Below are 57,671 nucleotides of genomic sequence, written 5' to 3'. Positions count from 1 at the left end.
GAGGAGCGGATATGATCCGTCGATTGCGCATCATGGCTGTTGCTGCCGCCAGCGCCAGTCTTTGTGCGGCGCCGATCGCGGCCAGAGACCATGCTCATCATGAACAGGCCGGGCCTTTCAACAAAGTCGGCGAGATCGATCCCTGGCTGCGCGATCCATTTCCCAGCACCTACAAGCCCGGACCACGCTCGGATGTGCTGTTCCGCCACGCCACCGTGCTCGACGGTGCAGGCGGCCGTCTTGACGATGGCGATGTTCTGGTACGGGACGGCAAGATCGCCGCCGTCGGGCAGCGCCTGGCCAACCCGGGCGGCGTGCGGGAGATCGACGCGCAGGGCCGCTGGGTCACGCCGGGCGTTATCGACGTACACAGCCATGACGGCACTTATGTACTGCCCCTCACCACCATCGATCGCCAGGCGGGCGACGTTGCCGAGGCCAGCGACGTCAACGTCGCGGACACCTGGATCGAGACTGCGATCAACCCGCAGGACGTAGCCTTTTCACGCGCGCTGCAAGCCGGCGTGACGACGATCCAGGTGCTGCCGGGCTCGAGCCCGATTTTCAGCGGCCGCGCGATCACCGTCAAGCCGGTCCACGTCACCACGGTCGCTGCGATGAAGTTTCCCGGGGCACCACAGGGTTTCAAGATGGCCTGCGGCGAGAACCCCAAGTCCGAGGGGGCGGAAAGCCATCGCGGGCCGACGAGCCGGCAAGGCGTGGTCGCCTATGTCAGAAAAACCTTCATGGATGCCCAGAAGGTCCTTCATGACTGGAGGGATTTCGACGGCAAGCCCGCCAAGCGACGCGGGCCGCCACCAGGGCGGGGCCAGGATCTGAAGCGCGAAGCGTTGGCCGGCGTGCTGGCCGGCGACCTGAGGCTCAACATGCATTGCTACCGCGCCGACGACATGGCCACGATGCTTTCGGTCATGCGCGAGTTCAACATTCATCTCGTTGCGTTTCATCACGCAGGCGAGGCTTACAAGATCCCGGAACTGCTGCGCGAGAACGACGTGTGCGCGGCGGTGTTCGGTGATTGGTGGGGGTTCAAGATGGAGACGCTGGATTCGCTGCGGGCAAGCGCGTCGATGCTCGACAAGGCGGGGGTATGCGTGACGATGCACTCCGATTCCCCGGCTTCGGGCCAGCGGCTGGCGATGGAGGCGGCCAAGGCGGCCGGGGCGGGCAGGCAGATGGGCATCGCGGTGCCGCCTGAACGGATGATACGCTGGATCACAAGCAATCCTGCGCGCGTGCTGGGTCTCTCCGATCGGATCGGCACGCTTGCACCGGGCTTCAATGCCGATGTCGTGCTTTGGTCCGGCAACCCATTCAGCATCTATACCAAGGCCGATCTCGTGCTCATGGATGGAGCGGTCGTCTCCGATCGCAGCGCGCCATCCGAGGAGCCAGACTCCGATTTCGAACTCGGCCGCGCGGCGGTGCGTCCATGAAGCGGGGCCTTCTTTCGCTGGCCGCCGTACCGTTCGCCGTTTTGGGGGCCGTGCCGGTGGCCGCGCAGGAGATCGCCATCGTCCATGCGGAGGCCTGGACGATGACCGGCGACACCCCGCTGAATGACGCGACGGTGCTCATCGATGGTGACAGGATCGTCTCGGTGACGGTCGCAGGCGGTGTACCAGCGGGGGCGCAGGTGATCGATGCAGGCGGCAAGCCGGTAACGCCCGGTCTGATCAATGGTGCGACCCAGCTTGGCTTGGTCGAGGTCTCCGCCGCAAGTGACACGCGCGATTATTCTGCGGCAAAGGATGCCGGGACAGGTCCGTCGTTCGACGTGTCTTATGCGCTCAACGGCAATTCAACGCTGGTCGGGTTGGCGCGCGCGGATGGTGTCACCAGCGCGCTCAGCTTCCCGGGGCCGTCGGGTATTGCGCCTTTCTCCGGCATGGCCGCGATTGCGCGGCTGCGTCCGGGGGCCGACATTCTCGGCAAGGCACGCGCAGCAATGTTCGCGGTGATCGGTGGCGGCGCGTGGGATAGGCAGGCCGGTTCACGGGCAGCGCAATGGGGGTTGTTGCGCGCCGCCCTTGACGAAGCGAAGCTCGCCACTTTGCCCTCTGGCGACGAATTCGCGCTCAAGCGTCAGGATCGGCTGGCGCTTCGTCCGGTGCTTCAGGGTGCCATGCGGCTGGCGATAGTCACGCACCGCGAAAGCGATGTGCGTCAGGCGGTCAGGCTTGCCGGAGACTATCGAATCAAAGTGGTGATCGTGGGGGGCGCGGAGGCGTGGCGCGCAGCGGACCTGCTCGCCAAGGCACATATTCCGGTGGTGCTGGATCCTGAAGCGAACCTGCCCAGCACTTTCGACCAGATCGGCGCGCGGCAGGAGAATGCCGCGATCCTGACCCGCGCAGGAGTAAAGGTGGCGTTCGGACTGGTCGGCGGAGCGGTAGAACTGAGCTATAATGCAGGGCTGGCGCTGCGCGAAGGCGCGGGGCTTGCAGTCGCCGCCGGACTTAGCCGGATCGACGCGCTGCGGGCGATCACTGTCAATCCGGCGGCGATCTGGGGCGGCCGTGCCACTACGCTTGCGCCGGGCAGCGCGGCCGACATCGTCGTCTGGGACGGGGATCCGCTGGAGCCTTCCACCGGTGCCGCCGTTGTCATCATCGAAGGCAAGCGCGCCAGCCTCACCACGCGGCAGAGCGAATTGGAGCGCCGCTATGCGCCCGCCGTGCCGTGATTCACTGCTTTCTTGTTCGCCATTGCCGGTGCGTTGGCAGGTCTTGAACGGCAATGGCACGAGCCGCCAGAACGGCAGGCGGTTCCGACGGCTCGACTTTTTGACAGCAAGGTTTCAGAATTTGAAGCTCACCGAAACGCCATAGGTTCGTGGAGCGCCGTAGAGATTGAGGAGCCAGCCGAAGCCCACGAGGTCATTGGTATATCCGGGCCATGCCGCCGATCGACTTGTTGTTGATGGGGTGCACGTGATGGCCGTTGGACGTGTAGGGATCGGCGTCGCCGGGGTTGCCGCCGTCGTTGCCGCGCACGCAGCCCGGGCTGGCGCCGTTCACGTTGCCGTTCAGATAGGCGCTGCAGAAGGTCAGCGCAGGAATGCCGCCGAAACCCCCACCTGAATTGAAGGCGGCGAAGGATTCGGGGGTATAGACGCCATCGCTTCGATCGCCGTTTTCTGCCTTCCCCCAAAGAAAACGAGGATGTGCTGCTGCAGGCGGGGGGCCGCCTCGCCGTGCTGGCGGCCTCGGAAGTCTGGGGAGGGCAGGGGTAATGACGGTATCGTTCGGCTTGCGGCCCGGCACCTAATCGAAGCGTTTCCATGCTCGCCAGCTTGAGGTCGCCGCCCAAAGGCCCGTGCGGATCGCGTAATCGTAATGCGCCGGCGATGCGGCGCGCTGCATTCCACCTGCACTGCCGGAAGCAACGGCAGTATCGTATCCTCGCGCCTGACACTGGGACGCATCCGGCATGTGAAACGGGTTGTCGGTTTGACAAATTAGAGCAATGGCGGTTGCATGACGGAAATGGGCACCTCCGGCCGCTATTCGACCTCGACCAAGGGGGAGGCGACACGAAACCGTATCCTTGATGCGTCCGAGGTGCTGTTCGCGCAAAGCGGCTATATCGGCACTTCGCTGCGCGACATCGCCAGGGCAGCGGACGTGAGGATGGGGCTGGTCCATTACCACTTCGGCAACAAGCACCTGATCCTCGATGCCGTGCTGGAGCGCAAGCTCGACCTGTTGCGCGGCACCATCGCCGCCAGCTTCGCGCGTGCCGAGGCGGGCGGGAAGTTCGGGCTGGAGGAGATCGTGACCGCTTTCATCCTGCCGTTCCTGCAGGCGGCCTCGCGCCTCGACGACCCCTTGCGCAATTACATGGTCATGACCTCGCACCTGATGAGTTCGTACCGCTTGCCTGAACTGCGCCCGATCCTCGCCAAGCTGAGCGTGGTGTCGCAGATCCTGATCGACCGGCTGCGCGAATACCGGCCCGACATCGCCGAACGCGAACTTCTGGCGGGCGTCTATCTGATCGAGGCGGCGCTGATCTTCATGGTGCAGGACCCCGGCTTCCTCGACGACATTAGCGCGGGCCACCATTCGGTTGCGCGGCTGGAGGACATGGCGGCCCCGGCGCTGCGTTTCTTCGCCAGCGGACTGGAGAGTCTGAAGGGCACCTGACGACCGTGTCGGGCCCTGTCTGTTTTGTCAGGCAGGTCGATCGACCAGTTTTGTTATCCTGCTCCGTGACGAGACGGACCCGGCAAGAGGTCCCGAAAGGAGCAGAGATGGGAAGGCAAGACATCGACGCGCTGATGATTGATGGGCGCAACGCCGACAATCTTCGCGGCGACCCGATCACCGGCGACCGCTACACCTCGGTCGAATTCATGCAGCGCGAATGGGACCATATGTGGACCCGCATCTGGCACGTCGCCGGCCGCACGGCCGAGCTGGAGGAGCCGGGCGACTACGTCGTGCACAACTTCATGAACGAGTCCGTCTTCTGCGTCCGTCAGGACGACGGCTCGATCAAGGCGTTCTACAATTCGTGCCGCCACCGCGGCATGCGGCTGGTGTGGGACGCCAGTTCGCAGGACTCGTTCCAGTGCCCTTACCATGGCTGGGTCTGGGGCAAGGACGGCGTGCTGAACTATGCGCAGGACCCGCAGGACTTCCCGCAAGGCAACCCCTGCGGCAAGCTGAGGCTCAAGGAACTGCGCTGCGCCACCTGGGGCGGCTTCGTGTGGTACACGATGGACGACGAGGCGCCCGAACTGCTCGACTTCCTGTCGCCGATGCCGGACCTTTACAAGAACTACCCGATGGACACCGCCGTGCGCGTGTTCTGGATGAAGATCGACCTCGAAACCAACTGGAAGTTCGCCACCGACAACTTCTCCGAAAGCTATCACACCCGCACTGCGCACCCGCAGGTGCCGCCATGGATCGACCAGGACGTCGACACCGCGCGGCACGAGATGTGGGCGAACGGTCATGGCCGCACCGTGCAGCCGATGCGCCCCTCGCTGTCGGATCGCCTGCCAGACGGCGTGGTGCATCCCTTCGACATGATCCTGCAGGCGTGGGACATCGATCCCGCCGCCTACCCGGACTACGAGACCAAGGCGATGCAGGGCTGGCTCGACCTCAAGGCCGCCAAGAAGCGGCTGTGGAAGGAGCGCGGCTACGTCCACTACGAGCACATGGACGACGAGGAGATCACCGACAGCCCGCATACGGTGATGTTCCCCAACGTCACCATCAGCTTCCTGCCGGACAACCTGATTTTCTTCCGCACCGAGCCGCACCCCACCGACCCGAACAAGTGCACGTTCGATCTGTGGTGCATGGCCTTCCCGGTCGAGGGACAGGCCGTGGTGGAATCGATCATGGCCGGTCCCCAGCCGCTGCGCGAGGCCGAGATGCAGCACCGCGCCTTCGACAACGGCCGCGGCGTGCCCGAGATCAAGGACCAGATCGTCTATCAGGACATGCTTCTGGCGGAAGGCCAGCAGAAGGGCATGTATTCTCGCGGGTACACCGACGCCTATCTGGCCGCGCAGGAGACGCGGGTGCGCTTCTTCCATGAAGTGCTGAACGATTACCTCGAGGGGCGGCGCTAGGCCGTCCCCCCCCATCGGCATGTGCTCCGCACTTTGGCCTTGCCGGGCAACTGACGAGACGAAGGAGACTCGATCCATGGATGCGACCCGACTGGACGGCGCGATCGCGCTGGTGACCGGTGCAAGCGGTGATATCGGCGCAGCCGTGTGCAGCCTGCTGGAAGCACGCGGCGCCATGGTAGTGCGCTCCGACTTGCGCGCGCCGTCCGGGGGCAAGCAGGAATTCCTCGCGCTCGACGTTACCAGTGAAGGGAGCTGGGCCGAGGTGCTGGGCGTCATAGAAAGTCGCCACGGCGCGCTCGACATCCTGGTCAACAATGCGGGCATCGCGCCGATGGAGCGGATCGATGCCATGGCGCTGGAAGACTGGCGCCGCTGCCAGCAGGTGAACGTCGAGGGCGTCTTCCTCGGCCTCAAGCACGCCTCGCCGTTACTGGCGCGCAGCGGATCGCGGCGGCCCGGCGGTGCCGCGGTGGTCAACTTGTGCTCGGGCGCATCGGACCGGCCTGCCGCGTTCAGCGCCGCCTATTGCGTCAGCAAGGCCGCCGCACGGATGCTCACCCGGGCCGCTGCCGTCGAATTCGCCGCACTCAAGATGCCGATCCGCGTCAATTCGGTCCATCCCGGCGTAGTCGAGTCCGCGATGATGGACGATATTCTCGCCACTTATTCGCGGATCACCGGCGGGACCCCGGTGGAGACGCTGCGCGCGGGCGTTGCCGCAGGCAACCCGATGGGCCGTTTCGTAGACCCGGCCGAAGTTGCGGAAGCCGTGGCATTCCTCGCATCGAGCGCGGCTCGGTACGTCCACGGTGATGCGATCCACGTCGATGGAGGCTACGCCGCGGCCTGAAAGGCTGGGCATATGTGCTGATCCGTCCGGGAACGCCTCCTGGGGCGGGGAGTGCCGGTCCGATGGCGCTTTGGGCTTCGACGGGACATGCCGATTTCGCCCGGTTTCGGCGCAGGGACAAATCCTATAATTCGGGCCTGATTTCCAGCGGCAAGCAAACTTCCACACGCAGCCCGTCCCCGTGCCCGTCCAGGAGCCGGATCGTGCCGCGGTGCAATCGGACGACTTCCTGCGCGATGTTGAGACCCAGCCCGCTGCCGGACCCCGATGGCTGAGCGCCGCGATCGAAGCGGTTCAATACGCGTTCCCGGTCATGTTCGCTCAGGCCCGGACCACTATCCTGTATGATGAGGCGCACCGTATCGGTCTGCTTCGAAAGCTGGATCAGGATGACGCCGAATTCCGGCGTGTAGCGTATGGCATTGTCGACGAGATTGGAAACGAGCTGTTCGATCGGATGTTGATCGCCGTGAAACGGAATATTGCCGTCGCCCGCCTCGAAGCAGATCTCGATATTCTTTTCCAGCGCGGACGGGATCGCCCAGGACACGACATCGGCCACGACCACGTCGATCGGGAATGACGCGAAGTTGGCAAAACCGTCGGACCCTGCCTCGATCCGGCTGAGGGTCAGCAATTGACCGGTCAATCGAACCAGGCGGGTGCCTGCCGCATCGACCTTTTCCAGCATCGCGCGCATGTCGTCATAGGTGGTCGTGCGGAGAGCGAGTTCCACCTGGGTGCGCATGTTGGTCAAAGGTGTGCGCAACTGGTGCGAGGCATCGGCAATGAACCGCCGCTGGGCTGACAACAGAGCCGCAAGACGTGCGATCAGGCTGTTGATCACGCCGACCTGCTGGTGCAGTTCCATCGGCAGTGCATGGTCATCGATATGCCGCAGGTCGTTGGGGTCGAGCCGCGCGATCGCGTCGCGAACCCTGGCTAGCGGCGCGATGCCTCTTCCGACGCCGATCCAGATGAGGAGGATGATCCCCATGAGGAACAGCGATTGCGGCGCGACCATGTAGGCCATGACCTCGCGCGAGAGCATGTTGCGCTTCTGCCTGGTTTCCGCGACGCGCACCAGCATGAAGCGGCCCCCGTCACCGGCTACGCGGGTCTGCACGATCCGAAAGTCCCGGCCCTCTATCCGGGCGCCGTAGAAGATGTTGCCGTGGGAGTTGGTTACGGTCGTGGTGGGGGCAGGGACGCCTGCATTGCCGACATGGCGCATGCCGGTATCGTCGATCATCAGGTAGCGGATCTGGTCCACCCGGTCGAATTCCAGCATTTGCCGGGCCGCAGGCGGCAGGTCGACCGAGAAGGTGCCGTTGGAACTGACGACCTGCCGCGCGATCGTTTCGACCGAGTCCTCCAGCGAACGGTCGTAGGCCACGTTCACGAAATGAACGACGATCGCGTAGGAGGCCCATAGCCAGATCGCGGCCAGCGCCAGCGTTGTTGGCAGCAGCCACGCCAGCAGCCGCCTGCGCATGCTGAGACGCCTAGCCATTGCGATGGTGTTCCATCAGATAACCGAGGCCATGAATGGTGCGGATACGCACCGCATTGGCGGCCAGCTTCCGGCGCAGACGGCTGACGTAGACTTCGATGCTGTTGGTGGCGACTTCGCGGTCCCAGTTGCTCATCTGCTGGGCGAGCTTCGCCTTTTGCACGACTTCGCCGACGCGGCCGATCAGCGCTTCCAGCATGTCGGTTTCCCGTAGCGACAAGTCTATGGGCTGCCCTTCGACGAAAGCCCGGCGCGTCTCGGGATCGAACTCCAGCGGTCCATTGACGAGCCGGACCACCGTACCGGAAAGGCGCCGGCGGATCGCTTCGATGCGGGCTTCAAGCTCTCCCAGCGCGAAAGGTTTGACGAGATAGTCGTCGGCGCCCGCGCGCAATCCGGCGATGCGATCGTCGATGGCGTCGCGGGCGGTCAGGATCAGGATCGGGGTCGCATCGCGCCGGCCGCGCACCCGGCGCAGGAGGTCCAGCCCATCGAGATCTGGCAAGCCCAGATCGAGCACGACGAGATCATAGCCGCCGCCATGCAGCGCCAGATCTGCGGCCTCTCCGGCAGCGACCGCATCGGTGCGATGCCCGGCCAGTTCGAGTGCGCGGGCGATCGTCTCACGCAAGTCCGCATCGTCCTCGACCAGTAGCAACCGCATTCATAACCTCCGGTCCAGTCAGGACTTTGTCAGGGCTTCCCCATAATCGCCCGGACAGGGCCGTCTTCACCGGAAGACACAATGGCAGGGAACCTATTCGCATGGCACTGTGCTTGGCGCCGCGTTCGCGTCTTCTATTCGCGCTGCTGGTATCGGCAAGCCTTTCCGCCTGTTCGGGCCAAAGCGACGTCGAGAAGCCCGATGCGCCGCCGGGACTGGAGCAGATGATCCGGCAGGGCTTCGTGAAGGCGCAGCGGGTGGGCGAGGGGGCAGGCGGCTTCGGCCTTCCACTGCCCGCGCGGGTGGCATTCGAGGCGCAGGGCATGGCGGCGATCGACACACCCGTAGCGGCCCGGATCGTCTCGATCGCGGTGCGCCCCGGAGAGATCGTCAAGCGCGGCGACGCGCTGGTCACGCTGGTCGGCGCGGAAGTGGCCGGAACGCGATCGGACGTGACGCAGGCGAGTGCGCGCCTTGCCGCCGCCGAAGACATGCTGCGCCGCCAGAACGAAATGGTGCGCCGGGGCGTGGGCACCGAAGTGGAGCGCTTCGGTGCGGAAACCGCCGCACGCGAAGCCCGCGCGGAATATGCCCGTGCGTCTCGCGCTTCCGCGATGATCGGTGGCGGTGATGGCGCCACGTTCACCCTGCGCGCGCCGGTAGGCGGCACCGTGCTCGGACTCAAGGCCAGTATTGGTTCCATAGCGGATGCGGGCGGCGATCCGATCATGGAGATCGGCGATCCGACGCGCCTGTGGATCGTCGCCGATGCCGCCGAAAGCGACTTGTCCGGGGTGCGTCCCGGCATGGAAGCGCAAGTCACGGTCGCCGGGGTGACCGTTCCCGCGCGGGTCGATGGTGTCGGCTCGCTGATCGATAGCGACCAGCGCCGCGTTCCCATCTATCTGCGCCTGTCCGACCGGCCTGCGGGCATGACCGCCGGAATGCTTGCCGAAGTGCGTTTGCCGGGACAAGCTGCGATCACCGTCCCGACCGATGCCGTGCTCGTCAAGGATGGCGGCAACCGGGTTGTCTATGTGCGCACCACCAAGGGCGCCGTTGCGCGTCCCGTGCAGGTGGGCGCATCGCGCGCAGGGCGCATCGTCATCACCTCAGGCCTGAAGCTGGGTGAGACCATCATCACGCACGGCGCCCTGCTGCTCGACAGCAGCGCCAGCCAGCAACTCTGAGCCCCGCCATGCTGTCTCGTCTCATCGAATTCTCGGTTCATCGCCGCGTCGTTGTGCTGGTGCTTGCGGGCATCCTCGCAGTGTTCGGCATCCGGGCCTATCACAACCTTTCCATCGAAGCCTTTCCCGACGTCACCAACGCGCAAGTGCAGGTCATCACCCAGATGCCGGGTTATGCCGCGGCAGAGGTGGAGCGGCAGGTCACCATCCCGCTGGAGCGTGCGCTGAACGGCACGCCGCGCATGACCTTGCTGCGCAGCGAAAACCTGTTCGGCCTTTCCATCATCACGCTGGTGTTCGACGACGATGCCGATCCGTTCGACAGCCGCATGGTGGTGGGCCAGCGCCTTGGCGATGCGGAACTGCCGGAAGGCGTCACGCCCGCGCTGGCGCCGGAATCGACGCCGCTGGGGAAGATCTACCGCTTCCGCATCACCAGCGACCGTCACGACCTGTTCGCGATCCGCTCCGAGATGCAGTGGACCGTCACACGCATGCTGCGGCAGGTCCAGGGCGTGGCCGATGTCGTGCCTTTCGGCGGTTACCTCAAGGAAATCCAGGTCCAGCCCGATCCGGCCAAACTCTACGCGGCGGGGATCAGCCTGGACACGCTGGAAGAGACGCTGAACAAGGCGAACCTCAACGTCGGCGGCGGGTTCCTGCGCACCGGCGATCAGGAACTGACGGTGCGTGGCATCGGCGTGATCCAGACCCCGGAAGACATCAAGCAGGTTCCGCTCAAGGCCAAGGACGGCACCGCGCTGACCATCGGCGACGTCGCCACGATCCAGACCGCGCCGACCCCGCGCAGAGGCTCGGTATCCTACAACGACCAGCGCGAGGTGGTCGAAGGGCTAGTGCTGATGCGGCGGGGAGAGAACCCCTCGCTGGTGCTCGAAGGCATCCACGATCAGGTCAAGCGGCTGAACGATACGATCCTGCCCAAGGGCATGAAGATCGTGCCCGTCTACGATCGCAGCGAACTGGTCGGCCATACGATCGGGACGGTGCAGGACAACCTGCTGCACGGCTTCATTCTGGTCATCGCCATCGTCTGGCTGTTCCTGCGCAGCGTGACCGGATCGGCGGTGGTCTCGGTGGTGATCCCGCTGTCACTGCTGACCGCCTTCATCGGCCTGAGCCTGCTGGGGCTTCCGGCCAACCTGATATCGATGGGCGCGATCGACTTCGGCATTCTGGTCGATGGCGCGGTGGTGCTGGTCGAGGCGGTGATGCACGCCATGCAGACCGAACGGCCGCAGGACAAGAAGGCCATCCTCAAGCTGGTGATCGCATCGGCCATCGATGTGGGGCGCCCGACATTCTACTCGATGCTGATCATCATCGCCGCGCTGCTGCCGGTCTTCACCCTGCAGTCGGTGGAGGGCCGCATGTTCCGCCCGCTGGCGCTGACATATGCCTTCGCGCTGACCGGCGCGCTGGTGTTCGCGCTGACGGTGGTGCCTGCCTTGTGCGCCGTGATGTTCAAGCCGAAGCACGCCGATATCATCGAGCCGCGCTGGATCGGCTGGCTGCGCGAACGATACCGGTCCCTGCTGGATGGCATCCTGCGCGCACGCGTGATCGCCATGGTAGGCGCGGTGGCACTGCTGATGGCGGGCGCGATCGCGGTGGACCGGCTTGGCACCGAATTCCTGCCCGAACTCGATGAAGGCGACATCGCGATCTTCGTCGAGATGCCCAACAGCATCGCGCTGGAAAAGGCGCAGGACGTGCTGCAGGAGGTCCACCGGCGTATCCGCGCGATCCCGGAAGTGCGCGACGTCCACAGCGAGCACGGCAGGCCCGAAGACGGCACCGACAACGAAGGCGTCAACATGGTCAAGACCTTCGTGCGCCTGCTGCCCGAGGAGAACTGGCACACCGGCAAGACCAAGGCCCAGATCATCGAACAGATGCGTCATTCTCTGGCCGGGATTCCGGGCGTGCGCTTCAACTTTTCGCAGCCGATCAAGGACAGCGTCGAGGAAGCGGTGGCAGGCGTGCGCGGCAAGGTTGTGCTCAAGATTTTCGGCACTGATCTGACCGTGATGCGCCAAACGCTGCTGAAGGCGGTCGATGCGATCAAGCCGATCCGCGGCGTCACCGAACTGGACCTCTACCGCGATGCGCTGGGGCCGCAGTTGCAGATCCAGCTGGACCGCGCGGCGCTTGCCCGTGCGGACGTGTCGATCGAAGATGCGCAGCGGACGATCGAGACCGCTCTTGCGGGCCGCGTCACGACCGAATTCTGGGACGGTGAACGTCCGGTGCCGGTGCGGCTGATCCTGCCGTCTCCCTCGCGCGACGATGCCGACAAGATCAGCGCCTTGCCGATCATGACCCCGGGCGGTGCGCGCGTGCCCTTGGGCCAGCTTGCCCGGATCACGGTGGAGAATGGTCCCACCACGATCGTGCGCGAAGGCAATATCCGGTTCCTAGCCCTCAAGTTCAACGTCGAGGGGCGCGACATGGGCTCGACCGTCAATGATGCGATCGCCGCCGTGAATGCCAAGGTAAAGCCGCCGGAAGGCCACTACTTCGTCTGGGGCGGCGAGTTCGAGAACCAGCAGCGGGCCGCCAAGCGGCTGCAGATCGTGGTTCCCGTCGCGTTGCTGCTGGTCTTGTGCCTGCTCTACGCCGCGATGAACAGCGGGCGCAGCGCCATCGCGATCATCGCCACGATCCCTTTCGCGTTGACCGGCGGCGCCTTCGCGTTGCTGGTCGCCGGGGTGCCGCTGTCGGTCAGCGCGGCGGTGGGCTTCATCGCCTTGCTGGGGCAGGTGTCGCTGATGGGCGTGTTGGTGCTGTCCGCTGCCGAAGAGCGGCGGCGGGCGGGCATGGACCTGCTTCCTGCCCTGCTGGACGGTGCGGTGGACCGCTTGCGGCCGGTGCTGATGGCGTCCTCGCTGGCGATGCTGGGACTGCTGCCGATGGTCGTCTCCAGCGGCATAGGCAGCGAGACGCAGCGGCCCTTCGCGCTCGTCGTCGTGGGCGGCATGGTGACGACGCTGATCGTCGCGCTGCTCATCCTGCCGGTGATCTACAGCTACATCACGCCGGGCAAACTCCAGACCCCCGAGGAGGCCGACGCATGAGCCGACGTGTAATTCTGGGCCACCTTTCCGTCCTGCCGCTGCTGGCCCTTTCGGTTCCGGTGATGGCGCAACCGATGCCGGAAACCGTCGATCTCCAGACGGTGCTCACTCTGGCGCGAACCTCCAGCCCGCGCGTGGAAGCCGAGGAGCAGGACATCGCGGGCGCGCAGGCGGACCGGCAGATAGTGAACGTGTTGCCTAATCCCGAGGTTTCCTATGCCGGATCCTATCAGCCGGGCGGGATCACCAACTTCGAGGGGCGGCGCGCGCACGAAGCCACCGTCGAACTTCCCCTCGATCTGGGCGGCAAGCGCCGTGCGCGGGTCGCGGCGGCGGACCGCAGGATCGATGCCGCCAGATCGCGCGTCGCGGTGTCGAGGCTGGACTTCATGACCGAGGCAGGCAGCGCCTTCGTCGCATTGCTGAGCGCGCAGGACACCGTCGGCGTGCGCCGGGATGCGATGGCCGAACTGGACCGGCTTCGCGGCATGGTGGCGGGACGGCGGGCATCGGGGATGGCCAGCGACTATGATGTCGCCCGCGTCGATGTGGAGATAGAATCCGCCCGCGCCGATCTGGTCGAGGCCGAGAGTGCCGCTATCGATGCCCGCACCGACCTTGCCAATGCCCTGGGCTTCCCGGGGTGGCATCCCAGCGCTAGCGGCAGCCTTGATCAGGTGCCCGGCACCGGCGGCAGTCCCGCCCAATCCGCCGAAGCGCTTCCCGCGGTTGCGGCCGCACTGGACGAGCAGAACGCCGTGAAAGCCGACGTGGTCACGGCCCGGCGCGAGCGTTTCCCGGAAGTCTCGGTGAACGGCGGGCGTTTCTGGACGACCGGCCCGTTCGGCGCGACCTATTCGGCAGGGCTGACGCTGGAAGTGCCGCTGTTCGACCGCCGCAATGGCGCCGTCCGCAAGGCCGAAGCCGAAGCGCGGGCAGCCGAACTGCGCACCGAAATCGCCAAAGCCAAAGCGCTCGCTGAAATCGACCGCTACGCCGCACTGGTCGAAGTGCGCACCGCCGCGCTCGATACCTTCAACCGCAGGATCGGAGGAAAGCTGGACGCGCTGGGGCGTATGGCCGAGGATTCCTATCGTCTGAGCGGTGGTTCGGTCATCGAACTGATCGATGCCACGCGATCACGCTTCGACAATCTGGCCACACAGGTCAGTCTGTCAGCCAGACTTGCCGATGCGCGGCTCCGCCTTCGCCTTTCGCGGGAGGATGGTTCCGACGATACGGCGCTGACGGCCCGGTAACGGATCTCGTTTCGCCACCGGGCCGCCGGGAGAAGCGCCGAAGATCAGAGCTTCATGGCGTCCACCGTGAACTTGCAACCGATGATCAGGGCATCGTCGGTAGGTCGTGCGCGCTCCGGGGCGCCCGTCCGGTCGGGGTTGAGGATGTACTGGATGTTCGGCGACAGCCGGATCGCCGGCCCCACCTGCGCGCTGTAGGACAGCTCCATCATCACCTCGTGGCGGGACGCCTTGCCGCTTCCCCCAGCGGCGAGATCGGCGGCGCGCATGCGCTGCATGGCCAGGTCGCTGAAGCGCTGGTCGCTGATCATGAAGCCCAGGCTGTCTTCGTCCCGCCCCTCGAACGTGCCGGTCTGGACGAGGCCGAGGTCCCAGAAGCGGCTTTCCTCGACCCGGCCCGACAGGTTGGTCATGGCAACGCCGTAGATGCTCAGGCCCCGCTTCGATGTCGGATCGGGGCGGGTCACCTGCTGCTCGAAGCGGACGTAAAGTCCGGACCGGCCATTGCGCGTCTGCGCCGCGCGGCCGGAGAGGATGGCGATGCCGCCCATGTCGTCGCGCAGGGGATCGGCATAGTCGCCCTTGTCGATCCAGCCGCCCAGGATGTAGCGTGAGGGCAGGCGGGCCGCCTCGCCGCTCTCCCGGCTCAGTTCCCACGGCACGATCACGCCGGTCGCATTGCCGATGCCGAAGCCGGTGCCATGATCGCTGGCACGCTTGCGGTCAGGGTTTACCTCGTAGGCGCCGACATGCGCGAAGACGTGCTCGGCGATGCGCGTCTTGGCATGGACCATCCAGCTGGACGCCGGGAAATAGGTGAAGTTGCTGTTCTTGAACACGAAAGTCGGGTTGCCGCAGCCCGAATTACCCTGGAACTGGCAGTAGAGCGGCGAATTGAGGAAGTGGATGTTGGCCTGGCTGCGACCTGCCTCGATCACCAGCCGGTCGTTCAGCAGGTGCTGCTCCCAAGTCAGGATCGCGAGGTGGGTGTTTTGCGTGCCCCAGATTTCCTGCACCGAAGTGTTGTTGCCGATCGCCAGATCAGAAAGGCTCTTGCCATGGCGGTTGGTGACGGCGGCATGGAGCGTGCCGCCACCGATCCCGGCGATGCGGTCCATGTCGAGGTCGGCGCCGACATAGACCTGCCCGGCATAAGCGGCATCGCGCCGCAGGCCGCCGGTGACGTTACCCGCCGCCTCTCCGGTATAGCTGAGGGCGAGGGTAATGCCGTCGTCCGCGAGCGGCTGGGAAGTCTTCGGCGTCTCGGCCTCATCTGCCGACTGGGCGAAGGCAGGTGCGATGGACAAGGCGAGGGCGGCGACGCCTGCAAGGCAGGCGCCCTTGATCGGCAGGGCCGTCATGGCAATGGGTCCTCTCTGGGTGTTCTGTACGTGGTCTTCGGGGCCGGTCAGGCCGCCGTGGCAGTCTTGCGCTTGAGCAGGCCGACGAGCACCGCACTCACCAGCGTTCCGGCGACGATGGCCGTCGCATAAGCGGCAAGGTGCGTCACCGCGCCGGGGATCGGCAGGACGAAGACGCCGCCGTGCGGCACTTTAAGCTCCACCCCGGATGCCATCGAGATTGCGCCCGCAACCGCCGATCCGGCCATCAGCGAAGGGATGACGCGGAACGGATCGCGCGCGGCGAAGGGGATCGCGCCCTCGGTGATGAAGGCGAGGCCGAGCACGGCGGCGGCGCCGCCGGCCTCGCGCTCCTCGGGCGTGAAGCGGTCGCGGAACAGGCGGGTCGCCAGCGCCACGGCGAGGGGCGGGGTCATCCCGGCGGCCATCGTCGCGGCCATCGGCGTGCAGACGTTGCTGGCGATGAGGCCGACCGAGAAGGCATAGCCTGCCTTGTTGACCGGTCCGCCCATGTCGAACGCGGACATCGCGCCAAGGATCACGCCGAGCAGCAGCGCGCTCGACCCCTGCATGGAACGCAGCCACTCGGTCAGGAAGGCGAGCGCGGCGGCGACCGGCGCGCCCACGGCATAGACCATCAGCAAGCCGGTCAGCAGCGTGCCGAGCAGCGGCAGGATCAGCACAGGCTTGAGCCCTTGCAGGTTCTTGGGCAGGCGGATCAGCCGGTTGAGACCCTCCACGCCGTAGCCCGCGATGAACCCCGCCGCGATGCCGCCGAGGAATCCGGCGCCAAGCTGCGCGGCCATCATGCCGCCCACCATGCCCGGCGCGATGCCGGGTCGGTCGGCAATGGAAAAGGCGATATATCCGGCAAGCGCGGGCACGATCAGCGCAAAGCCGCCCTGCGCGCCGATCTGGAACAGCGTGTGCGCCAGGGTCCCCTTGGCGGCGTCGGCATTGGCGCCGATGCCGCCGAGCGCGAAGGCGATCGCGATCAGCAGACCGCCCGCCACCACGAAGGGCAGCATGAACGACACGCCGGTCATCAGGTGCTTGTACGGTCCGGCGCGTTCCTGTCGCGCAGGTGCCTTGTCCTCGCTCCCGGTCGCCGCTTCGCCGCCCTGCACTTGCGCTTCGGCCAGCGCGCGTTCGATCAGCTTCGCGCCGCCGGAGATCGCGGGTTTTGTGCTGGACGAGAACACGCGCTTGCCTGCGAAGCGCGCGCGATCGACCTCGCGGTCGGCGGCGATCAGCACGACGTCGGCCTCGGCGATTTCCCCGGCGGTCAGGGGCGTACCCGCGCCGACCGAGCCTTGCGTCTCCACGCGGATCGGATAGCCGAGCTGCCGGGCGCCTTCGCTCAGGCCCTCGGCGGCCATGAAGGTATGGGCGATGCCGGTGGGGCAGGATGTGATCGCGACGATGCGCGGGGACTGCATGGTCGCTGCCGGGCCGTTCTTCGGTGCGAACCGAAGCGCACCGGCGGGATCGGCAAGCACTGATTCCAGCGTTACATGGCGGTCGGCACGCTCGGCAAGCGCAGCGTCCGCATCGCCGCCAACCAGAAGAAGGACGCCGTCGGCACCGGGAACGTCTTCGGCAAGCGGATTGAGCACGCCCTGTTCGGTGCGTACCTCGACCTCGATGGTCCGGCCTTCGGTCCGGGCGGCACGGCGCAGGGCCTCGCCTGCCAGAACGCCTTGAACTGCGGACGCGCCCGCCTCGACGACGGCGAAAATCTTGGTCATCGGGTCTCTCCCGCCGCTGTCGTCGCGGCTGTTTCTATGGGGGTGACGATCACTTCTTCGGCCAGCGCATGGACGCTGGCGAGGGCGGGCAGGTTCGGCCCCGCCATGCCCAGCTTGGCCACCGCAAAGGCCGTCGCGAGCCGCGCCGTGCGCTCCAGCGAAGCCTCTTCGGCCAGCGCGGCGGTGATGCCTGCTACCATGGCGTCACCGGCGCCGACGGTGCTTGCCACTTCGCCGATGGCGAGGCGGGCGGTGAGGGCGCCTTCGTCCGAGACGAACAGCGCGCCATCCGCCCCCATCGATACGACGACCAGCGCTACACCACCGTCGCGCAAGGTTCGGGCCGCTTCAAGCAGGGCGACCATGTCGGGCAGCGGGCGGGCCAGGAGCTGGCTCAGTTCGTCGCGGTTGGGCTTCACGACGTGCGGCGGTTGGGCACTTTCCAGCGCGCATTTCATCGGCAGGCCGCTGGTGTCGAGCACCACGCGGCAGCCGATCGCCCGCAGCCGCGCGGTCAGCGCGGCGTATGTATCGGGCGGGCAGCCGGGAGGAAGACTGCCCGCCAGCACGACGAGGTCGCCCTCGCGCGCCGCATCGCAGATCGTCGCGGCGACCATTTCGGCGCGACCGGGATCGACTGCGATGCCATCCAGATTGATGTCGGTGGTGCCCGCCGGGTCGACGAGCTTGAGGTTCACGCGTGTCGTTCCGGCGATGCGGATGAAGCGGTCCTCGATACCCTTGACGGCGAACAGCGCATCGAACGATGCGGCATTGTCGCTGCCCAGCAGGCCGTAGGCGGACACGTCTTCGCCCCAGTCGGCAAGGCAGCTGGCGACGTTGACGCCCTTGCCGCCCGCATTCTGGCGCACAGAGCGGGCGCGATGGACCTCGCCGGGCACGAGCCGGTCGAGCGTGACGGTCTGGTCGATCGCCGGATTGAACGCGACGGTGAGGATGCGCATCAGGCTGCTCCTCCATCCAGCGCGTGCACGTCCGCAGCGCCCTCGGCGGCGAGCGCGCGGGCGGCCAACTCTACCAGTTCGCTGCGGTCGGAGGCGCGAAGGCGGGCCTTGACCGCGGGAATGTCGCGCGGGGTCATCGACAGCTCGTTGACGCCGAGGCCGACGAGCAGCGCCGCGCCGAACGGGTCGCCGGCGATGCCGCCGCACACGCCGACCCAGCGGCCATGCGCCTTCGCGCCCTCCACCGTCATCGCGATCATGCGCAGAACGGCCGGGTGCAGGCTGTCGGCATCGCCAGCAAGTTCCGGGTTCTGCCGGTCGATGGCGAGCGTATACTGGGTGAGGTCGTTGGTGCCGATCGAGAAGAAGTCGGCATGGGCGGCCAGCGATGCCGCCTGGATCGCCGCCGCCGGAACCTCGATCATGATGCCGATCGGCACCTGCGGGGCCTCGAATTCGGCGCGGATCGCCTCGCAGCGCCGGCGCAGGTCGATCAGTTCATGCGCGGATGTGATCATCGGGAACATGATCGAGAGGTCGCCGCCGTCCTTTGCGGCGCGGTAGAGCGCGCGCAGTTGCGGCTCCAGCAGGTCGGGGCGGCGCAGCAGCAGCCGGGCGCCGCGCACGCCGAGGAACGGGTTCTCCTCACGGGGGAGGTCGAGGTGCGGCACCTGCTTGTCGCCGCCGATGTCGAGCGCGCGCACGATCAGCGGGCGCTCTCCCAAGGCTTCCGCCATCGCGCGGTAGGCGGCGACCTGCTCGTCTTCGGAAGGGCTGTCGCCGCGTTCGAGGAACAGGAATTCGGTGCGCATCAGGCCCACCCCCTCGCCGCCTTGCGCCAGTGCGAAGGCGACCTGATCGGCGCGGTTGACGTTGGCGGCGATCTCCACGCGGTGGCCGTCGCGGGTCACGGCGGGCTTGCCGCGCTCGGCTTCCTCGGCCGCGCGCTGGCGCGCGAGGTCCTCGATCCAGGCGCGGGCGGAGGCGAGGTCGTCTTCGGAAGGGTCAATCCACACGCGCCCGCCGTCGCCATCGACGACGACCGTGGTGCCCGAAGGCGTCGCCAGCAGTTCCGCGCCGCCCGCGACGACCGAGGGCAGGCCGAGCGTGCGGGCCAGGATCGCGCTGTGCGAGGTCGGCCCGCCGAGCGATGTGGCGATCCCCGCGACCTTGGCTGTGTCCAGCGTCGCGGTGTCGGACGGCGACAAGTCGGCGGCGACGAGAATGCTGGGCACATCGGGCAGGTCTGCCAGAGTGCCGGTGACGAGGTTGGGGTCGATCTCCGCCAGCACGCGGCGGCCCACGTCGTGCAGGTCGGCAGCACGTGCCGCGAGCACCGGATTGCCGAGCGCGGAGAGCTTGCCCGCGATGCGCTCGACCGCCTGATGCCACGACCATGCGACGCCGTGACCTTCGACCATCAGCTGGCAGGTCAGGGTAATGAGGTCGGTGTCTTCCAGCAGCTCGGACTGCGCCTTGAAGATCGCCGCTTCCGATGCGCCGAGGCGGCGCGTGGTGTCGTCGATCAGCGCGGTCATCTGCGCGCGGGTGCGGGTCAATGCCTCGTTGAGCAGGGCGCCGCCGGTGGCGAGGTCGACCGGGACATTGGGAACCAAGAGTTCGGCGGCGCTGAGCACGTGAACGCGGCCGATCGCAAGGCCGGGGCTGGCGGCAACCCCGGCGATCATGCGCGGAGTGCCCGAGGGCTTCCATGCGCGGGCAGGTCCCTCGCGCTTTTCTGCGGCGCGCGCGGCCTCTTCCTTTTCGCGCGCCGTAAGGCGGCGGACCGAGGCGACGAAACGATCGAGCGCCTGTTCGGCATTGGCGCCCTCGGCGGAGAAGGTCACCTCCTCGCCGTGACGCAGGCCCAGTTGCAGCAGGGCGACGAGGTTGCGCGGATCGGCGCTCTCGTCTCCATGGCGCACGCGCAGCCGCGCGGCGGAGGCGCGGGCCGCCTCCACCCACGCCGAGGCCGGGCGGGCATGGAGCCCCGAGGGGTAGTCGACCACCCAGACGGCGGTATGCGCGAGATCGACGGCGGGCGCGGCGGCGGCATCGGCAGCGCCATCCTCGCCCAAGGCGCGAGTGAAATCCGCCGGGTCGTCGGTGGCGATCAGCGCGGCCAGCCGGGCCTCGTCCTGGATCAGCCGCGTCAGGCGGCGCAGGATGGCGATGTGGCTGTCGGAATTGGCGGCGATACCGACGACGATGTGCGCGCGCTGGCCGGGGTTCCAGTCGATCCCGTCGCGAAGCTGGAGAATGGCGATGCCGTCGCGGCGGACGAGGCCCTTGTCCTCACCCAGCCCGTGCGGGATCGCGAGGCCGGAACCGAGGAAGGTGTTCGCGACCGCCTCGCGCCGGACCATGCTTTCCTCGTAACCGGGCGCCACGCATCCGGCGGCGACCAGCAGCTGGCCTACCTGGCGAATCGCATCGGTCTTGTCGGCAGCCTGTGCGTCGATCCTCACGAGATCGGCAGCCTGCGACGCGGCGAAAGCGTCTGCGAGCATCGTCATTCCTCTCCATTTGCTCTGCCATGAGAAAACGTTTTCTCATCGAAATTGTCAAGAGGGGTTGTGATAAGCTCATTGTACGGTGCATAGTACGCACAACAGGCAACAATTCGCGATCTGGTTGAGAGAACGATTTCCTAATGGCGACAGGCATAAAGGACGTGGCGCAAGTGGCCGGGGTCTCGCCCGCCACGGTCTCGCGCGTACTGGCCGGGCGCCCGGTCGATCCCGTCATGGCCGAGCGCGTGCTGGCTGCGGTCAAGTCCACGGGCTATCGCCCGAATCTCGCCGCGCGGCGGCTGCGGTCCCGGCACAGCAACACCATCGGGCTGGTCGTCGCCGATATCCGCAACCCCTTCTTCACCGAGGTCTCGCGCACGATCGAGGCCGTGGCGGCGGCGCGGGGCCTACGCGTCATCCTGTGCAATACCGACGAGGACCCGGCCAAGGAGGCCGAGTTCCTCGAACTCATGCACGAAGAGCGAGTGGCCGGCGTCATCCTTGCCCCGTCGCGGCAGCGGGTGGCGAAGGTAGGGCGGCTCGAACTCGACTATCCCGTGGTGCTGATCGACCGTGCCGCACCTGACGCCGGGTTCGATTGCGTGCTGCTCGACAATACGCGCATGGCCGAAGTTCTCGTCGAGCACCTTCATGCGCAGGGGCATCGGCGGATCACGGGACTGTTCGGGGCGGCGAGCACCACGGGTTTCGAGCGCCGGGAAGGGTTCGAACGTGCCGCTGCCCGGCTTGGGCTGGAGGTGGAAGCGATCGCGGTGCCGCATACGGCGGATGCGATCCGGCGGGTGATCGCCGAACTGCTCGGGCGGGCCGAACGCCCCGAGGCGCTGCTCGCCAGTAATGGGGTGATGCTGGTCCATCTCCTGCGCGGCCTGCGCGATCTCGGCCTCGAGGTTCCCCGCGACATCGCCCTTGCCGGTTTCGACAACAACGACTGGATGGAGTTCGTCGGCGGCGGCCTCAGCGTCATAGAGCAACCGGTCGAGGAGATCGGGCGCACGGCGATGACGATGCTGCTCGACCGCCTCGACCATCCCGACGCGCCCATGCGCAAGGTCGTGCTCGCGGGCCGCCTGTTGCCGCGCGGATCGAGCACGCGTCTTGCCGATTCCCAAGCCATTGGAGAATGACGCTTATGGAACGCACCACCATCGGCCGGGACACGCAGGTCTGCATGTCGCTTTCGGCGCGGCCCGGCAATGCGGGGTCGCGACTGCATAACTGGCTCTACGACCATTACGGGCTGGACTACGTCTACAAGTCGTTCAGCACGACCGACCTTGCGGCAGCAATCGGTGGCATCCGGGCGTTGGGGATTCGCGGCTGCGCGATCTCGATGCCGTTCAAGGAAGCGGTCATCCCGATGCTCGACGGGATGGAAGCCTCGGCGACCGCGATAGACAGCGTGAACACGATCGTCAACGGTGGCGGCGTGCTGACCGGCTACAATACCGACTACGTCGCCGTGCGTGCCCTTCTGGAGCGTCGTGAAATCGACCCGTCGACGCCGTTCCTGCTGCGCGGCAGCGGCGGCATGGCGAAGGCGGTAGTCGCAGCACTGCGCGATTGCGGCTTCACGCAAGGCACGATCGTCGCACGCAATCCCGAGGCCGGACCGGCGCTGGCCCGCCAGTACGGCTTTGGCTGGCTGGAAGTGATGCCGGTGGAAGGCGCGCCCTTGCTGATCAACGTAACCCCGCTCGGCATGGAAGGCGCGGGGGCCGATGCTCTCGCGTTCTCACCGGCGCAGATCGCGGCTTGCGAGATCGTCTTCGACGTCGTCGCGCAGCCTGCGAACACGCCGTTCGTCAAGGCTGCGCAGGAGGCCGGCAAGCGTGTGATCTCGGGCGCCGAGGTCATTGTGCTGCAGGCGATCGAGCAGTTCGTGCTCTATACCGGGGTGCGGCCCGATGCGAACGCGATCGCCCGTGCGGCTGGCTTTGCGCATGGTCCTTCGGTGGAGGAGAAGCTGCGGGCGGTCTGACCTGCGGGTCAGAACGCGATGTCGACGATGATGACGTCGGCGTACGTGCCTGCGGCCGGAGTGGTCTGCGCGGGGTCGATCACGGCGCGGTAGGTGAAGCCCTGCAGCGTGCTGCTGTCATAAATGCCGGGGTTGGTGTCGGCGGCGGCGCTGCTGCGGCGTTCGCCTGCGATCGCGCTGCCCCAGCGTCCGGCGCTCACCGAATTGCCGCGATAGATCTCGTAATTGAGGTAGCTGGAGGTCGTACCCTGCCGCATGCGCCGGGTGCCCGAGAAGTTCTGTCCGTTGCCCAGGCCGACGGTATACGTGGAGCCGAAACTGCAACGGACCGATATGGTGCGTGTCACCGGATTGAAACTACCGACCAGCGGTGCGGTGCCGAATGCCAGGTCGGGAGCGGTGATCTGACAGTCGGGCAGGACGTTGAGCGTCACCGTCACCGTCACGGGTGCGCCGGTGCCCCAACTCGTCAACGGGCCAAGCAATCCGCTGCGCGTCGCTCCGGGGCTGTTCGACGTGCCGATACAACCGTTCAGGGCGCCAATCGTGCACACCGAGAAGTACCAGCGCAAGGTCACCGTGCCGGTATACGTACCTGCCGGTAAGGCCGACGTCGGCGTCGTCCGGACGTAGAGGGGAATGCTGTTGCTCGGCCCGCTGAACAGGCCAAGCAGCGCGGTGGTGGACATATCGACCTCGCTGCCTATCCCCAATGCGGCGCCGCCGGACGTGGACGACAGGGTGAAAGGTATCGTCTGGGTGCCGCCGACGCGCGTGAGCAGGAATGTGGACGCATCGACACCCACCTTGATGTACGACGTGGTCGCCACCACCAGCAGGCTCGCGCATGAGAAGCCGCTGGCGCCGCTGCCGGACTGGACCTGGCTCGCCACGTTGAAGGACCCGGTCTCGCCGATGGTGATGGTGGATGGCGCGACCGTGCAGTTCCCGTAAGTCTGGGCCTGCACCGTCCCGCCGCCGAAGAGCAGGCCGCACAGCAGCAGCAGGGCGATCAGCGCGGGGCGGCGGCGGGTCATCGGCATGTCAGCGTTCCCATGTCGGCAATCTTGTCCGCCGTCACGTCCATTTGGAAGGAGGCGCGGCAGCTATTTCCTTCGGGCAGCGTGACGAGGAAATCATTACGCGGGCCAAGGTTCTCGGCAAAGACCAGCCCGTCCCATCCTACGTAGGCGGTGCCGCGCCCATTCACGCGGATCACCGAGCCGACCGGAAGCGGAGCACCGGCCTCATCGACAAGGATCATCCTTGCGGCGATCATCCTGCGCACCGGGAAATCGAGGACGTATCCGCTACCGCGCTGCACCGCCACCTTCTGGTCGATGATGTCCGAAGTCAGATCCTCGCGGAAGCCCAGCGGATCGATCGTGTACTTGCCCGGATAGTACGCCGCCGCCCATGGAATGAGGACATGCCCGCGCGCGTCAGTCCGGCCGACCAGTTGGTTTTCGTAGTAGACGGGCACCCCCGCATGGCCCCGCGTCGATACGAGCGCGAAGGCATCGGCGACGCGATTGGCGACGAACACCGACTTGTCCATCCACACCACCGATCCCGACGCGCCCAGCCAGCGCGTGACATTGCCGCTGCCGCCGAAGGCCCCGCCGCGCAATTCCGTGAAATCGGTGCGCCAGGTCACATCGGCATTGCCGTAGATGTCGCCGTTGCCCAGCCGCGCCGCGCCGGTGTTCCAGCCGATGCCGCCCTGCGTGGGCACTGCTCGGCTGTAATCGACCCGATTGCTGTAGCGGCCGTTCTGTTCCCGCGTGAGGCTGGTGCTGGCCGTCCCGCGATCCGCGCCTAGCGGGACCTGAAGCGTGAGCGAGGCCGTCCACGTGCGCGCATCGAGATCGCGTGTCGCCGAGGCGAACAGGCTGGACGAGCGGCCGACCGGAAGCGACCAACTGGCATTCACCAATCGCGTTCTTCCCTCGCCCCGCGTGCGGCTGTCGAAGTAGGCGGCGCCCAGTGATCCGAAGCGGCCCAGCGCAAGGCTTGCGCTGGCCGAAGTCTGCCGCGTCGCGCTGATCCGCGAGCCGGACAGGGCGGCGAGATCGAAGAACTCCGCGTCCTGCCGCAGATGATTGACGGAAAACGAGAAGTCGCGGCGCTGGTACTGGTAGCCGACCGCGATCTGGCCGCCTTCGCGCCCGTCCTTGCGGCTACGGCTGTAGGACGCGTTGACGACGCCGAGATTGCCTATGCGCAGTACGGTGCCTGCGCCGACGACGGCCATTTCGCGGCTGGCCTCGGCGTGGGCCTCTACCGTCAGTCTATCGGTCAGGCCGTGCCGGATCGATCCGCTGGCGACCATCGTGCCGTAGTCGAAACTGCTCTGCCCGTAGCGTTGGCGCACGGCGCCTGCAGCGAGTGCATAGTCGGTCAGTCCGGGCCGAAGCAGCGTGGTGGCGACATAGAAGGGGATCTGCGTCGTTACTTGCCGCCCCAGTGCATCGGTGACGACGATGCTCGCCTGACCGCCGCCGTTGATCTGCGGCAGCGGGTTCATCACGAAGGGCCCGGGCTGAACCGGGCCGCCGAACGCCTGGTGGTTGTCGATGAACAGTTCGATGGACGACGGAAGCGCTGCCTCGCCGGAAAAGGCGGGTACGGGATAGGTCACCACGTCGGGCCGCACCGCGAAATCCCGGGAAACCTGGATGCCGCCCAGCCGGATCGCGCTGCTCCAGGGCAGGGTCCGGGTGATCAGGTCGCCTGCCTCGTAAGTCGTCATGCTGTTTTCGTCGGAGCGGATCCAGCGCGTGTCATAGCGCATGTAGGATGTGCCGCCGCCGCCGGTACGGACCACGCCGGTGCTGGAAAGCAGACCTGCCGGCCCGAATACGCGCACATCGTTCCACAGCGAAGCCGAGGCGGGAGCGCCGGGCGCATCGACCGCATAGAGGTCGTAGTTGACCATGACCCCGAAGCTGCTGCGCGCCGGTCCGGTATTGCGCCGCGGGCCGAAGCCGATTTGCTGGCCCTGTAGCCAGCGCGCCGGGACCTGGAGTTTCAGCCGCTGGTTGGGCACGTCGTACTCGGCGCTCACACCCGGCAGTTCGTCGACCATGACCTGGGCGGCGGCATCGCCTTCGGCCGGAAGGTTCAGCGCGCGCATGTCGCCTGCGGACAGGCGGAAATGGTCGCCGGTGATCTCTACCGGAACGATGACCCCGCTCGGCACGCCGTTGACGACGATTTCAAGCTGGATCGGCCCGGTTTCGGTTACCCTGATCCTGTCGTTGTAGTCGGCAGCCGCCGGAATATCGTCATATTTGGTCTCTGCCCGGCATGGGGCCATCGTCATTGCCGCGCACAGTCCTGCAAGGAGCGTCCACCCTAACTGACGAGGAATGGCGGCAAACGACAAGGTCCATCCTCCTTCCGCGTGCTAAAGGGGAGCGCGGCTTGGGCCATGTCAGGGCTGCCAGGGCACCATCGGCGCGGAGGAATTGTCCTCGACATCGGCGAACAGCCTGGCTTGCGGCACAACGGCCTGCGCGATCGGAAAGCGCATCGTGGCTCCGGCGAGGATATAGCCGTGCGCCCCTTCGATTTTCGAGGAAGTCCCGTCGGAGCGTTTCTGCGCCACGCCGCTGAGGCGGCTGTGGCTCGCGCCCGGGTTGCGGATTTGGAGGACATTGCCGCCGTCCGCCTTTACCACGCGCCATTGCAGGGCGGGCCTCGCGGTGGTTTCGGTCTTCGCGGCGCGGGTATTCGCACCCTCGCCATAGGTGAACAGTGGCACGGAATAGCGCATCCGAAACCGGATCGCCGCTCCGGCGCCCTGAGCCGGGTTTCCGGCTTCGGCGGGCGAGTCTGCTTCGGTCAGCGGAATTTCATCGATGATGACACGATAGGACTGTTCGCTGCCTGCGGGTGACGGGGTGATCCTGGTCAGGCGGATGAGCTGCTGCTGTCCCGGCTCGATGCGGACCATGGGCGGCGTCCCGGTGATGTCTTTCTGCTCGACGAACCGCTCGTCGCCATCGATCTGCTGCCAGCCGAAGATGCGGATCTGCATGAGGATCGGGCGCTGGCCGGGGTTCTCCAGCCGCAGCGGCGTGGCGCGCTCGCCGCTTTCGATGACCGGGTTGATCGGCCAGATGACGACCGAATTGTTGCTTTGTGAATACGCAAAACCAGGCAGGAGTGCGCATGCGGCGAAGACCAGCAGCCTTGGCAATAGAGCGGGAATCTTCATGGGCGTGTCCTTTGTGACCTACCAGCTCAAGGTGACGGTCAGGGTGTCGGTATAAGTGCCCGGCGGCGTCGTGCCCGGCAGCGTCAGGCGGCCGTAGACGGGTAACCTGACATTGTTCATGTTGGTGGAGGTCACCGCGATCGATATCGCCTGGTTGATGCCGATCGCCTGCGCGCATCCGGCGTCCGCGCATAGGCTGTAGGCCAGCCGGTTCGCGGTGGTGCCCAGTTGCAGGGTGCGGCCTGTTGCCGCGTGCAGTCCGCCATCGATCGACATGGTCAGGCTAACGCCCGGCGTGCAGCGCAGGACGATCGCCTGGGATCCACTGATGTTGGCCTGTAGCGTCGTCGTGGCGACGGACGGTTGAGAGGGGAACGTCAGCGTGCCCATCGTGCCTGCGCTACCGCTCGTCCCCAAGCCATCGACGGCACATCCGGCCGCGATCGTCGCGGATACCGCGAAAGTCTTGCTGGTTTCCGCATGAGCGGTACTGGCGATCACGATCGTCAGCGCTCCGGCGGAAATGGCTGCCCCAAGCCGGCGCATGCTCCTGTACCTGTCGGCTTCTGTCCCGGTCTTAGGGGCCGAATGCGATCGTCACGACGACGACATCGTTGTAGGTGCCGGTGATCAGCCCCGCAGCGCCGTAAGCCGTGCCGTATACGGTAACGTTCTGCGCGCTGCCGTCGGCCGCCAAGGCGATCGCGGTATTGGCCACGATCGGCGTCGCGCTTCCGGCGTCCCGGTAGAGATTGTAAGTCACGTAATTCGCTGAAGTCGTATGCTTCATCGAACGCGTGCCGGTCGTCCCGGTATTGCTTGTGCCCAATCCCGCCGAATTGCCCGCCGAGAACGAGATGGTCGGTTGCGTGCCGTTGCTGCACTGAATGGCTATGCCGTTTCCGGCCGTACCGACAAGCTGGGCGGTAGCCTGGGTGAAGTAGCTGTTCTGTACCCCGAAATCGAGCGTGCCGAAGTCCACGTTGGTCGTCGTATCGGGAACGACGGTATTGTTGATCCGGCAGGCGGTCGTCAGGACGATGGTGGCGTTGACGTTGCCGGTGATGGCGGCGCTGGCGGGCGTCGAAATCGCCGCGCTGCCCAGCAGAACAAACCCGATAATGTGCCTTTTCATAATCAGACCTCCTCAAAGCCATACGTGCTTTTCCAGAGGAGCAAGTTGGTATTAAATGATGACCAAATGGAAAACGAAACAACCGGTATGGTTCTATCGGGAGGACGCTCAAGACGTGTTGTGCTGTGTTGCTTGTTTTCAATCTTTATAGACAAAAGTAAAGTTCACAACTTCACACAATTTTACGCGCCTGGATTAGTGTCTTTGCAAAAGGCGCAAGGTTTTTTTTCGGGGCAGGGCGTGCGTTTCGAGGGTCGAGCGGGCATACGGGTGCATTCCGGGTTGCAAAGATGAGGCGATTGCGCGCTGTCGCGACGTTCGGTCGCCGCGATCATGCTGCCGTGTGTGCGCCCGCGCATTAGCGCCGGATCGGTCCAATCCGTCACCCGCCGGTCCGATAGCGCGTCCCCGAAAGGCCCATCCTTGTCTTCGGGCACTCCTCGTCAGTATCCGAAGAACCGTTTGAGCCCGAGGCGCTTGAGGCCGCGGCGATAGGTCATCGAACTCATGTCCGCCGGGATATGCGCCTCGTCAGTGGGGTCGAGCGGCAGCCATTCGGGCATCTGCGCCTCGACGATGGCCTTGTCCTCCTCGAAGATGCGCTGGTTGAAGTCGTAGACGTCCTGCACCGGCAGGTCGGTGTCGAAGTTGCGGGCGATCGGTGCGAACAGACGCGTGACCCGGGCCGAGACCGGCGAAGCGGCGTTCATGATGACCAGTCGGTCGGTGCCGGGGAAATGGATCTCCAGTGTCGCCGTGAACGGCAGGTGGCAGCGGAAATGGCGCAGCCAGTTGAATCCGGGAACTCCGCGCTGAGAGACGCCGATGGGATAGTTGCCTACCGAACTCCAGTATTCTGCCTCAAAGCCGTATTCGGTCCGTTTCGGTGCATAGGCCGGGACTTCGGCATTGTCGGGATCGGCGAAAGTCTCGGTATGCACGAACGCGAAGTGCGCGACGTCGAGAAAGCCTTCCAACTGGCGTCCCGCGAAGCCGTTGATGTCAATCCAGGGGCAGGTGATCTGCTGGAATTCGGACTCGTCCCAGTGCGGCATGTCTGGGATGTCGCCCGCCGCGGGAGCATCGCCCTCGGCGTCGAGGCAGGTCCAGATCAGGCCGTAGCGCTCGAAGCTGGGGAAAGTGCGCAGGTGCAGCCGCTCGGGAATGTCGCGCGCGGGGTGCGCAGGGACGTGGACGCACTTGCCGCCGCCCCCGAACCTGAGACCGTGATAGGGGCACACGACGCTGTCGCCCTGCTGCGTCCCTAGACTCAGCGGCACCCCGCGATGCGGGCACACATTGGTCGCGACGACGACTTCGTCGCCGGACTTGTAGATCACCAGCGGCTGGTCGAGCAGCCTGGTGCCGACCGGTTTCTCGCCCACTTCACGCGCGAGCGCGACCGGATACCAGTGACGGGCAAGGACGTACCAGTCTTCCGGATCAAAAGTGCAGCCGAGGGGAAGGGCAGGGCGAACAGGGGCAATGACGGCGGCAGTAGCCATGGAATTTTTATCCGCTGAAGGTTTCCAGCGCCTTTTCCGCCTCCTTTACCGCTCTATCAAACGCAATGATTTGCACATTGTGTTGCCAAAAATAGAGCGGGTTTCGTTCCTCAGCCAAGCGCTACGTTGACGATGCGCGGCTGGGTGAAGTCCTCCATGCCCTCGATACCCTGCTGGCGGCCGATGCCCGATTGCTTGGCGCCGCCGAAGGGGACGTCGAACGGCAGTTCCAGGTGCTTGTTGACCCACACCGTCCCGCTCTCGATGCGCGAGGCGACTGCGATGCCGCGATCCACGTTCGAGGTCCAGACGGTGCCGCCCAGCCCGTAGTCGCTGTCGTTGGCCCGGCGGATCGCATCGTCGAGATCATCATAACCCAGTACGGGAAGTACCGGGCCGAACTGCTCCTCGCGTACGAGGCGCGCATCGTCGGGCAGGTCGCGCACGATGGTGGGCGCGATGAAGTAGCCATCGCCCGGCAGCGCTTCCCCGCCGGCGACGATTGTGCCGTGCGCGCGGGCGTCTTCGATGAAGCCAAGGACTTTCTCGAACTGGGCGCGGTTCTGGATCGGCCCGATCGTGGTGCCCTGCTCCAGCCCGTCGCCGACGACCGCCTCTCCGGCGAGCCGGGCGAGTTCGGTGCACAGCGCATCCATCATCGCGTGCGGGGCATAGACTCGCTTCACGGCAAGGCAGATCTGGCCCGCATTGGTGGTGGCGCCGCTGAATATCCGTGGTGCGACCTTGGCGACATCGGCGTCATCGAGAATGATCGCCGCGTCGTTGCCGCCCAGCTCCAGCGTGAAGCGCTTGAGGGTGTCGGCGGCGCTGCCGAGCACTTTCTTGCCGGTTGGCGTCGAGCCGGTGAAGCTGACGTGCGCGACGTCGGGGTGCCCGCTCAGCAGGGCGCCAAGGTCGTTGCGGTCCACCAGCGTCTGGAAGACACCGGGCGGGAGGATCTCGGCGGCAACCTCGCCCAGCAGCAGGGTGGTGAGCGGCGTGGTCGGAGCGGGCTTGGCGATTACGGTATTGCCCGTGATGAGCGCCGGGGCCAGCTTCACCATCAGCAGCAACAGCGGGTAGTTCCACGGCGTGATGGCGGCAACCACGCCTAGCGGATAGCGCTGCTCGATGATCCGCTCATCCGCCGTGTCCCGCAGGACGCGCGGCTCAAGTTCGAACGGCGCGTAGTAGGCGAGCGCGGCAATGGCGCCGAGAACTTCCTGCCTAGCTTCCTTCAGGGGCTTTCCCTGTTCCTGCGTCAGTATGCGGGCGAAATCGTCGATGCGCACGCGGATCGCCTCGGCCAGCGCGTCGAGGTAGCCTCGGCGCTGTGCGAAGCCGAGGGCCGCCCAGCCTGGGAACGCGCGTTTGGCGGCGGCGACGGCAGTTTGCGCCTGCTGCTCGTCGGCGCGGGGGGCGTTGGCAAAGGCAATGCCGGAGGCTGGATTCACGACCTCGATATCGGAGGCGCCATCGACCAGCGCTCCATCGATCAACAGTTTGTAAGACATCGTTGCATCCGTTCCTTGATCGACGGGCGACGTGGTTCGCTCGCGGCAGTGGGCTACGGGATCACGCGATCTTCGATCCGGAGGGCGATGGCAAGCCGCGTCGTCATGATGTGGTGCTGATATGCGGTGGCGGCGAGGTGGGCGAGAGGCAAGCTGACGTCGTCCCGGACTTGATCCGGGACCGCTGGCCGTGAACCGCCTTGCTGTCGGCAGGGCGCCTTTACCCGAGGTCGCGCCTAAAGACCGCCAGCGGTCCCGGATCGGGTCCGGGACGACGTCATCCTCACACCAGTTCTTTCAGCGGCACACCTGCGTCGGCAAGGCGCCCCACATCGGGCGTCGCACCCGCTTCCACCAGCTTGCGGCCCTGCACGTAGTCCTTGACCATGTTCACGCAGTCCAGCGCCACGACCTTGCCCTGCTTGAGGTAAACCACCGAGAAGCTGCGCCCCTCGACGTCGCCGCGCGTCACCGTCTGGTCGAAGCCCATGTTGATCCCGGCCGTCTGCAGCTTGAGATCATACTGGTTCGACCAGAACCACGGGAACGCCTTGTACGGCTTCTCCTCGCCGCAGATCGCCTTGGCCACGCAGGTCGCCATGTCGTTGGCGTTCTGCACCGATTCCACGCGCATCACTGTGCCGCCCGCATAATCGCAGGCGAAGGCCGCGCAGTCACCGATCGCGTAGACGTCCGGCAGCGAGGTGCGGCAGAACTCGTCCACGTCCACGCCGTTCGCACCCGAGGCACCTGCGAGGATCAGCGGACCGACGGCGGGCACGATGCCGATGCCGACGATCACCGCCTCGGCGGGGATCACCTCGCCGTCGACCAGCTTCACGCCGGTAACGCGGTGTCCGTCACCTTCGAGGCATTCCACCGCAACGCCGGTGCGCAGATCGACGCCGTGATCGCGGTGTTCCTTCTGGTAGAATTCGGACAGCTCCTCGCCCGCGGCGCGCGCCAGCACGCGCGGCAGGGCTTCGAGCAGGACCACGCTGAGCCCCATCTTCGACAGCACCGCCGCTGCTTCCAGCCCGATGTAGCCGCCGCCGATGACGACGATGTTCTTCGTCCCCGCATCGACTTCGGCCATCAGCGTGTCGCAGTCCTCGCGGGTGCGTACCGCGTGGACGCCCGCAAGCTCGGCCCCGCTGCACGACAGGCGCCGCGGATCGCCGCCGGTCGCCCAGACCAGCTTGCCGTAGCCGAAGGTCGTGCCGTTCGAGAGCGTCAGTTCCTTCGCTTCGGCGTCCACCTTGGTGACTTCGGTGGAGAGCCTGAAGGTCACCTCCTTCTCGGCCCAGAACGTCGGCGGGCGGATGTAGAGACGATCGAAGGTCTTCTCGCGCGCGAAGTATTCCTTCGAAAGCGGCGGCCGCTCGTAAGGATGCTCCGGCTCGCGGCCGATGACGGTGATGGTTCCGGTGAACCCGTTCTGGCGCAGGGCGAGCGCACATTGCGCTCCCCCATGTCCCGCTCCCACGATGACGACGTCTGATTTTTCCATGATGCCTTGCCGATCAGTCCTGAAGGAAGCGCGTCCTGCGGAAATCCGGCAAGTATCGGGTGCCGACGGCAAACCGCACGGCCCCCGATACTTGCCGGTTCCAGCCGTCCCTCACCGGTTAGAACAGATATCCGATGCCGTGCAGGTAATCGTCGGCATTGATGAGCGTGACGATCTTGCGCCCGATCTGCCATTGGCCGCCTTCGGCCGCTTCGAGATGGTGCTCGACATCGGCGGCGATCGTGCGCAGCCGCTCGAACTTGTATTCGGCGATCTGCATCGCCGAGCGCACGACGAGAACGTCGCCGTCCCGCTCGAACACGAAGCGCGAGACCGTGCGGACCGTGCGGGCCGGCGGCGAGGCGGACATGGAGAAGCCGCTGCGCAGCCGCTTCACGCGAGCCTCGCGCATCTCGGCGTTGTCATAGGCGACGTTGAGCGCATCGGCGTGGTCCTTCACGCCGAGTTCGGTCGGAATGATGTAGAGACCGTCCTGCGTCCACAGCGGCAGCCATGCCTTGTAGTCGAGCCGGTCGAGAATCTCGGCCTCGCGCCAGATGAACTGCATGGCGCCGAAGGCTTCGGCGGCATCGACGGTTGCGGTCATCGCCTCGGTGCTCATGCCGTCATCATCCTCTTCCACTGCTGATAGGCGGCACGCATGCCGGTTTCGGCGCTGACATCGCCTGCATCGTGGCCGGCTTCGGCGGCCCCCTCGGGCGCATCGACTCCTCGGTTGACCATGATCCACAGATCATCGCCCGCCGCTGCACCGCGCTGGACGCGCTCCCAGCCCTCGGCGTCGTCAGGCGTGCCGAAGCCCATCGGTCCCTGGAAGTGTTCGTGCAGGCGCAGGCGCATGCGGTTGCCCGCGACAGGGCCCTCATCCATGCCGATGGCGACGTGAGTAATCTCGGTCTCGTCCACGGCCACCGGGCGCAGCACGCGGAAGAACGCCATCGAGCAGGCGACATTGGGGAACAGGTTGAGGTTGAACCCGGTGCCGCCCACCGCGCGCACCACCTTGCGCACGGTCGCGTCGTCGTGGCCTTCGGCCACCAGTTCGGCCGCCAGGTCGGCGAAGCGATCGGGGATCGGTGCGTCGAGATTGTCCTCAAGGTCGATGAGATCGGGGATCATCACCATGACGGAGTGGCCGTTGCCGAGGTTCTCGACCCAGCCGCCATGACCCAGCACGTCGAAGATGTTCTCGGTCTCCGCATCGAGGCTGTCGAGGAAGGTCTTGTGGACGATCGGGAAGTGGTAGGCGTCGGTCGTGTTCTCGAGCTGGATCTTCCAGTTTCCGGGAAAGCGGAACTTATGTTCGCCCAGCGTCTTCACGCCGAAGCCCGCCCCCTGCTTCATGAACAGATCGATCCACTTCTTCGCGGGGCCGAGGAAGTCTACGAGCGGCTCGATGTCATCCTTGAAGGTGGCGAAAATCATGCCGTTGTAAGTTTCGACGCGCAGCGAGACGAGGCTCAACTCCGCCTTTTCCGGTTCGCTCTGGTAACCCGAGGCGTGCGGCACCTTGCGCAGCGCGCCGTCCACGCCGTAGCTCCAGCCGTGGTAAGGGCAGACGAAGACGCTCGACTTGCCCTTCTTCTTCTCGCACACACTGGCGGCGCGGTGGCGGCAGCGGTTGAGCAGGACGTGGATGGTGTCCGTCTTGTCGCGCGTGACGATGACGGGCTGGTTGCCTACCCACGAGGTCTTGAAGGTGTTGGCCTTGGGCACGTCGCTTTCATGCGCGACCCAGACCCAGGTGTTCCGGAATATCCGGTCCAGCTCCTGATCGAAGATCGCCGGATCCTTGTAGAGCGAGGTATGGACGCGGTCGTCGCGGACGAGGTGCCCGCAGTCGATCGCGACGCCGCCCCGGGAGGTCGTCGTGGTCATGGATTTTCCCTTGTTATGAAGGTCCGCAGACCGCGATTGCGATCGGCGGGCCTCTATCTTCGAACTCAGCTTGCGGCGGTGAGCCGCTTCTCGATTTCGCGCGCGCAGGCGCAAAGCCGGGCGTCGCCGTTCATGCGGCCGACGATCTGGAGACCGACCGGCAGCCCGCGATCGGACAGCAGCGGCAGCGTCACAGCCGGGTGGCCGGACAAGTTGAAGGGGCGTACCAGCCGGGTGAGCGGTACGCAGGTGCGCGGGTCGGCGGCTTCCTCGATCGTCGGCGGGACCACCGGCAGGGTCGGCAGAAGCAGCACATCGAACCGATCGAGCAGTGCATCGATCTCGGCGGCGAACCGGGCGCGGATGGCTTCGGCTTGGATCAGGTCTTCGGGGCGTACCATGCTGCCCGCGCGAACCCGGGCGCGTACGTCCTCGCCCATGCCCGGGTGATCGACATGCTCGCCGATCGCGGTCCAGGTTTCGGCGCCCATGACCGTGATTCCCGCTGTGAAGGCGTCCACGAACGAATCCGCGCGGCACGTCTCGACGTCGCCCAAGCGGGTCATGGCCGTCGCGAACGCCGCGCGCACTTCGCCGTCCGCCTCGACGTCGAGCACGCCGATCCGCAGCGCGGCAGGGGCTTCCTCGGTCGGCCACTGTTCGACGATCGTGGCCATGGTGCGCTCGACGTCGTCGATTTTCGTGGCGAAGACGCCGACGCAGTCCAGCGTACTCTCGCGTGGATGAGCGCCCTCGCGGCTGACGAGACCGAAGCTGGGCTTGAAGCCGACCAGCCCGCAGCAGGCGGCGGGCATGCGGACCGAGCCGCCGGTGTCAGTACCGATCGCGATATCGGCGATGCCCGCCGCCACGCCCACGGCCGAGCCGCTCGACGAGCCGCCGGGAATGCGATCGGGCCAGCGAGGATTGACGGGCGTGCCCGCCCAGGCATTGGCGCCGGTCACGCCGAATGCGAATTCGTGCATGTTGGCCTTGCCCACGATCGTCAGCGAAGCGTCCCGGCGCAGGCGCCGGACAACCTCGGCGTCATCGGCTGCCGGCGCGGTATCCGCCATGACCGCGCTGCCCTGGAACGTCGGGTAGCCCGCGATGTCGAGGCAATCCTTGACCAGCACGCGCACCGGGCCGTCGCCGATATCGAGTTCCCGCGCGACGGCACCAAATTCGTCGGTCACTTGTCTTCACTCCCCAGGCCAAGTTCATCGAAGGGGTTAAGCGCGACGAAGCGCAGCCGTGCGTTCTCGATGAAGCTGAGCATCTGCTCGTAGACGTAGAGCGAGTCGCGGCGGCGGAAGCCCGCCAGCAACGTGCTGGCGATCGTCACCGAGATCGCCCGCGTCTCCTTGTCGTGCAAGGTGGCCAGGCGGACCGCGTTGACCTGATCGAAGTGCCTGTGGATCATCGCCACTAGGCGCACGTTGGGCACCACCGCCAGCCAAGCCTCGCGAAACGCGACGTTGGCGTTGAACAGCGCCATCATGTCGTCTTTCTCGTAGGCTTTCTGCGCGTCCGCGAATGCAGCCTCGAGCGTGGCCAAGCTCTCCGGGGTCATCTCGACCACAGCCATTGCCGCCGCGCGAGGCTCGAGCATCTTGCGGATCTCGAAGATCTCCAGAATGTCCGCGTTGCTCGGCGTCGGCAGCCTAAAGCCTCTGGTCGAACCGACAAGGTAACCTTCGTGGACCAGCCGCAGCAGGGCTTCGCGAGCCGGCATGCGCGACATGCCCAGTTCCGCGGCAAGCGCCTTGTCCACGATGCGGTCGCCGGGAGCGATCAATCCCAGGCGCAGGCGGCCGAGAACCTCGGCGTAGGCCTCTTCGGCATTGCTGCCTTTTTCAGCATCTTCGGGGAGGAAAGCGGTCATGAACACCTCGCGCTAAGTGCATTCACTTTACGCACGTATATTTCATCATGCAACCATATTTGACGCATTTATACATTTTTGGTTTGACATGGGTCAATTTTCGAATGAGAACGGTATGCAGATATCGCGCTATCGCAACGAGTGGCGCAAGCGAATCGAAGCCCTTCAACGGCCGCGACTATGACCATGGCGAAACGCGCATGCCCGGTGGCGTGTGCGTTGGCTTCGGGCTGCGGTGGCTGGGCGAAGTTCAGGGACAATGCGCTTATGCAAGTCGATCCAATCCCATCGGCATTTTCGCCTCAGGCTGCTGCGTCGGTGCAAACGCGCGGTGCCTGGGTCATCGTCGGGCTGCTGACGCTGGTATACCTGCTGTCGTATGTGGATCGGCAAATCCTTGCGCTGCTGATCGAACCGATCAAGGCCGACCTCCAGATCGACGACTTGCGCTTCAGTTTCCTGACGGGGCTGGCGTTCTCCGTGTTCTTCGCCGTCGCCGGAGTGCCGCTGGGCTGGGCCTCGGACACCTTTCGCCGCAACCGGGTCATCGGAGCGGGCATCCTGTGCTGGAGCCTGGCGACGATCGCGTCGGGGCTGGCAGACAGCTACGGCCACATCTTCATCGCGCGCATCCTTGTCGGCGTCGGCGAAGCCGCGCTGACGCCTGCGGCCTATTCGCTGATCGCCGATATCGTCGCGCCCGCCATGTTGGGCCGCGCGATTGCGGTGTTTTCCATGGGCTCCCAGTTCGGCGCGGCGACGGCCTACCTGCTTGGTGGCGGGCTGGTCGCGATGCTGTCGCGCCCCGGCGCAGGGCTGCCGCTGTTCGGCGATCTGGCCGTCTGGAAGCAGATGTTCGTGATCGTCGGCCTGCCGGGCCTCGTGCTTGCGCCGGTGATCCTCTTCGGGGTGCGCGATCCGCGCCGCAATACGGCGGCAGATCGCGTGTCATTGGCAGCAGCCTGGGCACAGCTCAAGCCGCAGCGCGCCTTCCTCGTGCGGCACTACTGCGGGTTCACCGCGCTTGCGGCGGCATTCTTCTCGATCATGGCGTGGCTGCCGGCGATGCTGGGGCGTCGGCTGGGACTGGATGCCGCGCATTTGGGGCTGACCGCGGGCGCGCTCGTCCTGGTCTGTTGCCCGCTGGGGACGTTGACCGCAGGCTGGCTGGCCGATCGCCTGTCCGCCGCCTATGGGCGCAGTGCGCCTCTGCGGGCGGCGATCATCGGCATGCTGGTCATGGTGCCCGCGATGGTGATCATCGCCGTCGCCGGGAGCGGGCCGATGCTGATGCTCGGTACGGCGATGGCGCTGTTCGTTGCGCCCTGGCCGCTCGTCCATGCATCGCAGTCGTTGCAGACCAGCGTGCCGCCGCGTGTCAGAGCGCAGATTACCGCGCTGTTCCTGCTCATCGCCAACCTCATCGGCCAGACCGGCGGGGTGAGCCTGGTAGCGCTGCTGACCGACAAGGTCCTGCGTGATCCGGCAAAAGTCCACCTGTCGCTGGCAGCGGTGTGCATCGTCGCCATGCTGTTGGCCTGGCAGCCCTTGCGCAGCGCCGCCGCGCTCGTCCGGGAGGCGCGTGATGTCTGAATCGTCCGGGACCGATGCCGCCATCGGGCAGATTTGCGAATTGCAGGCCGAGCTGAACCAGCTTCGCGCGGACGTGGCGCTGCTCCAGGCTGAGGCCGGAGCGCGCCGCACGCTGGGCCGCTACATGCGCCTGTGCGACGTGCCACGCCTCATGGCCGGGGCGAGCGAGGAGGAGCGGGCCCGGGCCATCGCGGCGCTGTTCGCGCCCGATGCGATCTGGGAAGGCGTGGGCGGTGCGCATGGCGCGCAGTTCGGCAGCCAGGTCGGGCGCGAGGCGATCGCCGCGCATTTCTTGAACTTCTATACGCAGCGCGAACCCGTGCAGGTCTTCAATACGCATTACCTGTGCACCGAAAGCCTCGAGGCCACGGGCGACAGGGTCACCGGCGACTGGGTCCAGTTCCAGCCCTGGGTCGATGCCGCAGGCGGCTCGCTGCTGCGCTCCAGCCGCCTCAACGTCGCGTTCGAGCAGGTCGGCGGCGAATGGCTGATCGCGCACTATCGCACCGAAAATCTCTTCATCGCCGCTCTGCCGGACAACTGGTGGAGTTCACTCATCGCAAGGCCCGCGCTGGAAATATCCGGCGCAGGCTGACCACCGCCGAAACCGAATTTGCCGCAGGAACTATCGTGCCGGGAGAAGCAAGATGCTCGCCGGTGCTCCCATTCACTTTACCATGAGGGTTACCATGACGAAGGCTGCATTGTATCTGCGAGGCACGTTCCTTGCCACGTCTCTGATGTTCACGCTGCCCGCCAGCGCGCAGGAAGCGCCCGCTGCGGCCGACGAGCAGGCCGGCGGTGACATCATCGTCACGGCCCAGAAGCGCCCCGAACTGCTGTCGAAGGCGCCGCTGTCGATCAGCGCGGCGACCGGCGACCAGCTCAAGAGCGCGGGCATCACCGATGCATCGAACCTTGCTACCGTCATTCCGACCGTGCGCATCGATCAGGCGAACGGTCTGCAGGTGACCATCCGCGGCGTATCCAGCGCCGACGGTACGGAAAAGGGCGATCCCTCGGCAGCCTTCATGCTCAACGGCGTCTATGTGGCTCGCCCGCAGATGCTTTCGGGTGCATTCTACGACATCGGCCGCGTCGAGGTTCTGCGCGGACCGCAGGGCACGCTCTACGGTCGCAATGCGACGGCGGGTGTCGTCAATATCATCGCCAACCGTCCTTCGACCGACAAGTTCGCGGCGGCGGTCAATGCCGAATACGGGAACTACGATACCTACCGCGTCGATGCGATGGTCAACGTGCCGTTGAGCGACCGCATCGCCGTGCGCGCCGCCGGCGCCTACAACAAGCATGATAGCTACCTGATCGCGGGAACCGGCGTCGGCGACCACAAGCTCGGGCAGGACCAGGACGAATATGCCGGGCGCCTGAGCCTCGATGCCAAGTTCGGCAGCGACGACCAGGGCGAGCTTTATATCGTAGGTGACTACACCCATCAGGGCGGCGCGGGCACGCAGGCTGTCACCATGGCCAACTTCTACGGCGCGGCCACCACGACCAGTCCGGTGTACCTGCATCCCTCGTCGAGCGAGGCGCGCACGGTCAATTATCCGGTCGTCAGCGACCCCTATCAGGACAATAAGATCTACGGCGTCACGGCCAAAGCGAAGTGGGATTTCGGTCCGGTGAACCTGACGTATCTCGGTTCCTACCGCATCTTCGACCAGGACCAGCGCAGCACTTACGTCAACTACAACGCGAACCGCTACGCCGAGCAGTACCAGTACACCAAGAACAAGTCGAATTCGCAGGAACTGCGCCTCGCCACTTCCGGCGACGGACCGCTGACGGCAGTTGCGGGCCTTTACTACTTCAAGGAGAAGTCCGACTACGCGGACACGGTTCTGCATGGCTATGCGGGCTTCCCGCTCTATACCTTCCAGCAGGGGCCGGTCGAAGCGGAATCGAAGGCGGCCTTCGGCCAGGCGACTTACGAGGTGGTCAAGGGGCTGCGCCTGACCGGCGGCCTGCGCTATTCGCACGATCAGAAATCGCGCCTAGGTGCGACGATCTACGATCGCAGTTCCTCGGTCATCGGCGCGGACACCAATGTCCTCTCGTCGATCAACGATGCCGCGCGCACGGACTCCAAGCTGACCTGGAAGGCCGGCGCGGAATACGATGTCACGCCGGACATCCTGACGTACGGCACCGTATCGACCGGCTACAAGGCCGGCGGCTTCAACGACGGCTGCGCGGCCGGTTCGCCGGGCTGCACCAGCCCGGTGGTCAACCTGTACTACAACCCGGAAGAACTGACCGCCTACGAGGTCGGCGTGAAGGGCAAGGCTCTGAACCGCATGATCACGTTCAGCCTCGCGGGCTTTTATTATGACTACACCAACATGCAGCTCAGTTCGCCGGGCCTGATCGGCCTGACGACGCTCAATGCCGGCAAGGCGACGATCAAGGGCATCGAGACGCAGTTCACACTGATCCCGACCTCGCAGGATCGCGTCGATCTGTCGATCAACTACCTCGATGGGCACTATACGGAGTATCGTCCCACCACGACGGTCGATTTCGCCGGGCGTCCGCTCGACAACTCGCCCAACTGGGTGGTGACGGCGGGCTACACGCACACGTTCCCGCTCGGCAACGGTGGCGACATTGCGGCGCATGTCGATACGATGATCAGCGATGACTACTATGTCACCTATTTCGGCAATGGAACGCAGTTCCGTAACCCGAGCTATATGAAGAGCAACGCGAACATCGCGTACAATGCGCCCGATGATGCGTACTATATCAGCGCTTTCATCAAGAACATCGAGAACTCGGTGCAGTTCTCGGGCTATGGCGCGGGCCGTGTCTATGTCTCGCAGCCGCGGGTCTACGGTGTTCGGGCAGGCATGAAGTTCTGACCGAACGACGGCGCCCGGAGCATTCTCCACCCAACCCGGGCGCCGTCACGCCTTTGCAGACCAGAGAGTACCCAACCGTCATGCTCAACCGGCGTCATTGTCTGATCGCGATCGGCAAAGCCGCATTTGCGGCGGGGTTGCCTTTGCCTGCCATGGCGGCTCCCCCGCATTTCTTCGGGACTGCCGGGGCAGAGCTCGGTCTCCAGTTGTTCATGCTGGACGCACAGGCCCGGACCGATCTCGAAGGTACGCTGCGGGCCGTGGCGAGCATGGGTTACCGCGAAGTGGAGATAGCCAATCTCTATGGCCGCTCGGGTGGTACGATCGCGGCGATGCTGCGGGCCGCGGGCCTTTCGTGCCCCAGCATCCACGTGCAGGGGCGCAGTCGCGGCGACGATGCGCCCAGCTTCGACGGTCCGCTCGGCGCTCTGGTTGGCGATGCGCAGGCCATCGGCGCCCGTACCTTGACGCTGGCCTCGTTTCGATTTCCCGACAACGCTCCGGCGAGGCTCCCTGACGAGCGTTTGCGCAAATACGTGGCACGCATCGGCAATCTGATGGATGCCGGTGCGTGGCGCCGCAATGCCGACTTCCTCAACCGGACCGGCGCGATGCTCGCACGCGAGGGCTTGCGCATCGGCTATCACAACCACAACGCCGAATTCGCGCCGCTGCCCGAAGGCGGTTGCGGGATGGACATCCTGCTGGGCGAAACCGATCCGGCCTGCGTCGATTTCGAATTGGACGTGGGATGGGTCGCGGCGGCCGCGCGTGACCCGATAGCGTTGCTGCGCGCTCATCAGGGGCGTTTCACCCAGCTTCATGTCAAGGACGTGGCCGCCGCCACCCCCGATTATGCCTTCGTTCAGAAGTCCGCACCGCTCGGCCTTGGTGTGCTGGACTGGCGAGAGATCCTGCCTGTCGCCCGGAAGGCGGGCGCGGTGCACTATTTCTTCGAACAAGATCCGCCATACGAAGAAGATCCCGCCGGAATCGCGGCGCGTGCCCATTCGTATCTGGCTGCCTTGCCGACCTGACGCAAAGTCATCATTCCATAGGAAGATCCCGATGCCCATGACCTCCAGATCCCGATCGCCGCGCCGCCGCGCCGCCGCGTTGCTGCTCGCCTCGGCGCTCGCAAGCCCGATCGGGATGATGCCTGCGGCGGCCCAGACCGTCGCCGCGACTGCCGCCCCTTCGGAGCAGGAGATCGCCGCGCGGGTGAAAAGTCTGCTGGGCGAACTGACGCTGGAGGAGAAAGTGTCGCTTCTCGCTGGTGGATCGCGCATTGCGACCGCCGCGGTGCCGCGTCTGGGCATTCCGGCCGTGCGCATGGCCGATGGCCCCAATGGTATCCGCGCCAACGAAACATACAAAGCCACCTCGTTCCCGGCCAGTTCCGCGATGGCGGCTACCTGGAACCCCGCGATGGCAAGCCGGGTGGGTGAAGCCATCGGAGAGGAAGCTCGCGCGCTCGACTATTCGATCGTCCAGGGCCCCGGCCTCAACATCCAGCGCGTGCCGGTGGGCGGTCGCAACTTCGAATATTATTCCGAGGACCCCTACCTCAGCGGCCGCATGGCAGTGGGCTGGGTCAAGGGCCTCCAGTCCACCGGCGTCATGGCCACCGCCAAGCATCTGGCGGTGAACAACCAGGAAACCGATCGCCAGACCGTCAACGTCATCGTCTCGCAGCGGGCGCTGCGCGAGGTCTATCTGCCCGGCTTCGAGGCGGTGGTGAAGGAAACCGACCCGGGGCTGATGATGGCGGCCTACAACAAGGTCAACGGCTTCTATTCGACCGAGAACAAGTGGCTCCTGCGCGATGTCCTCAAGGGCGACTGGCACTATCCCGGCGTCGTCATTTCGGACTGGGGCGCAACCCATTCCACCGCGCCTGCCATCAATGCCGGACTGGACTTCGAGATGCCCGCGCCGGCCAAGTTCTTCGGCAAGGACATGGTCGCGGCGGTGCGACGCGGCGACGTGTCCCTGGCGACGCTCGACGATTCGGTGTCGCGCATGTTGCGCCTGATCATTCGCTCGGGCCGGATGGACGGCTGGACACTGCGGCCGCAGGACAAGGTGGACAGCGTAGAACACCGCGCCACTTCGCTGGCTGCCGCCGAGCAGGCGATCACCCTGCTCAAGAACGACGGCCATGCGCTTCCGCTCGATCCGGCCAAGATCCGCCGGATCGCGGTGATCGGCCCGAACGCCGATGCCCGCATGATCCAGGGCGGGGGCAGTTCCGAAGTCACCGCCATCCGCGTCACCACGCCGCTGGAAGGGCTGAGGGCGGCGCTGCCCAAGGCCCGGATCGATCACGCCATCGGCGTCACCAACGATCGCTTCGCGGCGATGGCCGACCCGCGCATGTTCTCGACCACCGCCGACCGCCACGAACAGGGGTTGACGCAGAAGCTGTGGACCAGCGGCAGCATGGACGGCGCCCCGGTGCGCACGATGACCGACGACGTCTTCATGCGCTTCTACTTCGGCCCGGAACTGTCGGAGGATGCCGGGAACAAGGTCGTCATGCAGTGGACCGGCTACTTCTGGCCGCCCACCACCGGCGACTATGATTTCAGCATGATCGACCGGGGCAACACCAGCGTGTGGGTGGACGGCAAGCCGGTCATCGCGCCGTCACAGCCCAACTCGCCCTCGCCGCTGTTCGGCGGCTTCGGCTGGCGGGAGCGCCGGACCAGCGTGCATCTGGAGGCCGGCCGCGCCTATCCGTTCCGCATGGACTTCATGCCCGCCCGGCACTGGAACCTGGCCTATCGCTTGGGCATCCAGCAGCCGGTCGGCTCCATCGCGCAGGCGGTCGAGGCGGCGAAGGGCGCGGATGCGGCGATCGTGTTCGTCGGCAGCTCGGTGACCTCTGAAAGCGAGGAGGCCGATCGTCCCAACCTGAAGCTCTACGGCGAGCAGGACAAGCTGGTCGAAGCGGTCGCGGCCGCGAACCAGCGCACCATCGTCGTGCTCAACACCGGCGGGCCGGTTGAGATGCCGTGGAAGGACAAGGTCTCGGCGATTGTCGAGGGCTGGTTCCTGGGCGGCGAGGTCGGCAACGCAGAAGCGAACGTGCTGACCGGCCGCACCAACCCATCGGGCAAGCTGCCGGTCACGTTCCCCAGGCGGATCGAGGACAACCCGACCTTCGCGACGTTCCCCGGCAAAAACCTAGAGGCGCATTACAGCGAGGACCTGCTGGTCGGCTATCGCTGGTATGACGACAAGGCGATCGAACCGCTGTTCCCCTTCGGCCACGGCCTTTCCTACACCAGTTTCGCCTATGGCGGCATGAAGCTGGTCAAGGCAGACAAGGGCTGGCGGGTCAGCTTCACCGTGCGCAACACGGGCAAGGTGGCGGGCGCGGAAATCGCGCAGCTCTACCTCGCGTTCCCGCAGGCCGCGGGCGAGCCGCAGCGCCAGCTGAAGCGTTTCGAGCGCGTCGAGCTGAAGCCCCGCCAGACCCAGCGCATCTCGTTCGACCTGACGGACGCCGACTTGCGGATATGGGATACTGCGGCGAACGACTGGAAGGTCGAGAACGGGACCTACAAGGCCTTCGTCGGCGGATCGTCGCGCGTGCTGCCGCTTTCGGTGCAGTGGACGCGTTGAGCGTGGCAGCCCTCGCGCAGGTTCGCAGCATCGCCGCCGCGCTCATCGATGCGCGGCGGCGGCAGGTAGCCCTGCCGCTGTTTCCGGAGGCCGTGCCGGACACGCTCGATGCGGCCTATGCCATCCAGCGCTGCGCCATAGAGGGATGGGATGATGCGATCGCGGGCTGGAAAGTCGGTCGCCTCGACGCCCGCTTGAGCGAACGCTACGGCGTCGATCGCTTCATAGGGCCGGTGTTCGCGCGCGATGTCGTCCATGTCGAGGATGGCCGAACGAGCGTGTTTCGTCTGATCCCGGATGGAAGCGGCGCGTTCGAGGCAGAACTGGTGGCCTTCGCCAGCGCCGACCAGCCACCGCACGTCGCGGCGTGGACGCGCGCGGGCGCGGCGGAACTCGTCGGTGCCATTCACACCGGCATCGAACTCGCGGGCAGTCCCGTAACTGGGATCGGGGCGTTGCCCACCACGGCGTCGATCGCCGCCTTCGGCAACAACGCGGGGCAGATCGTCGGGCCGCTCACGACGCTGATGCCCGGTCCGATGCTCGACGATGTTACCGTGACCAGTTCGGTCGACGGCAGCGAGGTCAGGACCGCCGAAGCCTCGGCGCTGCCCGGAGGTCCGATGGCTGCCATGGCTTTTGCCCTCGAGCAGCTACACGCATTCGGCATGCCGCTTCGCAAGGGGCAGTTCGTATCGACAGGGGCCGTGACCGGCGTGCACGAGGTCGCGACAGGCCAATGCTGGGAAGCGACGTTCCATGGGCACGGACGTCTCGTTTGCCGGGTCCATGCGCAAGATCGTTCCGATATGGACGTCTAGAACGCGATCACTGTGCCTTGCATGGATAATCCGACCTGACGTCATCGCATTCTGATCGCTTGCGGCAATATCCGGGCAACGGCGCTGCCGTTCAGACCGCTCGGCATCACATGGTTTTGCGGTGTCAATGCCGCGATCGTAGCGCCCCTGTCACATCGAGCCGATAGGCGGCGCCCATGCCTGTCTTCTCTCCCTCCCGGATGCAGTGGATCGCGCGGGAGATCATCCCGCACGAACCGGACTTGCGCCGCTGGCTCGCCACGCGTCTGCCGCCTTCGGATGTCGATGACGTGGTCCAGGAATCTTACGCAATTCTCGCCGGTATGCAGGCCGTCGATCATATTGCGGCGCCGCGCAACTATCTGTTCACCGTAGCGAAATCGGTGATGCTCAAGAGCTTGCGCAAGGGCCGTGTCGTCGAGATGGATCGGTTCGCGGAAGCCGAAAGCCTTCAGGTTCCTTGCGATCGCCCTGGCCCCGAGGTGGTGGTGGCCGATCGTCAGGAACTGAAGCGGCTCGGCGCCATGATCGAGCAACTGCCGCTCAAGTGCCGGCAGGCCTTCGTGCTGCGAAAGTTGCATGGTCTGTCGCAGCGGCAGGTTGCGGCGGAGATGGGTATTTCCGAAAATACCGTGGAAAAACATATGGCAAAGGCGATCATATTGCTCTCCGGAGCGATTGGACGTGGCGGAAACCGGCGATTGGCGACATCATTGGGAGATGATCGAATCGCGGACCCGGCATGGGGAGAGGTCGTTGGTGGCTCCTCCTCCGAACGCCATTGATGAAATTGCTGCGGCTTGGGTGGCCAGGATCGACCGGGCTCCGCTGAGCCCGGATGATCAACATGCTCTCGATACATGGATGGCGGCAAGCCCCCGCCACGCCGGGGCACTGGCGCGTGCGAGCGCGATGAATCTCTATTTGGACAAGGCCGCCGCGCTGGGACCTGCGTTCGATCCCGACCGGGGCCGGACATGGCGGATGCCGTCGTTCGGCATGGATCGACGGCAGATGCTGATCGGCGGCAGCACGATGGCGCTGGCCGTGGTGGGTACGGGTCTTTCCTATGCCGTGCTCACGCAGAAAAGCCGGGTGTCCACCGGCAAGGGCGTGATCCAGCGGCACCCGCTCGCCGACGGATCCTCGATGACCCTCAACACCGCGACTGAGGTGGCCGTGGCTTTCGACAGCGCCGTGCGCAAGGTCGAACTGCTGGACGGCGAAGCGCGCTTCGACGTCATCAAGGATGCCGCTCGTCCTTTCCTGGTGCTGGCGGGCGATGTCACCGTCCGGGCGATCGGCACCAGCTTTTCCGTCTGGCGCAATTCCGGATCGGGTACTCGCGTGGTGGTGTCCGAAGGGATCGTCGAGGTCGTTCGCGCCGGCAAGATGCTTGCGAACCGCCTGACGGCCGGGCGGATGCTCCATCTGGATGATGGCGGCGCGATCGTCGAAAAGGCGCTTTCGCCTTATGCGCTGGAACAGGTTTCGGCATGGACCTCGGGCATGGTCGACATGAACGGCCTCTCCCTGCGCGAGGCGGCGCAGGAGTTCGGCCGCTATTCCGAAACCCGGATAGAGTTGCAGGATGCCGCCGTGGCGAACTTGCGCGTTTCAGGGGTCTATTCGATCAACAATCCGGTCGGCTTCGCCCGCGACGCCGCGCTCAGCCTGGGGCTGGAAGCGGTGTCCGGCGACGGTTCGGTGCTGATCCGGCGGAAGTGAACCCGGGCCGTTGATGATTTTTTCCGGGGTGGATGGCGGGAAGCGATTTCCCTGAACTCTTCTTCACGTGGGCAGCAGATCGCTGCGCGTGAAGGGGACAGTTCATGACATCGAAGTCCTGGTTGGCGGCGGGGATCGGTATCGCCGCGCTGACCATCGCCATGCCTGCGCTTGCGCAAGTAAGAAACTTCAACATCCCGGCACAGGACCTGGGCACGGCTCTGTCGCGCTTGGCCCATCAGGCCGATATCCAGATCGTCGCGCCGGACGCGGTGACCCGCCGCTTCCGCAGCCATGCGGTGCAGGGGCAGATGGAAACCCGCGCGGCGATCGCCCGCATGATCGAGGGCAGCGGCCTGGTGGTGGCCTCGGACAGCGGCAGCGTCGTCGTGCTCGCGGCGGGAAACGACGGAGAGGCGGCTTCCGGCCCGAAGGCTGAGAGCGTCGAGCCCGAAGCCGCGGAAATCGTCGTTACCGGCGCGCACCCCATCGCCGAATCCGAGGCTGCGGCGCTAGCCCGCCAGCGCGCATCGGATTCGCTGGTCAGCGTCGTGGCGTCGGACTCGGTCGGCCGCATGCCGGACCAGAACATGGCGCAGGCACTCGGCCGTATTCCCGGCGTCGCCATCCAGCGCGATCAGGGCCGCGCCCGCTATCTCAACTTGCGCGGTGCACCGAAGAACTGGACGACGGTGTCGTTCGACGGGATCAACGTGATCAGCCCCGGTGGACGCCAGACGCTGTTCGACACCATTCCTGCGGCGATCGCCTCGCAGGTGGTCGTGCGCAAGGCCGTCACCCCGGACATGACCGGCGAAACCGTCGCGGGCAATATCGACATCGTGACCCGCTCGGGCTTCGATTTCCCCGGCCTGCACGTCGCAGGCAAGCTGGGCGGCGGCGTCCAGCGGATCGGCAACAAGGGTGAGGTGGACACGTCACTCACGGTGTCGGATCGCTTTCAGACCGGCGTGGGCGAGATCGCGGTAGTGCTGTCCGGCACGTACTATCACCGCAGTTTCCTAGTCGACAACTTCGAGAATACCTGGGCGCAGGTGGCCCGCGATACCCGCCCGGGTTCGCAGGACCGGTATTGGGCGGCGACCAGCACGAACAAGTTCTATCGCTTCACCAATACCAACTGGTCCGGCAGCGGCCGGGTCGACTGGCGCATCAACGATCGTCACCGGCTGTTCGCCTCCGCCGTCTACACCGCGCTGACGGAGAACGAGGCGCGCGACCGCTTCGTCTTCAACATGGCCGAACAGCAAAGCCGCCTGCCGACCGGGACTACGGCCTGCGCCGCTATCGCCCCGCCTGCTGCGGGCACCACCGGCTATGCCGACATCTGCACCGGCAATACGCCGCAGGCCGGAACTGTCTACGGCATCCCGCTGACCATCGGCATTTCGTACAAGGATTTCCTGCAGAGCGTCAGCACCAACACCCTGGGCGGCGACCACGAGATCGGCGACTGGAACGTGCAGTGGCGGGCCAACTATACCCGTGCGCTCGACGATCGCAGCATTCCGAACACGATGACGTATGCGACGCCCGCCTTCGGCACCAACGGTGCGGGCGCGGGCAGCCGCGTGACCGTGGGCTACGATTATTCCAACCCCTTGCTGTCGCGCCTGTCGCTGTACACCACCCAGCGCTCGACGAGCGGTGTCCTGTCGCAGGGCGGGGCGGTGTCCGACGTCAGCGCCTATCCGCTCACACTGACGGGCCTGTCGGGCCTGAAGGCGAAGGACGTGACCGACGCTTACACTGGAAAGCTCGTCCTCTCGCGCAATCTGTCGCTGCTAGGCCACGAGAGCGTGCTGACGTTCGGCGGGCAATACGATCGCCGTACCAAGATCGCCCGCGAACGCAGCCTCAAGCTGTCCACGGCGCAGGCGGCCGCAGCCGGGATAACCACCGATTACGCCTCGGAGCTGACCGACAGCATGCATGACGGTGGCCTGTCGGTCGGCTATCAGGCGCGGTATTTCGACCTCGACACCCTGCTTGCGAATCTGGCGAAAGCGGAAGCGGCGGGCGATTATGCGCCGAATACCGCCAACTATTACCGGGTCAGCGAAGAGGTTCTCGCGGGCTTCGCCATGCTCAAGACGACGTTCGACTGGGGCAATGTGGTCGCGGGTGCGCGGGTGGAGAAGGTCAGCAACGAGGGCCGCGCATTCGTGACGCTGGCGGGAGTGTCCACCCCTATCCTCGCGGGTAACGACCGAACGCTGGTATTCCCCAGCCTGCACGCCAACGTGAACCTGGATTCCAGCAAGGTGCTGCGCCTTTCGCTCAACACCGGCGCGGCGCGTCCCGATTACTCGATCCTGCGTCCGAACTTCACCTATAGCGACACCGGCCAGACGGTTTCGGGCGGAAACCCGCAGGCCCGCCCGGAGCGCGCGAAGGGGGTGGACCTGTACTTCGAATGGTACACCAGGCCGCAAGGTTTCATCAGCCTCGGCGGTTTTTACAAGAAGCTCGACGGCGTCCTGTTCTCCGCGACCGGCATCTTCAACAGCACCGCGCTCAACAGCGGCGGCGTCGATCGTTCGGGCTACGTCTATTCGACGACACTCAACGGCGGCAGCGGCGAACTCTACGGCATCGAAGGCGTGTTCCAGCAGCAGCTGGAGCCTTACACGCAGGCGCTGGGACTGCCCGACTGGATGGGCGGCTTCGGCGTGCAGGCCAATGTCACCGTCAATCGCGGCAAGGCGAATACGCCCGACGGTCGCTCGGTGCAGTTCCCGGGCGCCTCCAAGCTGATCTACAACGTGGGCGGCTACTACGAGATGTCGGGTGTCTCGCTCCGCCTGAACTACCAGTACCGCTCGCCATGGGTCGATGCGATCGCCAGCGCCGCCGAAGGGGGAGACCTCTATTTCGCCGCGGACCGGCAACTCGACTTTTCGAGCCGTTACGCGATCAACGACCGCCTCGAAGTGTACTTCGATGTCGCCAACATCCTGAACGCCCCGCTGAGGCGTTACGCCGGCGATGCATCGCGGCCGGTCGAATTCGCCCGGTACGGCCAGCGTTACGAAGGCGGCTTCCGCTTCAACTTCTGACCGGGGGTGAACGCAACCCGCCGGACGCTTTTCAAGATATCACATTATCTCAGGAGATTACCCATGACGATGCATTGGTTCCATGCCGCCCTTCCGATGGCGGCCGTGCTGGCAACGGCGGCATCCGCGCAGGAGACGCGCAACCCCGAGGTCTCCGGTCCTTTCGTGACTTCGCCTGTCATGCTCAACACCAGTTCGGCCTCGGTCACCGTATCGTGGCTGGAAAAGGGCGCCGACGTGACCGTGCGGCAGGGTGCGGAGGTGCAGTCCAGCTTCCCCGTCGAGGTGCGCAAGACCACGTTCACGCACCTCAAGCCGGGCACCGTCTATACTTATGACGCCGGGCCGGCCGGCAAGGGCAAGTTCAAGACACCGCCGCTGGTCGGCCAGCCGTTTGAATTCCTGATGTATGCGGAATCGCGCAACGGCAACGTGTCCAATACGATCGAGCAGCAGGACAAGACCAATGGCGACGACATCCATTCGCAAATGATCGCGACGATGTCGAAGGAGGATCCCGATTTCGTGATGCATCTGGGCGATGCCATCCAGACCGGCCCGGACCAGCAGGAGTGGTTCGACTTCTTCCGCATCACCGCGCCGCTCATGCGCAAGACCAACGTTGCACTCGTCTACGGTAACCACGAGGCGAATGCCCCGCTGGTCCACGACATGTTCAACCAGCCCAAGACCTACTATTCTTTCAACTGGGGCACATCGCATTTCATCGTGCTCGACAGCGAGTACGACCGGGTGCGGCTGGCCCAGGCGGGCAAATCGACGGAGAGCGAGCAGGAGAAGCTCTGGCAGGAGGAACTGACCTGGTTCAAGGAAGATCTGGAGGCCAACAAGGGCGCCGACAACATCTTCGTCGCGTTCCATCTGCCGGTCCATACGGCTACTGCGTACAAGCGCCGCGACCGCAGTTTCCGCATCCAGCGTGAATGGGTGCCGCTGATCGAGAAGTACAACGCGATCGTGCTCAACGGTCACGAGCACAACTACCAGCGGGCTCAGGCCAACGGCATTCACTATTTCGTGACCGGCAGCGCAGGGGCGTCGCTGGAGAAGGTGGACTGGCCCGAGCCGGGCATCACCAAGAAGGCGCTTGCGGCTTTCGCCTACACCAAGTTCCGCGTCGACGGGAAGCACGTGACGATGGAAGCGTTCGATGTGCATGGCAAGAAGATCGACGAGGAAAACGTCCGTTAAGGCGGTTCGTCGGCCATTCTTGTCGCGATGGCGGTCGAGGCGAGACTGCCTGCCGTCACGAACGAACCCCGGGGCTGCGTCAAGCCGCCCCGGGGCCGTACAGGCGAAGCGAGGGCATCGGCCCGTCAGAAGACCATCGAGAATACCGCATAGAGGCCGCCCGCCAGCAGGATCGAGCAAGGCAGCGTCAGCACCCACGCCATCAGCAGGTTGCGCACGGTGCTCATTTGCAGGCCCGACCGGTTGGCGGCCATGGTTCCTGCCACGCCCGAGGACAGCACATGCGTGGTCGATACCGGCAGGCCGAGATGGTCGGCCGCGAAGATCGTACCCATCGCCACCAGTTCGGCCGAAGCGCCCTGCGCATAAGTGAGGTGCGACTTGCCGATCTTCTCGCCCACCGTCACGACGATACGCTTCCAGCCGACCATGGTGCCAAGCCCCAGCGCGAAGGCCACTGCCACCTTGACCCAGGTGGGGATGAAGCGGGTGCCCGCATCGAGCGACTTCTTGAAGCCGTTCACCGCCTCGATCCGCGTGTCGTCGAGGTTTGCGGTGTCATCCTTGGCAAGCCGCTTGATGGCTTCGGACGCGAGATACATGTCGTTGCGCACGTTCTCGGTCGCGGCGGCGGGGACCTTGGCGAGCGAGCCGTATTCGTCGACCTGGCGATCGATGTCCTTCACCAGCGCAGCGATCGCGGGCGTGGTCTCGGGCTTGTAGGTCTTGTCGGCGATATAGGAGGTGACGGCACGGCGCGCTTCGGCGGGGCGCATGGTCGGCGTCGTGCCGCCGCCGAGCGCGGCATAGGCCCTGTCGGCGCCGACGTGGAATTCCTGCGTGTAGCTTTCCGGCACGGCGCGGTTCAGCGCATAGGCGGTGGGCACGGTGCCGATCAGGATCAGCATGATCAGGCCCATGCCCTTCTGTCCGTCGTTCGAGCCGTGGGCGAAGCTGACGCCGGTGCAGGTGAAGATCAGCAGCACGCGGATCCACAGCGGCGGCGGGGTATCGCCCTTGGGTTCCTGGTAGAGCGCCTCGTTGCGGACCAGCACCTTCATCGCCAGGAACAGCAGCGCGGCCAGCCCGAAGCCGACCAGCGGCGAGACCAGCAGCGCCTGGCCGATCTCGGTCGCCTTGCTCCAGTCCACGCCCGCGGTGCCGCTCTTGCCGTGCAACATCGCGTTGGCGACGCCGACGCCGATGATCGAGCCGATCAGCGTGTGCGAACTGGAAGAGGGAATGCCCAGCCACCAGGTGGCGAGGTTCCATAGGATCGCCGCGATCAGCAGCGCGAAGACCATCGCGAAGCCCGCGCTGGAGCCGACTTGCAGGATCAGCTCGACCGGCAGCAGCGAGACGATCCCGAAAGCCACCGCGCCGGTGGACAGCAGGACGCCGAGGAAATTGAAGAACCCGGACCACACCACCGCGACATTGGCGGGCATGGCATTGGTGTAGATCACCGTGGCGACTGCATTGGCGGTATCGTGAAACCCGTTCACGAACTCGAAGCCCAGCGCGATGAGCAGCGCCAAGAAGAGCAGCAGGAACGGCAGCAGCGCGATGGCGGCCATGCCCGAGGCGCTGGCGTCGGCATAGACGCTGTAGGCGACATAGACGATCGCCGCCAGGATCGCCGCGCCAAAGCCCAGTTGTCCGGCGATTCCCAGGCCCTTTTCCATATCGGGGCGGGCATGGGTGTGGGCCGTTACAGTCGCGTTCACGTCAAGCTATCTCCTGGCAGGATAGCTATTTGGTTAAGACCCCCGCATGACAGCGGTGTTGCAGTGGCGCGGGCGTCGCTGGTCCGGCATCAGATAAAATCCAAGGTCTGATACCGGACCCGAAGATCAGTCGGTGGGCTTGGCCAGTCGCTCGCGCGTGATCTTTTCGAACGTCGCCAGATCGCACAGGGCCTTGCGTGAGCCGCAGCCCGGGATTTGCAGGTAGCTGCGGCTGGGCGGCGCGGCCCGGGTCAGCGGGCTCAGCGCACGCAACTGGTCCATCGACTGCGCCTGCTGGAACGCGCGGACGAAGCGGCGGCCGGCCCGGTCGCGCACAAGCTCGAAACCGATGGCGCCGCCGGGCGCGATGTCGTCGCGCGGGTAGTCGGCCATGGTCCAGTGCATGTCGTAGAACCCGCCGAGTGCTGCGATGTTGGTGTCGTGCCCGAACAGCAGCGTCAGGCGCCCGCCCGTGCCCGACAGGGCATCGACGATACGCGTGACGATCGGGGCGGCAAGGCGCTGGGCGACATAGGCGGGGCGGGTCTCGTACTGGAACTTGACCGGGTGGAAGCGCAGGATGGCGCGGATGTCCGCCTTGCTCGCGCGGCCCCAGCCGACCTGCTCCATCGGCATGCCTTCCAGGTACTGGAGCAGGATCGTCTGTCCGGCCGTCGAACCGAAGGAGAGGCCGCCCTTGAGGTCGGGCTTGTCCCCCGGCGTCGCCTTGAGCGTGGAGGCGGTATCGACCGGCACGCCGACGATGCGCTGCAGGGTAGCGAAGTCACCCTTGCGTGCGGCGATGACGCCTTCCAGTCCGCCGGACGGGAACTGCGCCTGCGACGCCGCCAGCGCGCGATCACCGTCGAGCGCGGTCGCCGCGGAGTCGGGGTGGAACTGGTCCTCCTCGTCTTCGTTCGCCGGGTGATCCAGAGTGACTTTGCAGCCGGCTTGCAGCGTCTCGACGAAGGCGAGGCCGGTCTTGATCGCGCGTGAACTGCCGCTGGCCCAGGCGCTGATCGCGCCGCCATCGGCGCATCCGGTTGCCGGAAGCAGCCCCTGCCGCGTCAGCAGATCGCGGTCGTAGGCGGCTAGGCGGCGGATGCCCTCGGCGCCGTGGGGCGTCAGGTCTCCGGCTTCGGTGGACCAGCTGGGCCAGGCATCCCTGGTCGTGCCTGCGGGCGTGGCCGGAAACTTGGTCGAGGGGCGCACGCCGTGGCGCATCAGCATGACGACGCGCTCCACCGTCATCTGCGGCTGCTCCGGCGCCGAGCGGGCAGGGCCGGAAAGTGCCAGCCCGGCGGCGGCAAGCATGGCGCCGATAGGGCGCAAGTGCGGCGTGTAGTTCGTCATGTGAAAGTTCCCTTGAGTGGCCGGGCTGCGGGTATGCGGGCTTTGTGACGGTTCGGAGACGGTCCCCGGTCATCGAGGTATCGGTGCCGTCTTTGATCGGCCCGGGATCGGCATAACAGGGGCTTCAATAGTCGATTCTTAAATTTCCCTAATGTTCGCGACTGTCACAGAAGCGCAAATCGGTCTGCCTAGTGCCCCGTCTCGACGATCCACGGTGATGGTGCGCCGCGACGAACTCGCGGTGTGCAAAGAAGTACATGGGGCAAAAATACGGCTGATCCCGCAGGTGCGGGCGAAGCCTTCATGAACGCGTGATTTTATTCAAATTCACAATTCATCGAATTGTGAAAAAGGGGGCTATTTGTCGTGTCCATTTTTCTGAACAATTCAAAGTGTCGTCTTCATCTGCGTGTCGCGATGGCGGCGGTCGTCGTGTCGGGTCTGTCGCTGACCTCTGCGGCCGCGCAGGCGCAGGCCGAGACTGCCGCGCGCGCGGAGGGACGCGTGACGGGCGTGGTGGTGAACGCATCGGGAGACTTCCTGCGCGGCGCCGAAGTGCGCATCGAAGGTTCGGATATCGTGGGCGTCACCGACAGCGACGGCCGTTTCACCCTGCAGCGCGTGCCGGCAGGCACCCAGCAGCTGAGCATCACCTACATCGGCTACGAGGCCGGTCACCAGTCGGTCGAGGCCGGTGTAGCCGACCTCCGCGTGGCGCTCAGGCCCCGCGCGGTGGATGCTGCGAACGACATCGTCGTGAGCGGCAGCCGCCCGATCGCCGAGTCCGAGGAAGCAGCGCTCCAGCTCAAACGTTCGTCCACTTCGCTGGTCGACGTCATCGCCGCCGACAGCGTCGGCCGCTTCCCCGACCAGAACATCGCCGCCGCCGTCAGCCGCCTGCCGGGCGTCAGCGTCGGACGCGACCAGGGCCAGGAGCGCTACATCAGCCTGCGCGGTTCTCCGGCCAGCTGGACCACGATGGCCTTCGACGGCGTCAACGTCATCAGCCCTGCCGGGCGCGAGACGCGCTTCGACACGATCCCGTCCTCGATCGCCAGCCAGACGATCATCCGCAAGGCCGTGACCGCCGACATGCCGGGTGAGACCGTGGCGGGCAACATCAACATCGTGACGCGCAGCCCGTTCGACTATCCCGGGCTCAAGGGCGCGCTTGACGCGGGTTACGGCTACAACGACCTGGGGCAGGGCAAGCAGTACAACGTCAGCGGCTTCCTGTCCGATCGCTTTGCCAACGACACCATCGGCGTGCTGATCGGCGCCTCGCGCTACGAACGCGACATGGTGACCGACAACTTCGAGAATTCCTGGGAAATCTCGCCCGAGGATCAGGAAGAGGGCGGCGAGGAGCGGATCTGGAATTCGAAGACGCAGAACAAGCTCTATCGCCTGACGCGCAGCAACACGTCGTTCTCGGGCCGTCTGGAATGGCGTCCGGACAGCGACAACAAGGTGTTCTTCTCGACCATCTACAGCCAGTTCCGCGATGACGAACTGCGCAACGCATGGGTCTTCGACCTCGATCAGGATGCCAAGAAGACCGGCAGCAGCACGGTCGGCAAGACCACCGGCTATGCCGACATCCGCACCGGCAACACGCCGATGCAGGGCACCCTCTACGGGGCCGAGATCGAGAGCACGCTGAACTCCAACTCCTCGCGCCAGAGCATCTTCACCAACACGCTCGCGGGCGAGCATGAGATGGACACGTGGAAGGTCAAGTGGCGCCTCAACTACACCCGCGCCGACGACCGCAGCAAGCCGCCGTTCGGCTCTTCGTGGAGCAGCCCCACCGACTTCACCAAGCGCCCGACGCTGGTGTACGACTTCACCGATCCGAACCTGTCGAAGGTCCAGCTGTACAATACGGTGCTCAATTCGGACGGCACTTACAGCGCCGGAGCATCGCGCCCCTACATCTCGCCGACGGAGCTGAACTTCCTGTCGATGACGCGCAATCGCCAACTCGATCGCACCAACGCCTATACGGCAAAGCTGGATATCGAGCACAACCTCGATCTGTTCGGCGCCGATACCGTGTTCCAGTTCGGCGGCGAATACGACAAGCGCATCAAGACCTCCACCCGCACCGTCGTCGAAGTGACCGCCGCGACGCTCGCCGCTGCCGGGCTGACCAGCCCGAAGCAGGCCGACATCAGCATCGACACGCCCTATAAGGGCAACCTGCCGATGGGCTACGGCTGGAAGTACTTCTCCAGCGACCTCGGCGAAGCGCTGTTCGACAAATATGTCGCCGCCGGGGCCTCGCAGATCCAGAAGAACACCAGCGAACAGAACAACTACCGCGTCTCCGAAGAAGTCATCGCCGGTTACGCCATGGGCACGACCTACTTCGACTGGGGCAACATCGTCTACGGCGCCCGCCTCGAGCATATCCGGAACACCGGCTCGGCGCTGTCGTCGATCGGCGGCGCCTGGACCCCGACGCGCGTGTCCAACAGCTTCACCTCGGTCTATCCCAGCATCCACATCAACTGGGACATCAACCGCGACATGAAGCTGCGCCTTTCGGGCAACACCGGCGCGGCCCGCCCGAACTATGACGAGATGCGCCCCAACTTCTCGTACAGCGACGTCGACCAGGTCGTCTCGGGCGGCAACCCCAAGGCCAAGCCCGAGCGCGCCAAGGGCGTGGACCTGTACTTCGAATGGTACATGCCCTCGCGCGGGTTCTTCTCGGTGGGCGCCTACTACAAGGACCTTCAGGACATCCTCTACGACGTCGAACTGCCGACGTTCGGATCGGACGTGCTGAACACGGCGGGCGTCGATCGCTCTGCCTATCGGTACTCGACCGTCGCGAACGGCGGCGGCGGCCACATCAAGGGGCTCGAGTTCGCCTTCTCGCAGCCGTTCGAGGGCCTTGCCCGCGCGGCCGGGCTGCCCGACTGGGCGCAAGGCTTCGGCGTTCAGGCCAACCTGACGCTCAACGACTCCAAGGCCACTACGCCGGATGGCCGCACCACCGACCTGCCGGGCGCCTCGCCGGTGATCTACAACATCTCGGGCTATTACGAGCGCTACGGCTTCTCCGCCCGGGTCAGCTACCAGTGGCAGAAGGCCTACCTGGACTCGCTGGGCAGCGGCGACATCATCGGCGATGCCTACTGGGCCAACGTCGCGCGGCTCGACGCCTCGGTGCGCTACTCGATC

At 65.6% G+C, this 57,671-nt stretch carries 43 protein-coding genes (2 of these 43 cut by a window edge); 22 read left to right on the top strand and 21 right to left on the bottom strand.

Going from position 1 to position 57,671, the window contains the following annotated elements:
* The 3 genes in view from BES08_RS21340 to BES08_RS21330 are tightly spaced (each overlapping or abutting the next) and all read left to right on the top strand, a layout consistent with a single transcriptional unit that may run on beyond the window.
* Positions 1-15: the 3' portion of an FMN-binding negative transcriptional regulator gene (locus tag BES08_RS21340; protein WP_338043868.1), read on the top strand. 666 nt of this gene lie to the left of the window's left edge; the window shows 15 of its 681 coding nt (coding positions 667-681); its start codon lies off the left edge, out of view; the stop codon is at positions 13-15.
* On the top strand, positions 12-1,457 hold the full coding sequence (locus BES08_RS21335) for an amidohydrolase family protein (RefSeq protein WP_008831847.1): 1,446 nt from the start codon (positions 12-14) through the stop codon (positions 1,455-1,457). The genes BES08_RS21340 and BES08_RS21335 overlap by 4 nt, the downstream gene beginning before the upstream one ends.
* Positions 1,454-2,707 carry an amidohydrolase family protein gene (locus BES08_RS21330; protein WP_008831848.1) on the top strand — a complete coding sequence of 418 codons (1,254 nt, stop codon included), beginning with the start codon at positions 1,454-1,456 and terminating at the stop codon, positions 2,705-2,707. Before BES08_RS21335 ends, BES08_RS21330 begins: the two co-directional genes overlap by 4 nt.
* Before the next feature lie 193 nt (positions 2,708-2,900).
* Here the strand turns inward: BES08_RS21330 and BES08_RS33740 are convergent, their stop codons facing one another.
* Positions 2,901-3,041 (bottom strand): hypothetical protein, encoded by a 141-nt coding sequence (locus BES08_RS33740; protein WP_155986496.1) that lies wholly within the window; start codon positions 3,039-3,041, stop codon positions 2,901-2,903.
* 459 nt (positions 3,042-3,500) lie between these two features.
* Between BES08_RS33740 and BES08_RS21320 the strand changes: the two genes are divergently transcribed.
* The 3 genes from BES08_RS21320 (at position 3,501) to BES08_RS21310 (ending at position 6,467) form a co-directional block, all read left to right on the top strand.
* The gene (locus BES08_RS21320) at positions 3,501-4,169 is read left to right on the top strand and encodes a TetR family transcriptional regulator (RefSeq protein ID WP_036530941.1); all 669 of its coding nucleotides are present in this window, start codon (positions 3,501-3,503) and stop codon (positions 4,167-4,169) included.
* A 107-nt stretch (positions 4,170-4,276) separates the two neighbouring features.
* Complete coding sequence (locus tag BES08_RS21315; RefSeq protein WP_069709444.1) at positions 4,277-5,614, top strand: aromatic ring-hydroxylating oxygenase subunit alpha; 1,338 nt, start codon at positions 4,277-4,279, stop codon at positions 5,612-5,614.
* 76 nt (positions 5,615-5,690) lie between these two features.
* Entirely contained in the window at positions 5,691-6,467 is a 777-nt protein-coding gene (locus BES08_RS21310; RefSeq protein WP_008831509.1) for an SDR family NAD(P)-dependent oxidoreductase, read from the top strand.
* Between the two features lie 124 nt (positions 6,468-6,591).
* On the opposite strand, the gene BES08_RS21305 is transcribed toward BES08_RS21310, so the two are convergent.
* Entirely contained in the window at positions 6,592-7,962 is a 1,371-nt protein-coding gene (locus BES08_RS21305) for a sensor histidine kinase (RefSeq protein ID WP_008831510.1), read from the bottom strand.
* 10 nt (positions 7,963-7,972) lie between these two features.
* A complete protein-coding gene (locus BES08_RS21300) occupies positions 7,973-8,644 on the bottom strand; it encodes a response regulator (RefSeq protein ID WP_008831511.1) in 672 nt (223 codons plus the stop codon).
* A gap of 101 nt (positions 8,645-8,745) precedes the next feature.
* Here BES08_RS21300 and BES08_RS21295 point away from each other — a divergent pair, with 101 nt between their 5' ends.
* Genes BES08_RS21295 through BES08_RS21285 form a run of 3 tightly spaced genes read left to right on the top strand, consistent with a single transcriptional unit; the run spans position 8,746 to position 14,191 of the window.
* A complete protein-coding gene (locus BES08_RS21295) occupies positions 8,746-9,834 on the top strand; it encodes an efflux RND transporter periplasmic adaptor subunit (protein WP_008831512.1) in 1,089 nt (362 codons plus the stop codon).
* Positions 9,835-9,842: 8 nt separating this feature from the next.
* Positions 9,843-12,932 (top strand): efflux RND transporter permease subunit, encoded by a 3,090-nt coding sequence (locus BES08_RS21290; protein ID WP_069709443.1) that lies wholly within the window; start codon positions 9,843-9,845, stop codon positions 12,930-12,932.
* Positions 12,929-14,191, top strand: a complete 1,263-nt coding sequence (locus BES08_RS21285; protein WP_008831514.1) for a TolC family protein — start codon at positions 12,929-12,931, stop codon at positions 14,189-14,191. Before BES08_RS21290 ends, BES08_RS21285 begins: the two co-directional genes overlap by 4 nt.
* Before the next feature lie 44 nt (positions 14,192-14,235).
* Here the strand turns inward: BES08_RS21285 and BES08_RS21280 are convergent, their stop codons facing one another.
* Genes BES08_RS21280 through ptsP form a run of 4 tightly spaced genes read right to left on the bottom strand, consistent with a single transcriptional unit; the run spans position 14,236 to position 20,775 of the window.
* A complete protein-coding gene (locus BES08_RS21280; protein WP_008831515.1) occupies positions 14,236-15,552 on the bottom strand; it encodes a carbohydrate porin in 1,317 nt (438 codons plus the stop codon).
* 47 nt (positions 15,553-15,599) lie between these two features.
* The gene (locus BES08_RS21275) at positions 15,600-17,300 is read right to left on the bottom strand and encodes a PTS fructose transporter subunit IIC (protein ID WP_069709442.1); all 1,701 of its coding nucleotides are present in this window, start codon (positions 17,298-17,300) and stop codon (positions 15,600-15,602) included.
* A complete protein-coding gene (gene pfkB, locus BES08_RS21270; protein WP_069709441.1) occupies positions 17,297-18,265 on the bottom strand; it encodes a 1-phosphofructokinase in 969 nt (322 codons plus the stop codon). Before pfkB ends, BES08_RS21275 begins: the two co-directional genes overlap by 4 nt.
* Positions 18,265-20,775, bottom strand: a complete 2,511-nt coding sequence (gene ptsP / locus BES08_RS21265; RefSeq protein WP_069709582.1) for a phosphoenolpyruvate--protein phosphotransferase — start codon at positions 20,773-20,775, stop codon at positions 18,265-18,267. The genes pfkB and ptsP overlap by 1 nt, the downstream gene beginning before the upstream one ends.
* A 143-nt stretch (positions 20,776-20,918) precedes the next feature.
* Between ptsP and BES08_RS21260 the strand changes: the two genes are divergently transcribed.
* Both BES08_RS21260 and BES08_RS21255 read left to right on the top strand, forming a co-directional pair.
* Positions 20,919-21,926: a LacI family DNA-binding transcriptional regulator gene (locus BES08_RS21260; RefSeq protein ID WP_069709440.1), complete on the top strand. Its 1,008-nt coding sequence runs from the start codon at positions 20,919-20,921 to the stop codon at positions 21,924-21,926.
* 5 nt (positions 21,927-21,931) lie between these two features.
* Positions 21,932-22,780: a shikimate 5-dehydrogenase gene (locus tag BES08_RS21255; protein ID WP_197524494.1), complete on the top strand. Its 849-nt coding sequence runs from the start codon at positions 21,932-21,934 to the stop codon at positions 22,778-22,780.
* A gap of 8 nt (positions 22,781-22,788) precedes the next feature.
* On the opposite strand, the gene BES08_RS21250 is transcribed toward BES08_RS21255, so the two are convergent.
* The 12 genes from BES08_RS21250 to BES08_RS21195 form a co-directional block, all read right to left on the bottom strand.
* Positions 22,789-23,823, bottom strand: a complete 1,035-nt coding sequence (locus BES08_RS21250; protein WP_069709439.1) for a Csu type fimbrial protein — start codon at positions 23,821-23,823, stop codon at positions 22,789-22,791.
* Positions 23,814-26,105 carry a fimbria/pilus outer membrane usher protein gene (locus tag BES08_RS21245; protein ID WP_083274789.1) on the bottom strand — a complete coding sequence of 764 codons (2,292 nt, stop codon included), beginning with the start codon at positions 26,103-26,105 and terminating at the stop codon, positions 23,814-23,816. The genes BES08_RS21250 and BES08_RS21245 overlap by 10 nt, the downstream gene beginning before the upstream one ends.
* Before the next feature lie 111 nt (positions 26,106-26,216).
* On the bottom strand, positions 26,217-27,002 hold the full coding sequence (locus BES08_RS21240; RefSeq protein WP_083274788.1) for a fimbrial biogenesis chaperone: 786 nt from the start codon (positions 27,000-27,002) through the stop codon (positions 26,217-26,219).
* Positions 27,003-27,020: 18 nt separating this feature from the next.
* On the bottom strand, positions 27,021-27,548 hold the full coding sequence (locus tag BES08_RS21235; RefSeq protein WP_069709436.1) for a Csu type fimbrial protein: 528 nt from the start codon (positions 27,546-27,548) through the stop codon (positions 27,021-27,023).
* A gap of 31 nt (positions 27,549-27,579) precedes the next feature.
* Entirely contained in the window at positions 27,580-28,137 is a 558-nt protein-coding gene (locus tag BES08_RS21230; RefSeq protein WP_008828678.1) for a Csu type fimbrial protein, read from the bottom strand.
* Between the two features lie 443 nt (positions 28,138-28,580).
* On the bottom strand, positions 28,581-29,642 hold the full coding sequence (locus BES08_RS21225; RefSeq protein WP_008828679.1) for a Rieske 2Fe-2S domain-containing protein: 1,062 nt from the start codon (positions 29,640-29,642) through the stop codon (positions 28,581-28,583).
* A gap of 110 nt (positions 29,643-29,752) precedes the next feature.
* The gene (locus tag BES08_RS21220) at positions 29,753-31,156 is read right to left on the bottom strand and encodes an aldehyde dehydrogenase family protein (protein ID WP_036528837.1); all 1,404 of its coding nucleotides are present in this window, start codon (positions 31,154-31,156) and stop codon (positions 29,753-29,755) included.
* Positions 31,157-31,439: 283 nt separating this feature from the next.
* Positions 31,440-32,666, bottom strand: a complete 1,227-nt coding sequence (locus tag BES08_RS21215; protein ID WP_036528838.1) for an NAD(P)/FAD-dependent oxidoreductase — start codon at positions 32,664-32,666, stop codon at positions 31,440-31,442.
* A 118-nt stretch (positions 32,667-32,784) separates the two neighbouring features.
* On the bottom strand, positions 32,785-33,288 hold the full coding sequence (locus BES08_RS21210; RefSeq protein WP_036528840.1) for an aromatic-ring-hydroxylating dioxygenase subunit beta: 504 nt from the start codon (positions 33,286-33,288) through the stop codon (positions 32,785-32,787).
* On the bottom strand, positions 33,285-34,565 hold the full coding sequence (locus tag BES08_RS21205) for an aromatic ring-hydroxylating oxygenase subunit alpha (RefSeq protein ID WP_036528841.1): 1,281 nt from the start codon (positions 34,563-34,565) through the stop codon (positions 33,285-33,287). Before BES08_RS21205 ends, BES08_RS21210 begins: the two co-directional genes overlap by 4 nt.
* Positions 34,566-34,630: 65 nt before the next feature.
* Positions 34,631-35,761, bottom strand: a complete 1,131-nt coding sequence (locus tag BES08_RS21200; RefSeq protein WP_051587100.1) for an amidase — start codon at positions 35,759-35,761, stop codon at positions 34,631-34,633.
* The gene (locus BES08_RS21195) at positions 35,758-36,450 is read right to left on the bottom strand and encodes a GntR family transcriptional regulator (RefSeq protein WP_008829762.1); all 693 of its coding nucleotides are present in this window, start codon (positions 36,448-36,450) and stop codon (positions 35,758-35,760) included. The genes BES08_RS21200 and BES08_RS21195 overlap by 4 nt, the downstream gene beginning before the upstream one ends.
* Before the next feature lie 318 nt (positions 36,451-36,768).
* Here BES08_RS21195 and BES08_RS21190 point away from each other — a divergent pair, with 318 nt between their 5' ends.
* The 10 genes from BES08_RS21190 to BES08_RS21145 all read left to right on the top strand — a co-directional run bounded on the left by BES08_RS21190 (position 36,769) and on the right by BES08_RS21145 (position 51,399).
* On the top strand, positions 36,769-38,043 hold the full coding sequence (locus BES08_RS21190; RefSeq protein WP_051587101.1) for a spinster family MFS transporter: 1,275 nt from the start codon (positions 36,769-36,771) through the stop codon (positions 38,041-38,043).
* The gene (locus BES08_RS21185) at positions 38,036-38,638 is read left to right on the top strand and encodes a nuclear transport factor 2 family protein (RefSeq protein ID WP_051587102.1); all 603 of its coding nucleotides are present in this window, start codon (positions 38,036-38,038) and stop codon (positions 38,636-38,638) included. Before BES08_RS21190 ends, BES08_RS21185 begins: the two co-directional genes overlap by 8 nt.
* Positions 38,639-38,732: 94 nt before the next feature.
* Positions 38,733-40,928, top strand: coding sequence for a TonB-dependent receptor (locus BES08_RS21180; protein WP_197524493.1), 2,196 nt, complete (start codon positions 38,733-38,735; stop codon positions 40,926-40,928).
* 80 nt (positions 40,929-41,008) lie between these two features.
* The gene (locus BES08_RS21175; RefSeq protein ID WP_051587104.1) at positions 41,009-41,965 is read left to right on the top strand and encodes a sugar phosphate isomerase/epimerase family protein; all 957 of its coding nucleotides are present in this window, start codon (positions 41,009-41,011) and stop codon (positions 41,963-41,965) included.
* A 37-nt stretch (positions 41,966-42,002) separates the two neighbouring features.
* Positions 42,003-44,558, top strand: coding sequence for a beta-glucosidase H (locus BES08_RS21170; RefSeq protein ID WP_051211470.1), 2,556 nt, complete (start codon positions 42,003-42,005; stop codon positions 44,556-44,558).
* A complete protein-coding gene (locus BES08_RS21165) occupies positions 44,555-45,379 on the top strand; it encodes a 2-keto-4-pentenoate hydratase (protein WP_008829768.1) in 825 nt (274 codons plus the stop codon). Before BES08_RS21170 ends, BES08_RS21165 begins: the two co-directional genes overlap by 4 nt.
* Positions 45,380-45,555: 176 nt before the next feature.
* On the top strand, positions 45,556-46,164 hold the full coding sequence (locus BES08_RS21160) for an RNA polymerase sigma factor (RefSeq protein ID WP_008829769.1): 609 nt from the start codon (positions 45,556-45,558) through the stop codon (positions 46,162-46,164).
* Positions 46,100-47,107 carry a FecR family protein gene (locus BES08_RS21155; RefSeq protein WP_069709434.1) on the top strand — a complete coding sequence of 336 codons (1,008 nt, stop codon included), beginning with the start codon at positions 46,100-46,102 and terminating at the stop codon, positions 47,105-47,107. The genes BES08_RS21160 and BES08_RS21155 overlap by 65 nt, the downstream gene beginning before the upstream one ends.
* Before the next feature lie 104 nt (positions 47,108-47,211).
* Positions 47,212-50,187 (top strand): TonB-dependent receptor, encoded by a 2,976-nt coding sequence (locus BES08_RS21150; RefSeq protein ID WP_036528842.1) that lies wholly within the window; start codon positions 47,212-47,214, stop codon positions 50,185-50,187.
* Between the two features lie 63 nt (positions 50,188-50,250).
* The gene (locus BES08_RS21145) at positions 50,251-51,399 is read left to right on the top strand and encodes a metallophosphoesterase (RefSeq protein ID WP_036528844.1); all 1,149 of its coding nucleotides are present in this window, start codon (positions 50,251-50,253) and stop codon (positions 51,397-51,399) included.
* 125 nt (positions 51,400-51,524) lie between these two features.
* Here the strand turns inward: BES08_RS21145 and BES08_RS21140 are convergent, their stop codons facing one another.
* Complete coding sequence (locus BES08_RS21140) at positions 51,525-53,084, bottom strand: inorganic phosphate transporter (RefSeq protein WP_051587106.1); 1,560 nt, start codon at positions 53,082-53,084, stop codon at positions 51,525-51,527.
* Positions 53,085-53,252: 168 nt separating this feature from the next.
* A complete protein-coding gene (locus BES08_RS21135) occupies positions 53,253-54,479 on the bottom strand; it encodes a histidine-type phosphatase (RefSeq protein ID WP_069709433.1) in 1,227 nt (408 codons plus the stop codon).
* Between the two features lie 366 nt (positions 54,480-54,845).
* Between BES08_RS21135 and BES08_RS21130 the strand changes: the two genes are divergently transcribed.
* Positions 54,846-57,671, top strand: partial view of a TonB-dependent receptor gene (locus BES08_RS21130; protein WP_197524492.1) — the 5' portion only. Its footprint extends 141 nt past the window's final position; only the first 2,826 of its 2,967 coding nucleotides appear in the window; the start codon lies at positions 54,846-54,848; its stop codon lies beyond the right edge, outside the window.

The organism is Novosphingobium resinovorum (assembly GCF_001742225.1).
Classification (GTDB): domain Bacteria; phylum Pseudomonadota; class Alphaproteobacteria; order Sphingomonadales; family Sphingomonadaceae; genus Novosphingobium; species Novosphingobium resinovorum_A.
The sequence above is the reverse complement of the archived record's forward strand: the minus strand, read 5'-3'. Positions and strand labels throughout refer to the sequence as shown.

What these genes read in the sequence shown, in the direction of transcription:
- BES08_RS21335 (WP_008831847.1), top strand. Translation starts at nt 12, where the DNA reads ATGATCCGTCGATTGCGCATCATGGCTGTTGCTGCCGCCAGCGCCAGT.
- BES08_RS21330 (WP_008831848.1), top strand. Translation starts at nt 1,454, where the DNA reads ATGAAGCGGGGCCTTCTTTCGCTGGCCGCCGTACCGTTCGCCGTTTTG.
- BES08_RS21320 (WP_036530941.1), top strand. Translation starts at nt 3,501, where the DNA reads ATGACGGAAATGGGCACCTCCGGCCGCTATTCGACCTCGACCAAGGGG.
- BES08_RS21315 (WP_069709444.1), top strand. Translation starts at nt 4,277, where the DNA reads ATGGGAAGGCAAGACATCGACGCGCTGATGATTGATGGGCGCAACGCC.
- BES08_RS21310 (WP_008831509.1), top strand. Translation starts at nt 5,691, where the DNA reads ATGGATGCGACCCGACTGGACGGCGCGATCGCGCTGGTGACCGGTGCA.
- BES08_RS21305 (WP_008831510.1), bottom strand. Translation starts at nt 7,962, where the DNA reads ATGCGCAGGCGGCTGCTGGCGTGGCTGCTGCCAACAACGCTGGCGCTG.
- BES08_RS21300 (WP_008831511.1), bottom strand. Translation starts at nt 8,644, where the DNA reads ATGCGGTTGCTACTGGTCGAGGACGATGCGGACTTGCGTGAGACGATC.
- BES08_RS21295 (WP_008831512.1), top strand. Translation starts at nt 8,746, where the DNA reads ATGGCACTGTGCTTGGCGCCGCGTTCGCGTCTTCTATTCGCGCTGCTG.
- BES08_RS21290 (WP_069709443.1), top strand. Translation starts at nt 9,843, where the DNA reads ATGCTGTCTCGTCTCATCGAATTCTCGGTTCATCGCCGCGTCGTTGTG.
- BES08_RS21285 (WP_008831514.1), top strand. Translation starts at nt 12,929, where the DNA reads ATGAGCCGACGTGTAATTCTGGGCCACCTTTCCGTCCTGCCGCTGCTG.
- BES08_RS21280 (WP_008831515.1), bottom strand. Translation starts at nt 15,552, where the DNA reads ATGACGGCCCTGCCGATCAAGGGCGCCTGCCTTGCAGGCGTCGCCGCC.
- BES08_RS21275 (WP_069709442.1), bottom strand. Translation starts at nt 17,300, where the DNA reads ATGACCAAGATTTTCGCCGTCGTCGAGGCGGGCGCGTCCGCAGTTCAA.
- pfkB (WP_069709441.1), bottom strand. Translation starts at nt 18,265, where the DNA reads ATGCGCATCCTCACCGTCGCGTTCAATCCGGCGATCGACCAGACCGTC.
- ptsP (WP_069709582.1), bottom strand. Translation starts at nt 20,775, where the DNA reads ATGCTCGCAGACGCTTTCGCCGCGTCGCAGGCTGCCGATCTCGTGAGG.
- BES08_RS21260 (WP_069709440.1), top strand. Translation starts at nt 20,919, where the DNA reads ATGGCGACAGGCATAAAGGACGTGGCGCAAGTGGCCGGGGTCTCGCCC.
- BES08_RS21255 (WP_197524494.1), top strand. Translation starts at nt 21,932, where the DNA reads ATGGAACGCACCACCATCGGCCGGGACACGCAGGTCTGCATGTCGCTT.
- BES08_RS21250 (WP_069709439.1), bottom strand. Translation starts at nt 23,823, where the DNA reads ATGCCGATGACCCGCCGCCGCCCCGCGCTGATCGCCCTGCTGCTGCTG.
- BES08_RS21245 (WP_083274789.1), bottom strand. Translation starts at nt 26,105, where the DNA reads ATGACGATGGCCCCATGCCGGGCAGAGACCAAATATGACGATATTCCG.
- BES08_RS21240 (WP_083274788.1), bottom strand. Translation starts at nt 27,002, where the DNA reads ATGAAGATTCCCGCTCTATTGCCAAGGCTGCTGGTCTTCGCCGCATGC.
- BES08_RS21235 (WP_069709436.1), bottom strand. Translation starts at nt 27,548, where the DNA reads ATGCGCCGGCTTGGGGCAGCCATTTCCGCCGGAGCGCTGACGATCGTG.
- BES08_RS21230 (WP_008828678.1), bottom strand. Translation starts at nt 28,137, where the DNA reads ATGAAAAGGCACATTATCGGGTTTGTTCTGCTGGGCAGCGCGGCGATT.
- BES08_RS21225 (WP_008828679.1), bottom strand. Translation starts at nt 29,642, where the DNA reads ATGGCTACTGCCGCCGTCATTGCCCCTGTTCGCCCTGCCCTTCCCCTC.
- BES08_RS21220 (WP_036528837.1), bottom strand. Translation starts at nt 31,156, where the DNA reads ATGTCTTACAAACTGTTGATCGATGGAGCGCTGGTCGATGGCGCCTCC.
- BES08_RS21215 (WP_036528838.1), bottom strand. Translation starts at nt 32,666, where the DNA reads ATGGAAAAATCAGACGTCGTCATCGTGGGAGCGGGACATGGGGGAGCG.
- BES08_RS21210 (WP_036528840.1), bottom strand. Translation starts at nt 33,288, where the DNA reads ATGAGCACCGAGGCGATGACCGCAACCGTCGATGCCGCCGAAGCCTTC.
- BES08_RS21205 (WP_036528841.1), bottom strand. Translation starts at nt 34,565, where the DNA reads ATGACCACGACGACCTCCCGGGGCGGCGTCGCGATCGACTGCGGGCAC.
- BES08_RS21195 (WP_008829762.1), bottom strand. Translation starts at nt 36,450, where the DNA reads ATGACCGCTTTCCTCCCCGAAGATGCTGAAAAAGGCAGCAATGCCGAA.
- BES08_RS21185 (WP_051587102.1), top strand. Translation starts at nt 38,036, where the DNA reads ATGTCTGAATCGTCCGGGACCGATGCCGCCATCGGGCAGATTTGCGAA.
- BES08_RS21180 (WP_197524493.1), top strand. Translation starts at nt 38,733, where the DNA reads ATGACGAAGGCTGCATTGTATCTGCGAGGCACGTTCCTTGCCACGTCT.
- BES08_RS21175 (WP_051587104.1), top strand. Translation starts at nt 41,009, where the DNA reads ATGCTCAACCGGCGTCATTGTCTGATCGCGATCGGCAAAGCCGCATTT.
- BES08_RS21170 (WP_051211470.1), top strand. Translation starts at nt 42,003, where the DNA reads ATGACCTCCAGATCCCGATCGCCGCGCCGCCGCGCCGCCGCGTTGCTG.
- BES08_RS21160 (WP_008829769.1), top strand. Translation starts at nt 45,556, where the DNA reads ATGCCTGTCTTCTCTCCCTCCCGGATGCAGTGGATCGCGCGGGAGATC.
- BES08_RS21155 (WP_069709434.1), top strand. Translation starts at nt 46,100, where the DNA reads ATGATCGAATCGCGGACCCGGCATGGGGAGAGGTCGTTGGTGGCTCCT.
- BES08_RS21150 (WP_036528842.1), top strand. Translation starts at nt 47,212, where the DNA reads ATGACATCGAAGTCCTGGTTGGCGGCGGGGATCGGTATCGCCGCGCTG.
- BES08_RS21145 (WP_036528844.1), top strand. Translation starts at nt 50,251, where the DNA reads ATGACGATGCATTGGTTCCATGCCGCCCTTCCGATGGCGGCCGTGCTG.
- BES08_RS21140 (WP_051587106.1), bottom strand. Translation starts at nt 53,084, where the DNA reads ATGGAAAAGGGCCTGGGAATCGCCGGACAACTGGGCTTTGGCGCGGCG.
- BES08_RS21135 (WP_069709433.1), bottom strand. Translation starts at nt 54,479, where the DNA reads ATGACGAACTACACGCCGCACTTGCGCCCTATCGGCGCCATGCTTGCC.